The organism is Planctomycetia bacterium (assembly GCA_016795155.1).
In the GTDB taxonomy this organism is placed as follows: domain Bacteria; phylum Planctomycetota; class Planctomycetia; order Gemmatales; family HRBIN36; genus JAEUIE01.
Genome location: JAEUIE010000016.1, coordinates 1 through 57,671 on the forward strand (window position 1 = coordinate 1; position 57,671 = coordinate 57,671).

A 57,671-nucleotide genomic window follows, 5' to 3' on the forward strand; every position below is an offset into this window, starting at 1 on the left:
TCCTCAGCCGGAAAGAGGTGACGAATCCGCTCATACTTCTCTTCGGATATCGAATGCCGTTCCATGGCAGAATCTCCTGATTTGACAGAAGACCCTATACCTGATTACGCTGGCTTGCCTAGAGTATTTCCACACGCCCTAATGGAGAGAAACACAATAGCATGCTGCATCAATGGTATCGAACTTCGAAATACGGCAGAATAAGGTGATTATCATAACCCTTCCTGATCGTGAATAGCATGGGTACGCTTCAAGATGAAAGGTAACATTGGTTCATCTTAATTAGAGCAAGGCTGACGTTCTATGTGCACCGGTACGGAATTCGGGGTGTCTGATTTGACCGCCAGAGTCTGCCACCCAAGCCATTAGGATTATAGCTACGACCAGCATAAGGCTGGTTGCCCAAGCACCCAGCATAAGATACTTTGCACCGTAGCGCTTTGCCACCAATGATGCTAGACAGACAGCAACCGCGAGATAGCCGGCTATGGCAGCGATCTTGGCTCGGTCTTCGTGAATAGCCATCCATTTCTTCCCCATAGAATCCAGTGGTGTAAGTACAGAGCTTTTCTCAAATCGATCTTCGGCTGCTTCGCCGGTCCACATCACGGCAACGGTGGAGGCTCCAAAAAGCAAGCACATGCAGAGTGCGATGGTGATCACTTCCGTGTTCTTCCGCAGCAGCCCATAGCATAGCGGTAATAACGAAGCAGCCAAGCCAATGAGTGGCAAGTGATTCAGGGCAACATGCAGATGTTCAGGCGTCATAAGCCGGTTCATGGTGGTAACCTCATTCTGGGCGCAGAGATAGGTGATCGAAACAGCTATCGAGACGATTTCTAAAGGATTTCAGTGCCTCGCTTGGTGATGGAAATGACCAGCAGGCGAGCCAGCAGGATTTCTGAGATAGTCACGCGCATGGGAAGTACTCCATCGCTGGATAGTGCCAGCACACGGCAGTCACCAGGAAAACTGTCCTCACTTTACATGAATAGGCTGGGAATTACTTCGTGTGACTGCTTCACTTCAATGCAAGCATGTTCAACCAGTGTGTAGTGATTCTAGACTCGCCCCGGGTGGGCCGGTATCAGCGGAACTGGCAATCGCAATGGTGTTTGTCAGCGCAGCACTGACACGAAAGAATCTGGTTAGTCTGCCTGGAGTTGAGGGCCTAAATAGCCATGATCTGCCGCAAATTTGACGTATTCAGCGGTCGTCTTGAGCCCCAGTTTCTCCGCAAGGCGTGCGCGGTACGTTGCCACCGTCTTGGGACTGATATCCAGTTGCTCAGCAATGGACTGGTTCGTCATTCCTTGTCCAAGCAGCTTCAGTACTTCAATTTCGCGTTCACTCAACCTGGCTGTAGAAGTTGCATGCAGCCTGGCAGGTGTCTGGAAAACTTCTGCGGTTCGTGCTTCGTCATCAAGATCAATAAACACCCGGCCACGATGCACCATGCGAATTGCTGATAGAAGGTCGGCTTCACTGATGGTTTTCACGACATAGCCTTTGGCACCTGCAGCTAGAGCAGCTCGAACATAAGCGGGATCATCGTGCATACTTAGAATCATTACATGTATTTTCTTATTCTGCTGGTGCAAGCTCTTTATCAAGGGCAGGCTTGGGCCGCCCGGCATGCTTAAATCAAGAACTACAACCTCGGGTAGCAATTTGGGTACCAGTTGCAGCATTTCCAGACTCGTGCCTGCTTCACCAACGACTTCCATGTCGGCTTGGCGGTTGATCAGCATCTTGAGGCCAGACCGTAATACGGTGTGGTCGTCAACCAGCATGATCCTGATCTTATCCATGTTGATTCTTTTCCAGCGGAATGCGTACGCTAACCTGGGTTCCTTTGCCAGGGATCGAACGCAGTTTGAACTCGCCATTCAATAAATTGATGCGTTCCTGCATGCCAATCAATCCCAGTTGACCGTTGGGTTGCCATAGCTTTGACATCTGTTTGGCATCCATCCCGCAACCATTATCTGCGATATCCAGAAAGATGCTAGTGCCGTGCAATTGCAGTCGGATCGTCATTTCCTGGGCATGGGAATGCTTGATGACATTGGTGATTGATTCCTGCACAATTCGGAACAGTGCAATTTCCAGTTGTTGTGCCAAACGTTCTCCTTGAGCAAGCCCGCAGTCAACTTGGATTTTCAGAGGGCATTGCTTCATCGCGTCCTCCGCCAGTCGGTGCAAGGCTGGAGCCAATCCGAGGTCATCAAGAATCGTGGGGCGCAGACCGAGCATGATTTGCCTGATGTCCTTGAGCGATTGCTGGCCAAGCTTCTGCAAGTCTGCGCTGCGTTGAACGACATCGACTTCTGGGGAAGGTATCTGCAGCGACTTCAGGCCTGAGACCAGTAGAGTCAAAGATTGGCCTACGCTATCGTGCAGTTCCTGAGCGATGTGGCTGCGTTCTTCCTCGATACGAGTCATCAGCTGGGCCATGTAGCAATCACGAAAGCGAACTGCTTCCCGCAAGGGACGAACAACCAGCCACCACAATAACGGGGAAATCAGGGCGGACAGAAGCAGGGTATCGACTATCGACTCCGCAAGCCGTGACGTATTACTAGGCAGTATCAGCGGCAGGATCAGCATTACGGAACACTCAGACAATGCTGCCAGCACTAGCAGGATAAGCCAGATTGAACATGGCGAACCGGTTATACCCCGATGAGTCGTATTTGACATGGCAACTCGCGGCAATGTTACATGTAGAATCAGTCATTTTCTACAAGATTAACTTACTCCTATTAGAGTGAAAAAACCTATGCAGTTCCCTACCAAAGAGCAATTCCATTTAAAATGGCCCGTCGGCATACACGCCGAAGGGCTCATAGTGGTTGCTTATCAGACATATTTCATAAGTGGCAATATTAAACCAGCTTGATGGAGATGATCGCCAAAGCCACGTCCACGCCACCTATCGTGATGCGGAGAGTTAGATCATACGTACCGACAGGTGGTTTACCTGTCTTGAGATTGACTGAGAAAGTGTTCGTGTGCTTATTGTACTTCACACTTTCCGTAGGTAGTCCGTTGAAGGCAACATTGATATTGGCCAGGAGGCTTGCTGCGGTTTGATCAGAGATCAAACCGTTTGCATCCACCAGTTGGAACGAAACCGGGATGTGTCCATTTCAACGGAAGGTATCACCATTCAATGGCAGAAGATTGATGATGCCGTAACCCACGACGTACGGCACTTCCACCGCGGCAGTATTGCCGGCATTGTCAGTGGCTGTACAGGTAACGTATTTGAGTCCGGGGCTTGATGTATTCACAACTCCGTTCGTGGACCAGAAAATCCCAGATTGGTCTGTCGCATTGCCGGAGACGGTAATGCCGGTAGCATTCACCAGAAAAGGCGACGTTTGGGAAAACGTCGGGTTGAGGGTAGGCAGTGTGGTATCCAGCATAAAGCTGAAATGGGTGGCTTCGCTGACCTGACCAGCCACCGTTTGTCGCACAAGAAGTGTGTTCGACCCTTCTACCGCTGTAAAACTGGTATTCCAACTGGTGCCATCGTTGGTTGAGAATTCCACAATTGCCCCAGGCGCTATGCCAGTCACGTTGAGCGTACCCAGGTTGGTCAGCTTGTCTGTCGAGGAAAACCCGCTGTCATCTACAAGGTTTACGATGGGGGCAGAAGGTGCAACGGTCAACGCTGCTGCGTTCGTGGTTACTGATCCTTCACTGTTAGTGAACACGGCACGGTACAAGTTGCCATTGTCCGCCAGGGATGCTGTTGCACTGTAAGTAGTGTCCGTCGCTCCAGGGATATAGGTAAAAGTCGCCCCTGCGTCGGTCGAAATCTGCCATTGCACAGTCGGGATCGGCGTTCCCGTTGCCGATGCACTGAAACTGAACAACGAATGATCGACCGTCACCACATCCTCGGGATGGTTAGTGACTACTGGTGCCTGATTGCCGGTGGCATACACTTCAACGTCTTCGGTACTGGTGCCAAATAGCGTGCCGTTCGTCACAGTGAGCGTTACCGTATAGGAGCCACCCATGGTATAAGTGTGATTGGTTGTCGCGGTCTTCTCGTTCTCGTCCGGTGGCTGATCCAGCGGCCCGGTGGTAACCGTGCCATCACCCCAGTTGATAGTCCATGTAAGTGGCAACCCGTTCGGATCTTCACCTTCGATGTAGGCAGTAACAAAGAGTGCTGCCGGGCCGGACTCAGGGGTCAGGCTGAGATCAGCAACGGGATTTTCGTTGCTGACGAATGAATCGGCACGGATGAATACTGCAGAATCGAGAACGCCATCGGATGCATCAGCAATGGCAAGCTTCATGTGATTGACAACTCCGGGATTAACCGGTGCCTGGAAGGTGAGGACTCGAGTGATCCCGTCCATTTCGAGGTCTATCAGTGACGGACCGCCGTTAGGATCAAAGTAATTGGCACGGAAGAGATCGGGCCGCGTGGGAATGAAATCAGGATCTCTCGGATTGCCATTATTGATGTTATTCACAGCCACCGGTACAAATGGCGAGGTGGGATCGCCTGCCACTTGCCGGACGGTGGCGTAGTTAGTGCCATTGACATAGAACGCGAATACATCGTTAAAGGGAGAGTTGACCCACTCGGGATACTCATCCGAAGCGAAGGCATAACTGAACACGACCTGATTGCCACTCGGAATAAAATCAAATTCAAGTACCGAGGCATCGAAGGTGGTGAAACCCGAAAGTGCATCGAGGTCAGGGTCACCAGGAAGATCGAAAAATGTAGTGATATCGTCAAACAGGTTTGGCCCAACAACATCAACAACACTGCCACTAGACAGGACAATTCCCTGGCTGAAGCCGACCACAGTGGGGTCATTAAAACTGAAGCTTCCCGCCGATGCAGCGTTGCCAGTAAAGCTGACATTACTGATAGTCACTCCCGGGCCGGTGAGTGTTGCCGCTAGTTGATCAGGTGTCAAAGATATATCGATGAGTTCATTAGGATTAATTCCCGCTGGCACAGTCCGATCTTCGAGAATTTCAATACCGATCCGACTTCGCATCTGAATCGGCTTGCCACGACGACCATGGTTAGCTCTGGTGGATTGGTACGAGTTCCTGAGTGAATTTACCCAGTTGAAACGAGTCATGCTGCGCCTGCCTTTCCAAATAGGTTTACCAACTTACTCATTGTCTCCTGGTGCTACGGAGAAGAGTATCGGCTAGAAAGGAAATCGGGAGGCGGTTTGTAGGGCATGCGCTGACAGATTAATCAGCCAGTTTCAGTTCTGAAAACTAACGGGCACATGAATGTTTTGAGGCAAAGCCTGTGGTGTAAAGGTGCGATTAACCAAAGCTCTGCTTACGATAACGATTGCTTCTATTCCAATCGTGTGGAAACCAAACCAATTAGTCTGAAAAACATTGATTTGCAGAACACTTATCAATCCAAGACAAGAAGATAGAATGTCCACTTGATGCATTTGAACAAAATGAAAGTATCACAATTCAAGAGTATACGAAGAATGCCTCAACAACATATGAAATAACGAAAGCCGCCCGTGGGATTTGAACCCACGACCCCCGCTTTACGAAAGCGGTGCTCTACCGCTGAGCTAGGGCGGCACTATTCAAATGACACTATGAAATATAGCGGGTTCATCCCGAATGCAAAGACTTCTCTGACTACTCTCCTCGCAGTGCTGGGATGAGTGGCTTGCTTAGAGCCAGTCGAATACCAGCCAGGCTCGCAAGCAAACCAACCAGGGGAACTAACAGTAGCACCAGGCCGAGCCAGAAAAGCAATTGCATACCGGTGCCGCTGTTCAAAAGTGGCAACACTACAAACATTGCCGCCAGGCAGCCGATGGCCATACCCTGAAGGACGACCCATGCCACTTCGCTGAAGATGGTTGTGGAAATCTGTTTGCGTGTGAACCCCACTGCCTGCAGCAGGGCAAGTTCCGATTGCCGTTCCTGCACATTGCGAAGAATAACCAGAGCCAGGCCAGCGGTACCCAACAGCAGGCCCAAGCCTCCCAAGGCTTGGAACGTACCGATATAGGTATTCTCGACCGCATGGTATGCCGCCAGTTTGCTTGCTGTGGTGTTAACTGTCATGCCATGACTTTCACCAAGAAGCATTTCCAACGCATTTCTAACTTGGCTGAATTTATCAGGTGGTGCATCTATCAGGAAGTAACGATAGCCTGTCTCACTGGGGAATAGCTTTTTGAAACTCGACTCATTCATGAGCAGTTCGCTTTGAAATATGGAGCCATTGATCATTCCCGCAAAGTTGGCAGCCCGATTCTGGTTATTCTCATCTTCGATCTCGATCAGGTCGTTGAGTTGTTTCTGTAATACCCATTGAGCTGTGTGATCGTCGATAAACAGATTGAGACTGGATGAGGTTTCGAGAAACATCCAGGGGTTCTGTTTCACGGAATCATCTTGGGGAGGTTTTCCAAGCGTGACCGTAAACCCGCCACGTTGATTGAACGCAGTTGTTGTTCCCAGAATTCTAGGTTTCGTGGGTTGATACAAATTTAAGCAACTGACATCCTCACCGCTGCGCAGTCGCAAGCCGTACCAGTTCAAACCAGTCAATTGAGTGACATGGTTTTTCAGTTCGTCAAATCGATCACCCAGAAGCATTTGCCAATCCTGATTGGTGTGCGGAACGCTACGGAGAGGCACATCGCACTCCGCAAACAGAGTATATCCGCCGGTTCCGGAAGATTTTTGAGTCGTATCAACCTGTCCTTTACGGAAAGCGCCAACTGCAACAACCAGAAAGCATCCGGAAGCCAGCAACGTCACCGTCAGCAAACTTCGGCTCGGTGAACGCCTGACATTGATCTGGCCCAGTTTCCAGATCGAGGAGCCAGCATTCAGCTCTTGCCCCGATTGATGACGCAGTTGCCTGCGAAGAAACAGGATAGCAGCCAGCAGAAACAGAAAACCTGCACCGAAGAAACAGCCTGGTTGCTGTGATAGCGGCAAAGTTGTACCAAAGATAATCAAAATCAATGCCAGCAACATTGCGATGTGAGTCAGCCAGCGCAGCCATGGTCTGGAACTCGATGTTGCTGTTGACGGGAGTTCAGTGCGGCCAGCCAGTAACATCGGTGCAGGCAACTTCACCAGGCTGCGAAGTGAGAAATACATGCTGCACAGTGCGATCACGATGCTGATGATGGCGCCAGTGGCTAATGTCATCGGTGTAAAGTGAAGTGACAACGAATCGCTCGCCAATAAGCCTCCCCAGCCTTGCCGTAAACCATTGATCATCAGCCATGCATAACCGAGTGCCAGGGGTATGCCAAGGATCGCACCGAGGAAGGCCAGTAACAGGCCTTCTGTCAGGATTGCTCTGCGAATCAATTTCACTGGCCAACCGGTGGAGAGTAACATGCCCACTTCACTGGCCCTGCGTTCCAGACGCAAGCGAAAGAGTAATGCCACCAGCAAGGCTGCTGCCACGATGAGAAATAAACTGAAGCCTGCAAACAAACCGCCAAACATGTTGGTGGTGCCACCCTGGGTCGCTGCGAGCAGCCCCTGCTGTCGAATATCTTGCCAGACCATGCCGAAGTCAGCAGGAGTTAAACTTTGAGTCAATGAAGTTTGCAATTGCTGAAAATCTGAATCAGTAAAAGGTTGGCTCGATTTCTTTTGAATACGAACAGACGTGTCATCGCCAAACCTGCTGCTGAACAGTTTTTTTGCAGTAGCTGGATGGATAAAGAGCTTGGGAGTAGCACGGTATTGCTTGTAGTAATCCTCATCTCGCTTTCGAACCCACTTGGGATGCCATTGTTCCTTGGGAAAAGGGGGAGTCCATTCAGCCAGCGTGCCTTTCATGCCTGGAAATTCGGGAGTCCAGGTACGATCTGCAGCCTGCCCGGTCATCGGAACAGTTCCGACGACGTTGAAATCGTATTGTTTTTCAACAAGCTGGTGGCCTTCCGATTCGACAAAGTATTCCATTCGTACAGTACTGACATCCTTACCCAGATCCTCCGCAATAAAGTCATTGATTACTACGGAGTCTTCCTTGAGTTCTATTCCGTTGATGGAAGGTACGCCCACAACAGTTGAATAAGGGACGAAGGTTTGCGATAGTCTAGTTTGGTCCAGGCGAAACGTGCGATTGGCCAGGTAGGTAAGCGTTGGTGTAACCTGAAATTCATTGGACATAGCATGCTGAATGATTTTTTCTGCTAGCGGTTCAAGTAGAAGTCTTCGGCTAGTGAATACTGCAGAGGTGCGATCCTGATTGAGTTGCAGGGAGAATCCTAAGTCTTCCAGAGTGTGTACGCTCTGCAGTTTCTTCTGCAGTTCGTCTCTGCTGTTGGTATCGGTAGATGGCACTACTCCCGTTCTTGGAACCAGCATGGCATTCACTGAACCTGCAGGGAGTTGCTGTGCGTCGGCTAATCTTCGTTGCAGCGATTCCAGCTTGACGTAAGCGATCAATGGCTCACCCTGCATCGGTTGCAAGGTGAATCTGCCTGCTCCGGTATTCGGAATGATGGCGGCAACCTTGCTGGTTTCCAGTACCAAGGCAGGATCATCACTTCGTTGCCCAAGAACGGATTCGCTCGGAATACTACCTTGTTTTTCCATACGCAGTTCCACCGTGTCGCTTGAACCTAACTGCAGGGCATCTGCCAATGCCTGGTTGATGATGAGACCATTATCCAACCCTGCTCGTTGCGCATTGAAGAAGTGCCAGAATCGTGAATCGACTCCCACCACCTGTACATGACCAGCTCTAGACAGCAATTGACTTCCATCAGCGGAACGGCGAAGCGCAGTTCCACGCAGAATGATGATGGGCACACACTGACTTTGCATCTTGTCAGCCAACCGTGCGGGGAAGAATCGATCTGATTCGAGAGCAGCCTGGATATTCCCCAGACGGTCCAGAGTCAGTTGTGTCAGGCTGCCTTTTAACGAGTCGCCCAGAAGCAATGCGCCGGTCAGCACGGCAGTGCCAATGGCTACGCCCACAACGATCAGCAGATTGGGCGTGAAGAAATACCAGAGATTGCGAAGTGGGAAGAAGATACGGGTCATGCGGTGATGATTCCCCAGAGTACATGAAGCATGACGAGATAAAGCAATCCTGACTTGCAACGTCGAATGTTACTGCATCGGCTTCAACTGGCCATCCAGCAATTCCATTCGAGTGGGGAATCGCTGTGCCAGTTCTGCGCTATGCGTAACGCAAACCAGAACCGCATTATCTTCTTTGCAGAGGTTCAACAACAGTTCGCCAACACTCTCTGCAGCATGGCGATCAAGGCTGCCTGTGGGTTCATCTGCCAGAACAATGGCAGGTTTCTGAATCAAAGCCCGGCAGACAGCAGTGCGCTGTTTCTCGCCTCCTGAAAGCTCTGCCGGTTTGTGATCTAGTCGTTGTCCCAGCCCCACTTTTTCCAGTAATTGCCTGGCACGTGCTTCGGTACCAACACGTTGCAAGGCAGGTAAAGCAAGGGTTGGAATCAACACGTTTTCCAAAGCTGAGCACTGGGGCAACAGGTGATGATCCTGAAAGATAAAACCAATTGTGGTGTTGCGGAAGTGAGCCAGGTCTGTTTCTGAAAGTGTTGAGGGGTTCTTGCCCTGCAACACGATAGTGCCTCGCGTGGGCTTGGTAAGTGTACCAAGCAAATGGAGCAGGGTACTTTTGCCTGAACCACTAGGCCCCAGGACGGCCAGTGCATCACCTTGATTCAACGATAGAGTAATGCCTTGCAGAATGGCCAGTGAGCCACTGCGTGTTGCATACTCATGGTACACATTCTGAGCTTCGAGAATGGGCATATGATCTCTCATTGATCGTGCATGACCGCAAGCAGTTTGGCTCGGAATGCATCGGGTATGGGGATTCCGGTCATCTGCCGTTTTTCATTGGAACCAACACAGCAGGCAACGGTAACTCCCTTGGCTACCGGTTTGCCCTCTTTTGAAAAATGAAACACATAGGTGATCGACTTGTTGCCGAGCTTTTCGATTTCAATTTCGATATCGATGAAGTCTTCAAAGGTGATGGGCATTACATAGTCGCATCTTGCACTGACACGAGGCAAGCCTATACGTTTGCCTTCCCAAGGCATGGATACGGACAAGCCGAGTGAATGAAGAAACTCTGTCTCTGCCGATTCCATGAAGTAAAAGAACCGGGCAAAATGGACAATGCCCGCCATATCCGTGTCACAGAATTCGATTTGACGCCTGGTGCGAAAAACAGTTGCCATGAATCACCGCCTTCTCTGGTTCATGAAACAAAAACGATTGCCTGTTGCCAAGCTGTTTCGCGTGGGAACTCGGAACAAAAGTGAAGATTGCTCCATTTCTGCATTGATGAGATGAAAAATGGAGTTCCCTGGCTTGTTTTCCAATGCAACTTTCATTTCTTTCCGGGGTTCATTCAACAGTCTTTTGACAGATACCCCCTGCATAGCGTATAACTGTACATGCTTTGCAATTTCCCCACCGATGGCCGTACCATGAAAGCAAATGTAATCACACTGGCTTGCATCGCAGCTGGCTTGATGAGCCTGACCGCAACAGCATGGGATGATCCGCCCGTTTCCAAGGCAGGCAAAGTAACAGAAAACAAAGCGGAGTTTGCCAAGGATAAGGATGCCAAGCCTTTTCAAAGTGGACTGAACGACGCAAGCACCATCGCCTTCATTAATCAACAGATTGAAAAAACATGGAAAGAGAACAAGATCCAACCTTCGGCTCTGGCCAACGATTACGAATGGATACGTCGAGCATTCATTGATACCATTGGTCGCATTCCATCGGCACTTCCTGCCAATGTCAGTGCCAAGGAAGATCCGGTAGCTGCCAAAGGGGAACTGCAGTATTTTCTCGATCTCCCTGCTGGTCGAAGACGAACTGAAGTTCTCAAATATCTGCTCAATCATCAGGACTACGCCCGCAACTGGGCCAATATCTGGACCATCTGGCTGATCACGCGAACCACACAACCGGGAATTGATCGAGCCAACCTTCACTCCTGGCTGGAACGACAGTTTGGTGAGAATCGCCGATTCGACGAAATTGTGCTCGATCTGTTGACTGCGACTGCCACCGACAAAGATGGCTGCTCCAGCAAAGTGGATAAGAATGCTGCGCCCGCCAATTTCCTTCTGAGCCATTTTGGTGAAATGGTATCGCCAGAAAATCGGGCCCGCGATGGCCAGTTTGAAATGATACCTGCGACCAGTCGTGTTACGCGGGTCTTTCTGGGGATTCAAACCCAATGCACCCAGTGTCACGATCATCCCTTCATTGATGAGCGCAAACAGGGACAGTTCTGGGGAGTCAATGTTTTCCTGAGACAGATGGAAAGACAACCGCCGGTTATCCAGTTGCAGAATGCACGTATGGCTTCACTGCAACATTACAAACTGCGTGACAATCCCTCTGCCAATCCGGAAGCTGGTGTTTTCTATGAGCAGCGGAATGGACTACTCAAATATTCCTCTGCTGTCTGGCTTGATAAAAACAAACCGAATCTGTCGAGCGGTGCACCGCGCAGGCAGGAACTAGCGCGGGTTCTTATTCAGGATGAGTACTTCGCTAAGTCCTTCGTCAATCGCATGTGGGCGCGGTACATGGGCCGAGGGTTTACTAACCCGGTAGATGACTTCGGCGAACACAATCCCGTGTCACACCCTGAATTGCTCGATCGTCTGGCACAGGATTTCATTACCAGTGGCTACGATGTACATCGCTTGATTACCTGGATCATGTCGAGCAAACCATATCAGCTTACCAGTGTGACCAACGCAACGAATATGAAATCGGAAGCGGAACCATACTTCGCCCGCATGCAGTTAAAGACCATGTCACCAGAAGAACTGGTGGAATCCATCTTTACCGCCACCAACTATATTCAGATGAAACACGCTCGTAATCCCCAGGCCAGACGGGATACCGAGGCGGAGTGGCTACGGGATTTTACTGTGAATTTTGGTGACGATGAAGGCAACGAAGCATCATTTAACGGCACCGTTGTTCAGGCATTGTTACTGATGAATGGCCAGAAAATGAACGATGCTGTCAACATCAGTCAGACAGTGAAATATGCACTGGAATCCAATCGTCCGCTGGATGTCCTCTATCTGGCAACACTGAACCGCTTGCCGACGAACAAAGAGAAAGAAACATTCCAGGCTGCACTGAATCCGACTGGAGCATATGCCGCCATTTATCTGAAAGATAAGGATCGGACCAAGCTGTATCGAGACGTACTGTGGGCCTTATTTAACAGCAACGAATTCATGCTCAATCATTAACTGAATATCCGCATGGTCAAATACTGTGACTTGTGGTTTACTGCAGGGTATTCAGAGGGATGAGATGCTCTCCATGACTGCTCCTGCACTCTCACATCGTGAACTGATCAAGCTCATCCGTGAGAGTGGTATTATCACGTCAACTCAGCTTGACCAGAGTTTGAAAGCCTGTCACAGCACTGATATCAACCTGATTCTGAACCAGTTGCTCAAAGATGGACTGATTACCGAATATCAAGGCAAAGAACTGTATGCTGGCAGGAACAAGGGATTTTTCATCGGTAAATACAAAGTGCTGCGCCCGCTTGCTACCGGTGGCATGGGGGTAGTTCTGCATTGTGAACATATTCACATGCATCATCAGGTAGCTTTGAAACTGTTGCCTAAGGATTTAAATGACAACCACGCTGCGGTAACGCGTTTTTATCGTGAAGCACGCGCGGTAGCTGCAGTCAAGCATCCGAACGTAGTACAGGCATACGATGTGGGACAGGAAGGCGATTGGCATTGCCTGGTCATGGAATATGTAGAAGGCATCAATCTCCACAAATTGATTACAACCTATGGTGCGTTTTCCGAAGTACGGGCAGCCCACTATGTAGCCCAGGCAGCTTTAGGATTGCAAAGTATCATGCAATCAGGCCTGGTGCATCGTGACCTGAAGCCAGGTAATCTGCTTCTGACACACGATAACTGCATTAAAGTGCTCGATCTGGGACTGGCTCGATTTCTCGATCAACGTTCCGATGACCTGACCCGGCAAATGGACAGCGATCAGGTGCTGGGTACTGCGGACTTCATTTCTCCGGAACAGGCATTGCACTCACATCAAGTCGATATTCGCGCAGATATCTACTCGCTGGGCATGTCTTTCTACTTCATGTTGGCTGGCAAGTTCCCTTTTAATAAGGAGAAGACCGTTGCAGGTAAACTAATGGCTCACCAGCGACGCATGCCCAAGCCGTTGCTGCAACGTCGTCCTGATGTGACGCCGGAGTTGGATGCCATCATCCTGAAGATGATTCAGAAAAAGCCTGACGATCGCTATACGACGCCGCAGGAGGTAGTGGAAGTCCTCAAGCCCTGGACGAATATTCCATTACCACTGCCTGAACCAGAATGGTTCGCTCCGGCCTCCACCACGTTTCCTGCGTTGCCATTTACTCCCAGGCTCAGTGCAACAGAGTCAACTCGGGAAATACCGGCACTCGAACCTGCAACAGTCAAAACTCGCAAGAGTACTCCAGTACATGATCCGTTCGCTGAATTGAACGATGCAGTTACCTACTCATTGTCGAAAGCCAGCAGGGAAACAACCACTTCCCCCATTGCAACGCCTCAGCAGATACGCCTGGGTCTCATGTTTGCTGCGTTTGCCTTGCCCATTCTGACACTTCTGTTGGTGATTATCTGGTTCGTATTCTTGCGATAAGAACTATCCACCAATCGCATGCATGGTTCTATCGGGCTTGATGAACCTGGCTGAATTGATTTCATGCCCTTCCCATTTCGATGCGACATTTCGACGGATGATAGCTTGCAGTTCCTGGTCCCGAAATGTGCCAGAACGCAACAGTGGTTTGACATCCTCTTCGGCCAAGGCAAACAGGCAATTTCTCAGTTTGCCGTCAGCTGTCAGTCGCAGGCGATTGCAACTTCTGCAGAACGGTCGTGAAACACTGGCAATCATGCCAATCCTGCCAATGCCATCAGCGAATTTGAACTCCATGGCCGGGTTGCGAGGATCATAATCATCAGCAGGAAGCAGTGGGCCAAACGCTTCTTCGAGTTGTTCCATCATTTCATGCGCAAAATAACATTTCTGGCGTTCCCAGCTCTCAGCGCCGATAGGCATGTATTCGATGTATCTCATCTCCAAACCATGTTCACGACCGTACCTGGCCAGAGGAACGACATCCATTTCATTGATGCCTCGAATGATCACCGCGTTAATTTTGATGCTCTGAAAACCAGCTGCCTGGGCTTTTTCGATGCCTTTCAGAACGAGTTCAAGGCCTGAGCGACGTGACAGTGTTTCGAAGCGCTCTGGGTCGAGAGTATCGAGACTCAAATTCAGGCGATGCAGCCCGGATTGGAAAAGAGGAACAGCCTGCTGAGCCAGGAGTAAACCATTGGTGGTCAGTCCAAGGTCAGTGATTCCCTGAATTTCTGTTAACAGTTCTACCAGGCGGTGAAGATCTTTGCGAAGCAGGGGTTCGCCGCCGGTCAGCCTGAGCTTGTTGACACCAAGTTTTGCTGCTGTTTGTGCAAAGCGTGCTATTTCCTCGAAAGTCAGCAGCTCACTTTTTTCCATGAAGGTGACATCTTCGGGCATGCAATAGATACAACGCAAGTTACAGCGGTCAGTTACGCTGATACGCAGATTGTTGTGAACCCGGTTAAAACCATCGGTGAGAGGCAAAACCGATTCAATTGAATGATTCGACGTAATACTATGTGTGAAAACCATTTACGTTTATTCGTTTGCTGTGAAGGCCGAAAAAACAGCCGTTTTATTGCCGGTTGTTTTGTTCCTTCTATATTAACTGACCGGTGCAAAATGATGTACCGTTGCTGTTGTGGAGCCTCCGGCCATGGCCAAAGACAAAAACGTGCGTGGTATTATCAAGCTGCAGAGCACCGAAAGCAAGCATTGCTATTATACCGAAAAGAACCGTCGTAATGTAACTGAGAAGCTCGAAGTGAAAAAATACGACCCCACGCTTCGTAAGCATGTTCTTTACAAAGAAGGTAAGATGTAACTTGCTGCATTGCAGCAGAGAATCTATTCCAGGTGATACCATGCGTGACAAGATTCATCCCGAATATCGTGAGGTTATCTTCCGAGATCATGCGGCTGGTTTTTCGTTCCTCACCCGTTCCACGGTGAAGACCAAGGAGACCGCGCAGTGGGAAGATGGTAAAACCTATCCACTGGTCAAGCTGGATATTTCGAGCGCTAGCCACCCTTTCTTCACTGGCAAAATGAAGTTGCTTGATTCCGCTGGCCAGATTGATCGCTTTAACAAGCGGTTTGGCGGCACCTATGGCAAGAAGAAGGAAGAGAAGAAGTAATCACGTTAAGCCATTAGCTCCAAAGGCTATTTGCATCAGGCACAAAGGAAACCGAGATGGGCAGCATCAAACGATACGGTGGAGTTCGACCAGAAACACGTGCCATGAAGCGACGCAAGATTGCTCGCCGACTCGAACGGGCCGCGCTTAAGAAGTCACCTACCAAACTTGGCATACCACCGAAGGCCAATCTGCTCCGAAAGCAGATTCGTGAAGCACTCAGCATGGTTGGCGCAGAATAACTCAATCAGCAATTGCTGAACTACACAACGCTCAAGTGAACCTTGAGCGTTGTTTTATTGCGCACTGTTCAAATCAGAGCAGCAGCCACCACATTACCAGGGCAGTCAGCATCAGGGTCACTAATCCAACGCCAACTGACAGTGCGATTAACTGAGTTTGTGTAATGCGTCTTCCCGTTGCCGACGTCCTGCTGGTCTTGCGGGTGGTGGATGAGCAGCGTGCCACATCTTTAAGCGTATCCACTTCCGATGGTGCCCGGTAAGGCATACGCATCACATCAGAAGTGGAATTGATGCGATAAGGCAACGGGCTGACGCTGCGTGGTCTTGCTGAAGGGCGTGAACTGCTGGTTTGAAGTAATTGTCTGACCATCGGGCTGGGATAAGGCACTTCCTCATCAGAAGGTGGTGGTACTTCTTCTGTCATAAATGGCAGAAGTGCCTCAACCACATCGTAAGGCTGCATGTAACGGTCGCTCGGCTTCTTGGCAATCATCTTAAAAATGATGTTGTTGATTGCCTCAGGCAAATCTGGGCGAACAGTCTGAATCGGATCGGGATACTTTGTCTGATGCCATACCAGTTTCTGTGGAATACTGCCTTTGTGAAAAGGAGCTCGGCCAGCGAGCAGGAAATACAAGGTGCAGCCTAAGCCGTAGATATCGGACCGGATATCTGCTGAACTGACATCCAAAGCCTGTTCCGGTGCTATGTAATCAGCAGTGCCAAGTACGTTACCTGCATCATAGATTCTGGTGAGTTGATCCGTATCACCTTCAAATAAACGTGATAATCCCAGATCCAGCAGTTTCACATTACCTTGGCGATCGACGAGAATATTGGCTGGCTTAATGTCACGATGAATCCAGCCTATGTCGTGAGCATGTTGTAAAGCCAGAGCAGTGGAAATCGTGTAGTGCAGGGCACGAGCTAATGGCAAACCCTTTTCGGGAAAATGCTTGGAGATCAACCGTTCAAGGTTGACGCCATCCACGTACTCCATCACCATGAAGTGGACGCCGGAATCACAGCCCAGATCAAATGCTCGAACAATATTGTTGTGATCAAGTTGGGCAATAGCTCGTGCTTCACGCTGGAATCGTTCGAGTGCACCGGGTGCTTTGACTTTCTCTTCAGGCATAACCTTGACTGCAACAGGTCGTTTCAGTGAAGTATGCTCGCAAAGATAAACAGCCCCCATCCCACCTTGGCCGATCAATTCGATCAGCTTGTACTTCTTTCCAAGATAGAAACGTCGCCAACGACCCTGCAATAACTGCTTGGATTGAAAGTAGGAGAGCAATCCTTCCTGGTACAAGTGGTGCGCAACCTGTTCGGGCCTTTCCAACGGTGGTTCGATGGAGGAAAGTCGCTCGATGAAAGCATTCAGTTTCTCGTCGTCGAGCACATTACTTTTGCGCACGACATCAAGGAAACTGTCTATGTTTGTCACGACAGCCATGATGCATTCCAGCAAGGCCGGGCCAATTGGTACAGGTACAACTTGGTGTGGGTGGCCTGCTTGAAAAAAGTCTTATCCTATTTTGGCTTATAATCGCACAACTTGGCAAGGGGAGGTTGAAGGATTATTGCAAATGCATTACGCTCGTAGCGTAATTACAATAACAACACGGTTTATTGGGATGAAAAATGAATATCTGGTGGGTTAGTTTGGGAATTGGTATTGCAGGTGGAATAGGAACTTTATGTCGATTTGGGATGTCTGAGTTAGGAGAGCGAATTTGGGGTAAATCTTTCCCCTTGGCCACGTTGTTAATTAACCTTATCGGCAGTTTCCTTTTTGGTTTGGTATATGCATACGGATTAAGGGGTAATCTCAGTGTTGAAATGAAAGCTGTAATATTGACCGGTTTTTTAGGTGGTTTTACTACCTTTTCCTCTTTTGCGTTCCACAATCAGCAGATGCTGGCTCAGCAGCAATGGACCCTGTTTGCTGCCAATCTACTGGTTCAGAATGTAATCGGTATCATAGCAGTATGGCTGGGCATTCGCTTGGTTGATCTGGCAATGCCCGCACTTCCACCCTTGCAGCAGTAAACACCCGAGAGCTTATGAATCCTGCCTGCCGTGAACGTTACCAGCGCGCCGTTGATGCAGCACATGATGCCGGCAAGCTGGCACTCCAGTACTTCGATAACCATGTTACGGTGGAATGGAAGGAGAATGATACGCCGGTGACCGTAGCGGATCGTAAAGCTGAGGAACTTATCCGTTCGCGTGTGCTGGGTTTGTTTCCACAAGATGGTTTTCTGGGTGAGGAATCTGGCAAGGTTGCAGGCAGTTCAGGATTTCACTGGATCATTGACCCCATCGATGGCACGCGCAGCTTTGTGCGTGGAATTCCACTCTGGGGAACGTTGATTGGTCTGGAGTATCAGGGGGAACCGGTTGCAGGGGTATGTTTTCTTCCTGCTTTTGGAAAAGAAGGACAAACATTCCATGCGCTCAAGGGTCATGGTGCCTATCGAGACAGCACGCGAATATGCGTTTCCCAAGTGGATGCCATGAAAGACAGCCAGGTCTTTTATTCAAGTTTGAGTTGGTTCATGGCCAGCGAGATGAAGGATGCATTTCTGGATATCGTGGGCCAATCACAGCGACAGCGCGGGTTCGGCGATTTCTACGGCTTCATGCTTGTCGCTCAGGGTTCGGGCGAGATGATGATTGAATATGGCGTCAGTCCATGGGACGTAGCTGCCCTGTTACCCATCGTGGAAGAGGCGGGTGGGATGTTCACAGATTGGGATGGCAACCGTACCATCTATCGTCCAGATATTCTTGCCAGCAATGGTGTGTTGCACCAAGCTACTCTGCAGCAGATGAAGGCGAAGCGATCCAGTCAGTTCCAGCCAGCAGATATCAAGCATCGGCAACATATTACTTGAGATTAGCATCAGCTAACTGATTGGTAAACCTGCCTGACAATTTCCAGCTTATCTGCCCAGCGGTGATGTGTTTCGATTTTAGTCTGCCCTTGCTGGCCAAGTTTTTCTCGAAGAGATTGACTGTTTAGCAACTGTTGAATTGCATCAGTTAGTGCATGAACATCGCCACATGGTGTAAGTAATCCATCCTGTTCATGCTGTATTACTTCAGCTATTCCTCCCGCTCGATACCCTACGCATGGGATGGCATTGGCCCAGGCTTCCAGCAGCACCAGGCCAAAAGAATCAGAGCGGCTGGGCAACGCGAAGACGTCCAAAGCTGCATAGAAATCAGGCTTCGCTTCTTCGGGAAGTACATCGAGTATGCGAACATGCTGCTTGATAGCTTGAGGCAGTGTTTTCCAGACTCGGCGGAAATTAGGCATGGCTGGTCCAGCCAGTATCAGTGTGAATGGCACTTTTCGCTCATAGAGCAGACATGCCGCACGAAGCAGATCGACACTTCCTTTCTCCTCACTGAGGTTAGCCAGATGCCCAATACGCAATAAGCCAGCCGGTAATTGCCAGCGATGATCGGCACGTTCTCGGTTGCTTTGAGTACACTCAGCAGGATCGACCCCCAGCCCCTGAAGAATAATCCTGGATGAATCGATTCCTAATGAAGCAACAGCCTTCTGCTCCAATTGCGTTTGAACAAAGATGCGATCTGCCTGTTGAAGCAGATAACTCAATGGCGGGCTGAGATAGGATTGTCGAGTCGGATTGTTCTCCTGGGTAGTATCTCCCAGATGCAGAAAAGGAGTCAGAAGAAACGGGATATTCAATCGCCTGGCCCAGTAGAGTCCACAATAGAGCGGAAAGGTATATGGGAAGGCACTGGCATGTATGAGCTTCACTCTTTCCCGCGAAGAACTAGCCTTACTCCATAAAGAGGGCAAAGTAGGGCTGGCAGGCAATGTCATTCCTTGTACCCAAGGATGAGGCAACATCGAGAAGGATTTAAGAAATACCTTTCGACCAGGAAAAGTTCTCACCGCATGACGATGGATCTTGACATTGCCAGAGCGGATTGTCCCGGCGGGCAATTTTTGAGCATTGGGTCGCCAGAATGCTTCCAGTGCAAGAGCATTCGAAGTGTGAACATGGACAGGTTTGCCCTGTTGCGCGATATAGTGGGACAACCTGGCAAAATAACTTTCTGCTCCACCCAAGGCGGGTGGAAATCGCTGGATTACATGGATAATGGGTAGTGATGTCATCCCTGACATGGAGGGATTTTACCCTGCCTTGCCTTCCTCATTGATGGCTTTCTCGACGAAGTCGCGAGCTTTACGATCAAAGTCGATGAGTGCCTTTCGCGTTCGATCGATGAGGCCCAACTTTTCCTGAACTTCTTCGCCGTTTCCCAGTGCTTCGCGGGCGGCATTGAGCGTGGCGATGTGTTTCAAGTCGCCTTTGATCATGATAAGCACCGTGAGGTAGTCGCCCCGCTTTTCCAGATCGTCGAGGTATTGCTCAGCTTTGCCGATTTCTTTTTCGATTTCTTCCCAGGTCAGCGCTTTGGTTTTGCTGGACCAGACGGTCAGGGCAAAGGTACGGGCATCCTTGTGATCTTTATCGTTGTATTGTGTTTTCCAGATGCGCTCGATGGCTTTGATGCGTTCCATCACTTTTGGTTGATTGCGGTTCTTCAAATAGCTCTTCTTGTAATTATCGAGTGCAAGGTCGAAGTCGTATTCGGCATCAGCCTGCTTGGCGAGTTTGAGAAACTTACGATCTTCTGTAGGGTTGCGCTCAAGAGCAACTTGTTCATCCATCTGTGCAACTGAATCGGTAAGAACTTTGACTCCACTTTCAGCATTGTCAACAAACCTCTTGGCTTCCTTGTTGTCCTGTGCTGCCTTGCGAACGCGTTCCAGTTCTGTCTTCAACTCATCTACACTTTCCTTTAACCCTTTGGATAGTTTCTCGAGATTGTCAACAGCCTGTTTTTCGCTTCCTTTCCTCATGACATCAATGTACATCAGCTTATAGTCGACTTCGTAATTATCCTTCATCACGGTAAACTTCTTCAACCAGCGTTCGTACTCGAATTTCGTATCATCCAGAATCGCGGCATCGCGATTACCACTGATCTTGATGACCACCGGCTGATCATCCAGCAAAGGCACTGGCGCATCAGTTTTGCCTACACCTGCAATCTGTACACGCACGAAGGCGACATGATAAATCGGATCTTTCGATGAAATACGACCCTGTGTATCGGTGGTTCCCAGCGGTTCCGATGCTGAATTCTCATAGCCACCTGGAAAATGGCTGACACTGTAGCCGCCGATGGGATTATTGTCCTGATCAAGCACTCGCAACTGGAGTGGCACGACACGCGTTCCTAGTTTAATGGCACGGAAGGTGACCGTTTGCCTGTCTTTCGCAAGTGGATTGCTCAAACGGCTGAATAGCCTGGCAGTCACCAGGCCTTTGACAGCATCCACATTGGTGATATAGGCCAGTGTTTCCGGTAGGCGGGTTGCAGTATAGCCATTGGCGCTGCGGCGAACCTGCACCAGTGCCATGACTTCACCCTGCACCATGCGAATGGTTTCAGGTACACCCAAGCCTGCCGCTTGCATCTGGATGCGAAGTGTCTGATTGTTGACTTCCATGACTTCGCCTACATGGCCAAAATCCTGTGCAACCTGCATTGCAGCCAGTCGGGTAATCCAGTGGCGATCTGTGGTCCTTGATTTCCGCAGAGTACTTACTGTCGCAGTCTCGCCATCTACTTGTCGGCTTTGTACTTCGTACTCACCATCCAGGTAATAAAGTCTTACCAGGTGTAATTTGTTGGGATGTATCTGTTTGGACAGATTATCCAGGTCGCCCCAGCCCCGTTCGATAACTGACTGCATCATTTGTCTGGCAGGGTCAGTATTAGCTTCGCCACCTTCACGATAAATCAATGTGCTGACCTTGGTTGTCCGGCCCAGATCTCGCTGCAGGCTGTCACCCAGGTCGCGGGCAAACTGTTCCACATATACATTGGTTAAAAGAGGGTGTGGCTCGGCATGGATGACCAGCAGTAACTGGTAAGGCTCCTTAAGCCATTCGGTATTGTAGTTTTCCGGTGCTTGTGCCTGCAGAAGGGTGGTGGTGCAAAATAAACTGATCAAAGCAAGTCGTAACATGAGGATCACCCATCCGATGAATCGTATCCGTTTATTGTCGCAGATTTTCCAGGTCTTGCCAGTACCTGGGATAAGTCTTGGCAGTACATCCTGGATTTCTTACCTGCACACCCGGAATACGTAAACCGATCAAAGCCAGGCTCATAGCCATGCGATGATCGTTGTAAGTATCAAATACTGCACCATGCAGCGGACGGGGATGAATGGTAAGACCATCGGGATGTTCATCGACGATAGCTCCAGTTTTACGAAGTTCACTAGCCAGTGCAGCCAGGCGATCAGTTTCCTTGTGACGGATATGAGCCACATTGCGAATAGTTGTTGTCCCTTGGGCGAATAATGCAACCACTGCCAAGGTCATCACGGTATCACTGATGGCATTCATGTCGATATCAATGCCAGTCAACGGAGTACCTTGAACTGTGTTTTGATCGGGAAGAGTGCAACCCATACGTTTCAGAACATGACGAAAAGCTGCATCTCCCTGCATGCTGTCTGCAAGTCCAGGTACAGTCACTCGGCCACCTGTGATGGCTGCTGCTGCCCAGAAATAGCTTGCGCTGGAGGCATCGGGTTCGATGGCATAAGTCCTGGCAGTGTATCGCTGAAGTTTAATCCGGTAACTCAGATCTGGATCATGCATCTCTTCGACATCGACACCCCACTGCTTCATCATTTGAATGGTCAGTTGAACATACGGCTGTGAGACCAAGGCGCCCGGTACATGAATGATCGTTTCCTTGTGTGCATAGCAGGATGCCATGAGCAGTGCGCTGAGAAACTGACTGCTGATGTCGCTCCGAATGCTGACGACCCCACCATGCAATCCTGCAGCATTGAGTTGAAGTGGTGGACAATCAGGCCGTAACTCGGTGGAGATGTTCACGTGTAGGGCACGCAGGGCTTCGAGTAAGTCGCCAATGGGACGTTGCCTCATTCGTTCGACGCCATCGAGACGATATGAGCCGTTACCCAGAGAAAGCATGGCAGTGAGAAATCTGATAGTGGTCCCACTGTTGCCACAGAAAAAGTCCGCATGGGGTTTCCATTGTGAAACTGGAGCGCAAGGAACGGTAATTCGATCACTTTCCCAGTCAGTATGAACAGCAATACCCAAACGCTGAAGTGATTCGACCATCACTTCCGTATCTTCAGACCGTAGTGCATTTTCCAGTTGAGAATAAGAAGGGCCCTTTATTGCTGGCTGTGCAAGAGCAGCCAGGATTAAAGCCCTGTTGGTGATGCTTTTAGATCCCGGAACCTGAACTGTACAAACCGGCGGCTTGGATAATGGTGTAACTGCATACAGATCGTTCATTTTTCACCTGTATCTCATCTTCGGAAAAGTTGCGGAATTTTCCATTGACATGCACTAGACAATGCGTCTATACTCTGTTATAGACAATATGTCTAACGACTCGTGTATCTGGCTCGTTTGAGCCTGTGTCTGCAGGAAGAAGAGTCATGAGATATCCTGATGTCACGGATGCGGAATTGAGCATTCTCGAAGTGCTGTGGAGCCAGCAAAGTGCTACTTTGCGTCAATTGGCAGAAACAGTCTATTCTGAAAAGCCATTGGCTGGTGCACAGGCGACGGTTGCCAAGTTGCTCGAAAGACTGGAAGCGAAGCAATGCATCTCGCGTAAGCGTGGCGACGGACCTCAACAGTTCTATGCTCTGGTAGATCGCGATTCCCTGATTGGCTGGCGCTTGCAGACAGTTGCCAATCAGCTCTGTGAAGGATCGTTATCACCTTTGCTAACCAATCTCGTCAAAGCTGGAAAACTAAGTGCTCGCGAAAGAAAAGAATTGTCGAATCTACTGGCCCAGGTAACTCAACAGAAACCATAAGGCCAACAGGCAAAAGGGAGTCCGTGTATGACTATCCTGTTTGAATGGCTCATCAGCAATGCCATCACAGCCTCGCTGCTTGCTCTGTTGGCTATGGTGATCACGAAATGCTTCCCGCGACGACCCGCACTCAGTCATGCCTGTTGGCTACTGGTGCTTATCAAGCTGCTCACTCCGCCCGTGTATCATGTTTCATTGAGTGCTCCACAACAAGTCACATCGTCAAATATTCTGAAAGCACCTGTTCTGACAGAATCGGCTATACCTCCCACATCAACCCCTGCACCATCTGCTGATACTTCCACAGCGTTGCCTGCATACTGGTTTGAGTTTGATGATACGGCTATGACTCAGGAAGATAGTGCATTGGAAATGGCATATTCTGACCAGTTGCCAGCCATCACGGAACCGTTGCCTGTTGTCGCCACCATCGACAAGACGGTAGAAATACAGCCTATAAGAGAAAACCAAACGCAATATCTGGGCTTAACGCAATGGTGGAATGAACATGGTGAAAGAGCCTTGTTCTGGACTCAGATCGTGGTGCTGGCCGTATCTGCATTACTATTGATACTCACGATGGTCCGCGTCATACGCTTCGAAAATCTGTTACAACTGGCCACCCCTGCCCCTGATGCAATACAGCAGATGGCACGACACATGGCATCACTATGGGGAATAAAAGCCAACCCAAGAGTTGTTATGGTATCGGGAAAAGTAGGGCCATTGCTGTGGCAACGCTGGCAGCAGCCTTTGATTGTTTTGCCTCGTGGTCTGGTAGAAGCAATGTCAGAAAGCGAGTTGAAAACAGTTCTCGCTCATGAATTAAACCATTATCGTCGTGGCGATCATCTCTGGCGTTATCTGGAGTTGGTTGCTGTGACACTCTACTGGTGGCTTCCAACAGTCTGGTGGGTCAGTCGACGATTGCGCCAGTCTGAAGAAGAATGTTGCGACGCAGGAGTGGTGGCAACGTTACCCGACGGGGTTACGAATTATGCCAGTGCTCTCGTGCGCAGTTTATCCTTTGTGACTGAACCTGCCAGTCCTTGTCCCGCCCTCAGCAGCGGACTGGGGCCAGTCACATTACTGAAACGGAGACTTCACATGTTACATGCTAATGTTGAGCGCAAAGTAGGAATACGAGGCTGGTTTTTCCTGATGGCAGTTGCAGTGGTTGCACTGCCTTGGGGAATCAGCTGGGCTGATGATGATGATCCCCCACCGCTGCCCCGAAGAGAGGCAAGAAGACCAGAGGCTCGTCAGGATGACCGGGCAGAGCGGAAAGACCCGGTGAGAGTAACTCGCCCGGCTGATCCCGCTGCTGCAGCTATTCCTCCATTTGCTCCCGGGACACCAGGTTTGCCCACCATGCCTGCACCAGTGCAAGCACCGGCACGCGCTGGCGTGGCACATGCCGCACCAGCTGCACCTTCCATGCCAGGCTTTCCCGGACAAGGTGGATTCGGGATGAATGAAGATATGCGAGCCGGGCTGGAAACAGCTGTCAAGCAGGCAGAACTCGACCTGAAAGTCCGACGCATTAAGGTAAAACAGACTGAGAATGCAGTCAGACAGCGGGAAGCCGATCTTGAACATGCTAGAAGAATGCAGGAAAAGGGAACCATTTCATCAACTGAAGTGCGAGAGAAACAGAATCAGCTGGATAACGCTAAGATTGAACTAGAACTGGCCTTGGTAGAAGTGGAACGTGGCGAACTCTCGCTGGAAGTAGCCAGACAGCGCAGCAGAACCCTGTCTCGCCAGCCTCAACCATTTGGTGGTCCTTTTGGAGGAGTAACCGCCCCTGTGCCGCCGGGAAGAGAAATCCCTTCCAGTGACGATATGCCACCAACACCTCGAGGTAGAGGTATTGGCGGAGCAGCTGGTGGTTTAGGTGGTTCGTTACCACCTGCACCTGGTGGAGCAATTGCTGGTGGATTACGAGGATTCGGGTCGCTGGGTAGTAGAGGCTCGGGTTCACCTGATGCATTTTTCCGCAATTTTGATCGACATAATACGGGCAAAATCCGTCGCGAAGATGTGCCTGACTGGATGCGAGAGCGTTTCTTTGAAGTGACTGATACCAATAAAGATGGTATTGTAGATCAGGAAGAATTTTCCGCTAATTACAACAAACTCTGGGAACAAGGCAATCGCACTGGTGGTCCAGGTGGTGGAAGAGTCACAGCTCGCAATAACATTTCCGATGGTGCGGGCCGGCGCGGAGCAGATCGTGATCCTCGCGATGACCGTATTGAGCAACTGGAACGAGAATTGCGTGAAATGCGCAAGGCACTGGAAAATATGAAGAAGCCTGACGGTACCCGCTAAGCGTGAGACTATTTCCATTCAATGATCAGTGCGATTTTGCACTGATCATATTTGCATTGGAGACACGTAACAATGACAGGTGATAGTCACTCGACAATAGTTTGTTGCAAATCAGTTGATTCAATGGTCTAATCAGCATTCATCCTCAGGAGAATCAACATGGATCAGAACAAAAATGAAGCGTCTAGTGCTATCATTGGCCACGAGCCTTACGAATTTACTCCAGCACAGAATGAAGTGATCGGTGAGTTAGGGAATTCCCTGAAATGGGTTTCCATCCCTATCTTTGCACTAGGTGCATTTTGCCTGATGAATTTTATCTTTTTCCTGATGCTGGCATTCAAGACAGGTAACCTGACCAACTGGCACAGCTTCGCTGTCGGCCTGCTTCTGATCATGCAGTTTCTGTTCTTCCTGTTGATGGCTCGATGGACAACTACAGCATCACTAGGCTTTCATGCCATTACACAAACCAAAGGCAAGGATATCAGCTTTCTGATGATTGCTCTCAACAATCTGCGTGCGATGTTCAGCGTGCTGGCATTTTGTGTGAAAGCGTTTCTGATCATCAGCATCATCTCGCTGATAATGAATCTGATTCATTACTACAATTCAGAGCCTCTCGTTAAGCCAACACCGGCAGCAACCAGCCCCACCCCATCCAATCAAGCTAAGTAATCAAAAACCCTCTTGTCTCATTCAACAGGACAAGAGGGTTTATTTCATTCAGAAAACCAGACAGTTACAGTTGTCCATCCAGTCCCAACTGATGGAAGTAATGAGTAGTCTTGGACTGATTCTTAAGCAACCAGTCGATGGAAGGTTCATTCTTCATTGCCTTGGTGATGACTTTTACTGTTGCTTCGCGATGCACATCAAAAAGTGCCAGATGATCGACTTTGTCAACACTCAACACCGAGGGATCAAGCCACACGCTGTAAATAATACCCAGTTCATTCGCCAGTTTTTTGGGGTATCACTTTCTTGCGGACTGCATCCAGCACACCATTGGCGATGGCAGCCTGCACCGTTCCCATGAGGATATTCGTATAGCGGTTGTCCTTCACGGTTACTTTGCTGACCATGAGGGTAGCTGGTTTCACTTGAGCATCACTGTTGAGGATGGCGAAAACCTTCGTGTGCCCTTTAGTCTGGTCGCCGAGCAGCGTGGCAATGGCCTGACCGACGTGGCCGTCAAGTGCTCCCAGTATTATTTCAGGCTCTGCACAGAGATAATCTTTATCGCCCTCTACCAGTGCCTCAGCTGTTCGCATTACAATTCGTTTTGCCATGTCGTACCTTTCATGAACCATTTCTCAGACTGACGATGTTATAACCAGGTTATGATTGGGCTTAATGGACTAATACTTGTAGGACGCAGTGCCAACAAAGCCTGATACTGGAACACGATCAAGGGGTTATTCCTGTAGTTGATGCGTGGATCATTGATGGCGCCGGTAAGAGGTGGTACTCGGCGAATCAGGTCAATGCGTCCACCATTGACACCAAGTCCACCCAGGTCAAGGACACGATCACCACTGCGAAGTCCAGGACGTACATCATTGCAATTGTCAATGAGGATCAGATCAAAACCGGTGCCGGCATACATGGCATCACGGCCGCCTGCTCCGTAGATCGTATCATCACCAGCTTCGCCGAAGATACTGTCGTCTCCTTCGTTGCCAATGAGGATGTCGCTGCCCAATCCGCCGAAGAGGTAGTCGTTGCCAAGTCGCCCTTCAAAGCGGTTGAACTCGCCCGCTCCAAAGAAGGCATCCGCCAGGCTACTGCCGACGATGTTCTCAATGGTGCTTTCGCTGGCGTTCGCCATGGCAATGCGACCAGCCGCCCCGGGCAAGGTCAGTGCGCCGTTGAACAGTCCCGAAGCTGTTTGGTTTCGCATGCCGAGAACGCCGGGCGGTAGTCCAGGCGTTGGAGTGTTAGGTCGCTGCTGACCTGGCGTTAGTGGCGAGTTGATGGGAATAGGTGTTGGGCGAAGATTTACCAAGGCTGCGATGGTACGCTGGCTGTAATCGAGCGTATCGATACCATCGCCACCATTAATGAAGCCGTTGTCGAGGAGACGGCCATTGATAAAGCTGAACTGGTCGTCGCCTGCTTCGCCATTGAGGTTGATAATGCCCGGCGTGGCACCAGCCGTTGATTGAATAAAGAATCGATCGCGACCTGCACCGCCATTGAAGTTAGAGGTTGAGGTGGCAGGGATGGAATTAGCGCTGGTGGCAGTGATCTGGAACTGGTCATCACCATCATGGCCGTTGATGGTCATGGAAGTTTGCAACGTGTGGCCTTGCAGTTCGACATTGTCGTTACCTGAACCAAGGTCAAGTTGCATCACATTGCCCGAAGTGGAAGGATGAGTGTCGGGTGTAATGGTGATGATACCAATGGGTATGTTCAAACCACCATAACGGGTGACCTCAGTAACAGAGTTACGCCTGATGAGGTAATCGTACCCGGTCGTTTGCCCTTGCTCCTGAAGGAAGGTTTCGAAAAAATTAACTTCTAGACGGCTCTTGATATCGTCGAGCGTCTGGGCTGCGTTGCCCACGGTAAGCACAGAATTTGCCACATTACCTACGACAATGGTTCGGTTCCGATTGACATCAATCGGATTGCCAAGTGTAGAGACTACATGCCAGTTATTGACGGCTCCACCATTGGCCAGGAGAGTAAATCTGTCTGCAGGTAGATTTGCTGAAGTGTAGGTGATGACAGCAGGTGCGAGATTCGTTACTGCAGCATTCGTAATAATCACATTGTTGTTAGGGGTGGGCGTGGTGACATCGTAGAGCAGCAGTCTATCAACCGATCCACTTCCCATATCGACATCAACAGGAGCAAGGATGTTATCGAGATTGCCCACCAATCCGACGAGCCCACCCGTCATGGCCAGTGAATGCAACTGCACCACATCGGCTCCACTACCCATGGATGCATTGATGTTGCCGTTGTTGGCGCGGATGGCAAGAAAGTCGATGTCATCATCCCCGCTGATGTCTGTGATGCCGGTGCCTGTGGTGATGACCATGATATCATCGGAACCATCGCCGCCGCACACGGTCAGATTCGCTGAGCCGGTGTTGTTAATGGTGAAAATATCATTGCCCTGCACGCCTGCAAGTGACATGTTCACAGCGGCAATGCTATTGATGATGAATGTATCGTTGGTTGTTCCACCAATGATGTTCTGAATGCCGGTGAAGCCTGCTGTCAGCAGCACACTGATAGTGCCTGTACCGCCACCCGTAATAGTGTAAGTTCTAGCTGCATTGTCACCGTAAATGGTGTTGCTGCCAGTTCCGCCATCAATACTACCGGTTAGTGTGCCGGGGGTGAGGAACCAGAAACGGTCATCGCCAGCGCCACCAGTCAGATTCTGTATATTCGTAAACCGTGTGGCAGGCGCTGCCGGGGTGACAATACTGATCGGACAGGGAATGGGGTCAGGCAGCAGTGGAGTCACGCTGCCGATAAAGAGTGTATCGATGGCCCCGCTGTTGGGACCCGTGATGCTGAAGGTGTGTCCAACGGCAATGTTGATGATAGTGTTCGTCCCCGCAGCACCATCAATATCACAGTTCAGTTGGCCCGCTGCTTGGAATGTGAAAACATCAATCAGAGTGCCGCCCACCAGATCACCGAAACCGGCAAAGGGCAGGGCATTGATCGTTCCAGAATCGATGGCAGTAATCTGCCAATCGTTATTGAGATTAGCTCCAATCAGCGTGCTGCAGGTACCCGGAGCAGAGTAGCCAATGAAATTGTTGATGTTGAAGAAATTGCCACCGATGGCCGTCGCAGTGCTGTTGCTTAGATTAATGGTGACTGCAGAGCCATAGTTGGAATAATCGAGCGTATTGGTGCCACCAGCGATGCCATCAATATTGCCTGAAACAAAGCCTGCTGGAAGGAATGCAAAGCGGTCGTTGGCAGTGCCACCGGAGAGATGTTCATAACCACTGAACTGGATGACACCCTGGTAAACGCCACCTTCTGCTGCCAATGTGCCTGTATCAGTTCCTGTCAGAGTGAACACCTGATTGAAATCAGGGCCATCGAGTTGATCATTGTTAAATCCAAAATCAACGGCCTGCACGCCTGCAACCGGCAAAGCAGTTGGGCTGGTGAAATTGAACAGCAGGATGTCATCACCAACACCGCTATTGATCAATACCTGGCTGTTGGATTGCAAAGTGCCCGTAATGGTTCCGATGGCGCCTGTGCCATTGAGCCCAAAACCCATGGTTAGAACATTCGCGCCAATTATGCCAGATGCCGTTACTGTCAGATTAACGCCAGCAAACAGATTTAACTGACTGGCACCGGTCATGCTTCCCAGTACCGTAATATCCTGGCCAGTCACCAGCGAGATATTCTTGCCGGCAAGGGATGCTGATCCAACCGATTCCGATCCACTAATCTGCATGCCACCAGTGTTAAAACTATCACCAATGGTCATCAGACCTGCAGAGTTCAGTAGTGCAAATTCAGCGTCACTTATTCCGTAAGTAACTCCCAGAGATCCTACTGCAGTTCCGATTCCTATGACGGCATTGCCTGGTGTGGGAATCAGATTGATATTGCCTGCTCCACTGTTAACCGCTTGGGTTACAGCCAGGTCTGGTGATGTCAAGGTAACTGCACCGCCAGTCGTTGATATGCCATTCATGCCATCGACAACGCCGATGGTGAGCAAGGTACTGTTAGTAAAGCTTAATGGTGTTCCTGTAGTAGTACCGGCCAATGTGCCTACTGTGTTTGCGTTATTGAGAGTTACACCGCCAGGAGCTTCCAACGCAAGCTGTCCAACTGTTAGCGTACCTGGAGCCATTGAACTGATATTAGCAGCGGTGATCAGGTGCAGTGTGTTGAACAGAGCTGGGCTAACTGCTGCGGTAATGGTGATGGCACCCGCGGTTGCATTGCCGATAGTAACTACACCAGCTGCAACGCGATCGAGTTCAAAATCGGTCAGCCCTAGATTGCTGCCTGTGCCATTGGTGCCGAGGTCAATCGGACGGCCAACGGAAACAGTTTGAAAGGTAACGCGAGCAGTGCCAGCATTGATAATATCCTGAACATCAACAATCTCGACATCATCTGCATTGATCGTAATGTTGCCACCAACTCCGCCTGCAGTGGTCAGGTTCACCAGATCGGTGCGAACCCCAAACAAACCGGGGGCTGGATTGTTGCCCGTGTTGAGTTCAAATTCGCCACCGGGGCCTGTAGTAATGGTGATAGTTCCGCCAAAGGTGGCCATGCGGCTGTCGCGGGTATTGGTCTGGATCAGTCTGATATCGCGACCTGCTGCAGCAATGAGATTACCTGAAACAAATCCAGCACCGGCATCTACATAGGTATTCTCATCGACGATGATGTCGCGACCTGCATTCAGCGTGACATTATTCGCAGCACGGACATCACCATAGTCGTTGAATGGGTTGGCATCGCCATTGGAGAAGCCAAACCGGAGATCACGACCTGCATTTAGAACGATGGCACTGCTCGATGAGGCGATGGCTGCTTCAAAAGGTGCACCACTGGAACTGACAGGATTGCCACCGCTGGTAATCAGATCGATGCCAACATTGATGGTGACTTGCCCAGGCGCCTGGATGATTTCACTAAAGTTCAGAACCTGAATCGTGCCTACTGCGTTGAGTTCGATATTCCCGGTTGCCCCAGTGTTCCTGATTCCCAGCACACCCGGTGCGACATTGCCAACATCAAAACTGCCTGCATCAGAAAGAAAAATTCCGCCTGTAAATGTTGCAGCTTCGATGAAATTTACATTGGTTTCGAGGCTGCCAATGGCGCCTGAAGAACCTATGCCGGTCGCAGCTTGCAAAAGCAGGCGATCAGAAACCAGATTAATGGTACCTGCAGGGGGATCATTATTGTCAACAATGGCAGCGTTAACTGAGGAAATACTGATCAAACCCGAAGCAGTTACCGTGTTGAGAAAAACAGTGCCTTGGGCAACAAGAGTTGCATCACCAGCAGGCACATTGATGTTTTGGACAGTAACGGAATCGAGTTCATTCAGGAAAATGCTGCCAACACCAGTTGAAACCGCATTAAGTGTTCCTGCGTTGATATTGACCGGATTTACTGCTGTACCAATACTGGTGCCAGTATTCAGATTAACATTGGAACCCTGCAGTAGACCACCTGCACTTCCAGTGATCACGCCGGAAGCGTTAACGGTGATATTGCCAGCAGTCTGGAAGGCACTGCTGACATTGACTGTTTCAGCAAACATGGTTGCTGAGTTGCTGACTAGATTAACAGGGCCATTGAGCAGGATGGTGTCGTTATCAGCGTTTCCGTCAATCAGAAGGGTCGCAGTCAGATCAAGTGCAGGCGCAACACTTGAGAACTGCATGGTATCGTTGCCATCGAACAGGTTGATGGTGAGTGAACTGGTTGGATTCTGAAAGACTGTGGTTTCAAATGTGTTGTTCATGCTGCGCAATTGCAGGATATTGTTGCCTGCTATGCCTTCATCTTCGAGGATGGCATTGTCATCAGTGCTTGGCAGGTTGAACACCAGATCAGCAATGGTGAGTCCGCTGATGTCGATGGGTTCCAAGCCCTGGAACTGTACCAGTTCGCCATCTAGCAGGATGATGCCGTCGCTGAGGTTGAAAAAATCGACCGATGCTTGGGTTACTGCTGCTCCACCAGTGATGATCAGCTTGTCGCCTGGTTTGGTTTCCGGCGAGTTGCCATTGAAGGTGATGAATTTCGTGAAGGAACCCAGTGAACGATCCACGGTAAGTGTATCTTCGCCATCAAGAGTATTGACAAGAATACTGACTCCCGTGGCTGCTCCAAAGGGAACGGTTACCGTGTTCGTATTGTCGCCCGAAGCACCCGGTATGGTAGTAGTGAGGATAAGGTTTGGATCCTGAATAATCCAGCGGCTGTTGGCATCATCTGACCAGATGGTCAGGGTATCGTGATTGGATGAGCCATCGTTATCGGTACCAATGTCGGTGATGTTCAGGTTGCCAAAAAAATCGACACTAATCAGAGTATTGGCAGGTGTCAGTCGGTCTTCCAGATATTCGAATGAGAGTTTATGATTGTGTGTTGTGCGATTTGCCCTGAAGACGTTAGATACTGTGCCGGAATTGCGACGTAGCCAGCGGGAAAAGCAACGACGGAGAAAGGACATGGAACACCTGTCAGTGGTTGATGTAATAAGCAAGAAGTATTCAGCAGGCGACAATCTAACATAGGTTATGAATATTGACAAAACATATTGCCCATCTTGTCTATTTTAACAGATCTGGAGATAGCATTCGGCGCGTAGTTAAATTCGCTACAACTTGCATAAACCGAAACAACGACTCAAATTGAGTTCTTTCACAGAACGCTTGTTCGATGTTATGAGTCTGGCGCACTGATGAAGTTCGTAATGCCTGATCTATAAAGAGCCAAATGGAAAAGACCCTCAAACAGGGAATGTTATTTGGATTGACAGCATATGGACTATGGGGAGTTATCCCCATCTACTTCCGAATGCTCACGGACATTACCAAATCGTACGAAATACTTGCACATCGCGTTGTCTGGTCAGCCCTGTTCCTCATATGTATCCTCGTCATGATGAATTCTCAATGGGGAACCGTAATCAGTGTATTCCGAAGACCACGAATGCTCCTGACACTCCTGTTGAGTTCAGTGCTAATCGCACTCAACTGGTTTGTTTACATCTACGGCGTGGAAACCAAGCGGGTGGTGCATTGTTCGCTGGGCTACTTTATAACCCCACTGGTGAATGTTGCCTTGGGTGTTATATTGCTCAATGAAAAAATCCGGTTCTGGCAGGGCATTGCACTTGGATGTGGAGTTGTAGGTATGCTCCTTATGGCCAGCCTGGCTGATTCCTTCCCATGGATCGCACTCAGCCTGGCAGCTACTTTCAGTTCGTATGGTTTGATGAGAAAACTGCAACCTGTCGACACGTTAACCGGTGTGACTATTGAAACATGGATACTGGCTCCCATCGCAGTTCTTTATCTGTTCATGCAGGGAACAGCGTGGCAAACCTCAAGTCGACACGAACATTGGCTTTTGATTCTCTCTGGACCAGCAACCGTCATTCCACTTTTCTGCTTTGGACAGGCAGCACGACTCTTGCCTTTATCCACGCTTGGTTTTTTGCAATACCTATCGCCAAGTATGCAGTTTCTGGTTGCGGTTTTCTATTTTCATGAACCTATGAACACCATGCAGGCAATGGCTTTCGCAGTTGTCTGGGTTGGCTTGTTGATCTATTCTTTTGATCTAGTACTTGCACAAACGGGTAAAAAGAGGATTAAAAAATTGAGCAAAGGCGAATAATATGGGACGATTAGCTAAAATGGACAGAATTATTTTGGTAGAATAACATCAGAAATGTTGATTTTGACGAAAATTCTATCACGCATTTGCATGCTCGAATTGGTAACCTATAGTAGTGTGGATTGTTTCCAGAGGCAGGGATGGTCTCTTCGTACCAGACACGGTTGTTGATGCAGGAGGTTTCTCATGCGTCGTCCATCACAAAATAAACACCGCGCTGGAGTTGCAGTAGTTGAAACTGCAGTTCTTCTGCTGCCTATTTTTATCTTCACGCTGTTTGGGGTCTGGGAAGTTGGTCGTCTATTGCAGACGCATCAGATTGTATCCAATGCAGCCAGAGAAGGTTCCAGGCAGGCTTCTACTGGGCAAAGAACCTCCAGCACGAATCACCCTGAACTGCCTTTCAATGCAGACTACGAAGTTCAAAAGGCTGTAGAGAACTATCTTCGCAATTCAGGTTTGCCTCTAACTGACTCAGGCGGTGCAACCGTTTTCACGGTTCGTGTGCAAAATGTTTCTAAAGGTCTGACTGCAGATTATCCCACTGGCACAACGCCTGCACAGGACCCGGTATCCAGTAGTGTGCAGGATATCAATAATGGCAATGATGTGTTGCTGGTAACGGTAACCTATCCCTACAGCATGGTGCGGTGGTCGCCTGGACAATTTTTTGTTCCCAATAACCGGATGATTTCCATTACATCACGCTGGTACAGTCTGAAAGATATCCCCATTGTGGTGGATACCAATATCCCCGGGGCACCTATTCCATAAGGGGAATCCATGCGATTAGCACAGTTAAAATACAGGAAACGACGAGGTGGGTATACGCTTGAAATGGCGTTTATGCTTCCACTGGTTTTGCTGTTTCTCTTTGCCATTCTGGAATATGGCCGATATGTGATGACCCGCAATCAATTGGAAAATGCGGTTCGTGAAGCAGCACGAGTTGCTGCAGCACGCACGAATGATCGTACAACTGCGGAGATCACGGCCATCGTCAATAATTACATGGCACTCTACAACGTGCAGGTAAGCTCACCTGTGGTTGCGGTATTCAAAGCGGATCCTGTAACCAAAACACCACTGGATGCCAATGATATTCCAACCGTGATTGCCAATGCCCCGTTTAACAATGCCAAGTTCGGTCAGGGAATCTGTGTGCAGGTGACCGGGACTTACAACACTCTTTTCGGTGGCATTGCATTAAATCAACAGACGAGTGCCAGAATTGGCGCTTCGTTTCCGGTGAACGTCTTTTCCATCATGTACAGTGAAGGAAACTAGCACCAGTCTTTGAATTGGAAGATAGGTACATTGCAACAATTGGCTGCACCGCCTTGCAGCCAGTGACAGAGAAAGACAGGACCATCATGACTCTATCACATCAGTTTTGGCATCGCAATTTGCGAACGCGACCAGGCGCCATTATCGTTCTTGCCACGTTGACACTGGTGGTGATATTCACCTTTGTTGCCCTGGCGATTGATTTGAGTATGAAAGCACTGGCTCGTAACCAGTGTCAGAATGCAGCCGATGCTGCAGCAATTACCGGGGCCCGCTCTTTGACAGGTGACCCTTCAACGGGTTATAACCTGGCCAACGTGCTGCCTAATTCGCAGGCAGCAGCCGGGAACAACTACATCCTCGGACAGGCTATCAACCCTTCTACCCAAGTCTCCATCACACCAGGACATTATTACTACAACCAGGCAACAGCAAGCTTTGTGGCCTCCACCGATCCTGGTGCTCCTGCTATCAACATCACTCCCTTGCCTCCTAATACTCTGGTGAAGGCTGATGTAACTCACAATGCGCCGAGTTATTTTTCCCGCATCCTCGGCTATACCTCGATGAATACCCAGGCGACTGCAACAGCCATTCACAGACCACGAGATATAGTCATGGTGGTGGACTTTTCCCACTCCATGGCCTTCGACAGCTTAATGGCTACGCCACTGGCGAATACCAGTAACACCATTGACCGCACCAATACGCAGTCAGGCACCACAGAAAATCCAACCATGGGACATTATTCCCATGCAACTCGATTTCCGCTTCGGGGCACTACGCCGTTTCAGCACATTACGGGTGAAATTGTCGGAGTGAATAATCTCTTTGCGGAAGGCCCAGGTGGAGATCCGCCAGTCGTTGAAGATTTTTATCAGGATGCTGCTCCGTTTGGAAATACCACCAAGGCATTCAATAAAAACGATACTCCGGGTGGTGCAACCTACTTGCGCAATGCTTCCAACAACTTCTACATTGCTCGCAATGTCAATGAAGTGGTAAACCGCGCGGTTGGTTCAACATCCACAACAGTGGCTGCACCTTTTGACAATATGGATCCTGCTTCAAGTACTGCAGGTTATGGTGTTAATTTCAAGAGTTACATTGAAGGACCCGGATATTGGGGCAAGACTTTCTTCATCTGGCCACCTGATCCTCGTGGTTCAACGATCCCCAACGATATTTCAGCATCCAATGATGCTAAAGACTGGAGACAGCGATTTTTCATCGAAGATGATGCAGGAGAAGTGGCAGCTCCACCCCCGCCTCCTCCACCACCTCCACCACCGCCACCTCCGCCTCCGGCAGGTCCACCACCTCCTCCGCCACCACCTCCTCCGCCTCCTCCACCGCCTCCGCCTCCAGGGCCACCACCGCCACCACCGCCACCTCCACCGCCGCCTCCACCACCGCCTCCGCCTCCCCCTGGTGGAACTGACATGGCTTTACAGAGTGTAACAGTGACTTCAAGGCCATTGCGAAATAATGCCTTACTCTGGTATGCACGCACCAACTGGAATACGACCCCTTCACCGGGAACGTACTATCAAGCACCTCAGACTCTAGGCACAGGGACAACAGGAATCGGCACGCCTGTAGCACCTCATACCGTGGTTCGGTTTAATCCGACACGAGAACATAATGTTCAAAACATGAGTGGTGCGACTACACAATCGCTTATTGCCTATAACAATTCTTCTTATCTAGGCGCAGGAACACGGCGCTATTGCATGCGTATCAACTACGATGCTATTTTGTACTGGTTGAAAAACATGGACGGCAATTCGGGAGCAAATCCCTTCCCGAGTGTCATGCGGGCGGGTGGCATACTCTTTTACGATGCTATTCCGGATACTATCACCAGTCCGCGTGGCAACATGCCCACTACGACGCAGGCGCAACGCAACGAACGATTCTGGAAAGAATACATCGATTACGTTCTGGGATTTTACGAGAATAATTCGTCAAATGGTCATCCCTTCCTAGGTGGCGGTACGAGAAGCTGGAACAACCAGGCCATGCGAAAGTCAGGTTATGGTTGGGATATTGGAATTGATGAGACTGCAGCAACTGGTACGAATCAATTCCCCATGGCAAACAACTCGAATCAGTGTGTCATCAATGTTCGTCCGGTTGGTTCTGACGCACGATATATGAACTATCGTGACAGTCCTATGCGACCTAAAACCAGGTATTGGTTTGGTCCGCTGACCATGCTTGATTTCATCGAGAATTATAACTTCAACAGCTATACTAATACAGCTGGCCAGACAGGTTCTCGATTCTGGCTTCCAGGCACCGCACATCAGGCACCGATGTGGCAGCTGAAAGTAGGTGTCCAAACGGTGATCGGCGATGTGCGCAACAATCATCCAAATGACTACCTTGCCGTAGTGGGCTTCAGTGTGCCAGCTTACAACAATGGACCTTCAGGTGGCAGTTCGACAACTCAGCCGGGATACTTCAATCAGGTGCTTTCGCCGCTTTCGCCGTTGTTTAACAACAACTACAAGCGTATGGTGAATTCGATCTGGTTCCCGCGAAAAGTGATTAATTCAACTCCCTACACTGAAATTCACCCATTCGATGCTGCGGGGATGAATACGATTCCACGAGCAATTCGTGGAACGTGTAGTCCCATGGCATTTGCATTGGCCTATAACCAGTTCAGTGGCGAAACCACCATGAAGAATTACAATCCGGTCCCTGCGCCTGATTATGAAGCGGGTGGTAATGGACGAAACGGCGCTCAACGGCTCATCATCTATGAAACCGATGGCGTCTCATCAGCTACTTCATTCCTGCTTGGAACTGAGACGGATTCTTCACATCTGGTGCGCAACCAGCACCGATCCTATTTTAAAGTGCGTTGGCGTGATTCAGGTGGTTCACCCGAATACCCGGATGGCGTGTACGGCCCTGTGGATGATGCAGTTACACAAACCAAAACCATGTGTGACATCATCACCAGCAAAACCACCGATGCCGTGCCCGGCTTTGCTACCAATACCAAGCCTGTTACGATCCACTGTATCGCTTTCGGCAGCTTGTTCGATCCGGCTTATACCGATTCAGCGACCGTAGCGGCTCGTAACAAGGCTCTCGATTTGTTGCAGTACGCTCAGTACAAGGGAGGCACCCAGCCAACGCCTTCCACGGCACTCGAGTCGTACAAGATTATCAATCAGCCAAACTATGCAGATCGTATCGAAGCGCTGCGTCAGGCTTTCAGCCGAAGTATGCAGGATGCCGTTACAGTAACGATCATCCGCTAGACTTCTGGCTGAAAAACATGCTAAGGTTAAGAGGATGGTAAACAGCCATCCTCTTTTCATTCCGCACCGAGCAACTCGGTTGCATTTCGTGCCCAGGAAATGCTCTCGTGAAGGACTCTGTCTGTACCTTTGAACTGCAGCAAGCTGGCAAGACCTATCGTCGCTGGATAGGCCAACCGAGGCAGTTGGAAGCATTATCCAATGCAACACTGCAGGTGAACCAGGGTGAAGTTTTTGCGCTGGTTGGTCCCAATCGAGCAGGCAAAACAACTCTTGTCAAACTGCTGCTCAGCCTTTGTAAGCCTACTTCAGGTTCGGTTGTGCGCTGGGGTGTTCCTTCGTCAGATCGTACGACACTCTCGCGAATTGGTTATGTCCATGAGAACCAGGCATTCCCGCGCTATCTCTCTGCCAGTTCATTGTTGCAGTATTATGGCACACTGACGTATTTGACTGAGGATGTACTCGAAAAGCGTATTCCGCAATTGTTGCAGCAGGTAGGCCTGGCTCGGCGCAGCCAGGAACCCATTCGTGCCTTCAGCAAAGGTATGGTGCAGCGTCTGGCATTAGCTCAGGCGCTCCTCAACGATCCTGATCTTCTGGTACTGGATGAACCAACAGAAGGACTGGATCAGGATGGGAGACAAATGGTGCACGATGTGGTGCTGGAAATGAAGCAGCGAGGTAAAACAATACTTCTGGTGTCGCATGTACTTCACGATATTGAACAGCTATGCGACCGGCTGGGCGTTCTGATCAATGGACGGTTTGCCTACCTGGGTACCATGAAGGACTTCCGGAAAGATCCGACAAATGGTATGGACCGTACCCTTGCAGAAGCCTTGAAACCTCTATATGCGCAACAACAATTATGATCTGAGAAACCATGTACGAAGCAGTTCAACAGAATGAATTTTCACCGCAAGCCTGGCGTGCCTTTACTGCTTTGATTGCGGATACTTATCGCCAGGCACATGCGTCGGCAGTTCTCTGGATCATGCTGACGGTCACGCTGGTCGGATTTCTACTTTGCCTGAGTGTCAGCATGGAAGGGTTTATGACACTAGGTCCCAAAGAAGAAGCACCTGAATTTCTTCCACCCGATGCCCCGGCGCTCTATATGGTGAACGATGTTGTGATGTATCTTGGTGGGATAGGCTCACTATTCCCGGCACTGGGTCAGTCGCACATGCGAGATACCTTCTTTCGTCGGGAAGCAACCCGTACGGGTGTCATTCGTGCTGAAGGAAAGCTGTATCTGGGTTTCGGCATGATCGAAGTAGCACGCACCCGCCAAGCGAGCGATGCGGTCCGTTTTCTGGAGGTGTTGCTGGCTACCACCATGGCAGGCATGGTCGGAATGGTGCTGGCTATTATCTGGACTGCAGGTTTCCTGCCAACTTTTTTGGAGCCTGGTGCAGCTTCAGTGCTACTGGTCAAACCGGTGCCACGCTGGCAACTGCTGATCGGAAAATATCTGGGAGTGGTGATTTTCGTTGGTGTTCAGGTATCGCTCTTTGTTCTTCTGACATGGCTGGCTCTGGGTTGGCGTACTGGAGTCTGGGATTTTCCTTATCTTTTCACTGTTCCAGTCATGACATTGCAGTTTGCCATTTTTTACAGCTTCTCAGTGATGCTTGCAGTTATTACTCGTAACACCGTAGCCTGTGCGTTTGGCACGCTGCTGTTTTTTGCAGCATGCATAGTCATGAACACCGCCCGCCATTCACTGGTCATTCATGCCGGCGAACCGGGATACCTGGCTCATGTTCCTTTGATGGTGGAAGCTGGTTATTGGTTTTTACCCAAGCCAGTTGACCTGGTCATTCTATTGTCAAGCTCTCTCGATGCTGCCAACTACTTCCAGCAGATGTTTGAGTACCATGCACTGCATCAACGCGCAGGATTCTCAGCAACGATGTCGATCCTGGCATCCTGCCTGTTTATGGTTGCCAGTCTGTGGATTGGTGCTGTACAGTTCAATGATGTAGATTATTAAGGAGACGGTACAAAGCTGTTGGTGAAACTTCTTTGGACCATGCCATGCCCCGAGTAAAACACAAGGCGAATTTTCAGCAATCAGCCATGCCAGTCATGCCGGAGAAATCCCAGTTGGCAACTGCGCAGACAGAAAAGTCTACGTCCTCCCCCGTTCGACCGAGCGCCCATCTTTATTTTGTCAATGCACCTGTCGATTTCCTGGTGATAGGACTTGCATCAATCATCATGTACGTGGCGATGGTGCTGCTTTATCAAGGGCAGTCAGTTGTCTGGGCTGGGCAGTTAGCCTTTGCCATGCAGATTGTGATCAATCATCCACATTTTGCTGCAACCAATTATCGTCTGTATCACAACAAGGAAAACATTATGCAGTATCCGATAACTGCACTGGTGATTCCCTGGCTGGTGCTGGCAGCCATGATAGGTTCATTTCTTTCTCCAACATTTATTGCCGTTATTTTCTTCAAGATATTTCTGTTCTGGTCGCCTTACCATTTCAGTGGCCAGACGTTGGGCATCACTTTGATATATGCTCGACGGGCTGGCTTCTTCGTGGGCAAATGGGAACGGTTTACCCTCTCGAACCTGATCTATTCTTCATTCCTGTTTATGACGGCACGAGGCGACATGATAACTGCAGCTTCGGATCTGGTATTGCCTGTGCAGTATGATGTGGAACAATACCGCCTCGGTTTGCCCGACTGGGTGCCCAATGTGATATTGGTCTGGATGATAGTGAATGGCTTGGGCTTTATTACACTGGTAATCAAATGGTGCAAGGAACAGGGCCGCATGATCCCAGCCATTGTGCTGCTGCCCGTTTTCACGCAACTCATCTGGTTCATCCCCGGTTCGTTTTGCCCATCATTTTATCTGTTCGTCCCGATGTTTCACAGTCTGCAGTACCTGCTGATTGCATGGTCGTTACAGCTAAAGGAAAAGATGGATGTGGAGAAAATTACTCCATCAGTTGGTTATGTCGTCAAAGAATCGTTGCGCTGGGGAGGCATCAACCTGCTTCTCGGTTCCATTCTGTTTTGGGGTATACCCCAAGCCATGTACTTCATCTTCAAAAACGAGTTTGAGCTGAACTATAGTTATCTTTTTGTGCTGGGAATTATCGTTGCCGGTGTACAAGTACATCATTTCTTTGTCGATGGGGTTATCTGGAAACTGAAGAAGAAAACGGTGGCTTCTCCATTGATGGTAAACCTGGATGACTTGATTCATCCACCCGCTGTCATGCAGCCTGCCAGGGGAGTTTGATGCTACACTTCGCCCTGCTTTGGCTATTCGTGGGATTGCAGGGAATACCCGCACCGGAGGGTGTCAAGGTAGCCGAGGAACGACTGGTTTTGAAAACACCAGCCGGGGTGATTGTTATTGCGTTGTACCCGGAGGTAGCACCTCAATCGGTTGCTCAGATGCTGAAATTGGCACGCGAGGGTATTTTTGATGGAATCTGCATACCACGCATTGCTCCCGGGTTTCTGCTCCAGTTCAGTGCAGCAGAACTGGATCGCCAGCCAGTTCTGCCTGCAAGCCTGAGAACACTGATCAGGCCGTTGCCTGCAGAGTTCAGCAAGCTCAAACATGTGCGAGGAATGGTCAATCTTGGACGGCTCGACGGAGATGTGAACAGCGCTACTACTTCGTTCTGTATTCTTCTGGGTGATGCACCTCACCTGGATGGAAAGTACACCATTTTTGGACATGTCGAGTATGGCATGGATGTCGTGGAGGAGATTCTGAATGCTCCACGCGATGGTACGCATCCTCTCGAACGAATCGACATCGATAAAGTGGAGGTGCTGACGGGTAGCGATCTGCGGAATTATCCACCACCTCGTGTTAAAGCTGTATTCAGTTCGAAGGCGCAAAGTACAGCCCCGCTGAGCGCTGAGCAGGTTGCACGTGGTGCCATGGAAAGGCAGGGGCTATTAACCATTGGTATTTTTCTGATGATCGTCTGTTCACTGATCAATGTCTTTGTTCCAAAACTGCGCCCCGGACAAATGCAGACACTGAACCTGACGATCGTATTGATTGGAGCTTTTTTAGTTGTTGCCCTCCTTCAGCCACTCAGTCTTGATTTGTTTCATACACCGGGTGGAACCAAGCTTGGCCATGGAGTAGCCATCGTCATCTTTTTCGGTTTACTGGGAGTGTTCCGGCTGATGAGTCGTTTTGAAAGTGCATCCTGATATGAAACCCTGGGCTTATCTGGCATTATTGGTGTTGCCTTGCATGCTTCTGCCAGGAGGCAAGTCTGGGCCAGTTTCTTTCCAGGCTGGATTGTCACAATCATCTTGGAATCACGAGTTGCTCACGAGAAGCACCGTGCTCATCTGGTCGCAAAGGCCAACGGGAATCACGCTAACAACTGGTGTGGTACTTGATAAGGAACGGAAACTGGTACTGGCCACTCGACATGCCTTGGAGAAACTTGATCACACAGGTAATCCAGATGGATTAATTAATTCTATTTACGTTTTGTGGCCAGAACTTGATCAGGAAGGAAAGCTGATACGTACCAGTGATCATTATTTTCAACTGATGCGATCGGGGAAATTACCGACGGCCAAATTGATCAAGGAAGACCCTTCGCGTGATCTTGTCATCCTGCAGGCAGGTACTGAATCTCCAGGATACATAAAAAACGTTTCAATTCACCAACAGTCAATTTCACCAGGAACCAGTCTGGCTGGAATGGCACAACCCTTTACACGTGGTCAACTTTGGCATCCATTTACGGTTAGTATGCAGGAATTAACTCATCGTCGTCTGTCGTATGCCTCGCAGGGTAATCGCGTAGCACTCTACCTGGCAGCAGTGGATGATGTGATTGAATTCGGCTACAGTGGCTCACCCATGGTGATGACTTCGAATGGTCAATTGGCAGGTATTCTGCTGGCAGCCCAGTTGGATAGGCCAGGAACACTGGTTCTCATCACCAGCCAGGAAATAATGCAGTTGTTGCCTATAGAATAATGTTATTCACATTCAGTCGATCATCTTGAACTGCTCAAGAGGGAGAATCTCATGCGCATTCGAAGATATGTGCAGTGCTTGTTTATGGTTCTGATCAGTGTTGCAGGCACTGTATTGATATTACATGGTCCTCAATGGATAGCTCCTGCGGCAGCCCAGCAGTCTGGTTTGGGAGTTGATACCACGGAGTTATCGCCGGAAGAGGCTAACAATGTCCGTATTTATCAGCAGTCCAATCGTGGCGTAGTCAATATTACGACCCGCAGTGTGCAACAGGATGATATATTCATGATGTCGATGCCTCGTGAAGGCTCCGGTTCCGGTGCTGTGCTTGATAAACAGGGGCATATTGTCACCAACTTCCATGTCATTGAAGAAGCCCGCCAGATTGTTGTGAATCTGTACGATGGCAGCTCTTATCGAGCTGAACTGGTAGGTGTTGATCCTAATAATGAGCTGGCTGTGCTGAAGATTAGTGCACCGGAAGCTAAGTTATATCCCATTCCCTGGGGTGATTCATCAAAGATGCTGGTTGGGATGCGCGTCTATGCACTAGGAAATCCCTTTGGTCTGGAACGTACGCTGACATTAGGAATCGTCAGTAGTTTGAATCGCACGTTGAAAACTGATACTCGACGCACTATTCGAGGCGTTATTCAGACCGATGCAGCCATCAATCCAGGCAATTCTGGTGGGCCGCTTCTCAATCGCAAGGGCGAAATCATTGGCATCAATACAGCGATTGTGACACGATCAGGGCAGAGTGCCGGTATTGGACTAGCTATTCCTTCCAATAATGCCCAGCGAATTGTTGCTGACCTCATCAAGCATGGACGTATTCAGCGGGCAGATCTGGGGATCAATGCTGTCTATGAGACTGAACGCGGCTTACTGATTGCACAACTGAATCCGAACGGTGCTGCTGCTCAAGCTGGACTACGCGGTCCGCAGGAACGGATCGAACGTCGCAATGGACTGATACTTCGAGGAATAGATCGTTCCAAAGCGGATTTCATCATCAAAATTGATGGTCGTAAAGTTCGCACCTTGGACGATCTGCTTTCCTATGTTGAAACTAAGAAAGCAGGAGACACTGTGCAGCTTTCTATCATTCGCGATGGGCAGCCTGAAGAAATACCAGTGCAGTTGGAATGGAACAACTGATATCGATTGTTCTTTAGATTGAAATCAGGCGCTTACCGAAGTCTGCATCATTACGTTCCGGAAAATCGCTTCGGAAATGTACGCCGCGTGATTCCCGACGTGCCAGCATGGCACCCAGCATTAAATGCGCTGTGGTGATCAGGTTCTGCAATTCCCAACCCGGCTGACTTTCAAACTCGTGCGTCAAAACATATCGGCCCCAGAATGAAAGATCATCAATAGCAGATTGCAGACCTTCCTGGTCCCGTTCGATGCCAGCTTTTCTGCCCATCAGGCTTTGCAGCGAGTTTTTCAGATCGGTCAGATTCAATTCGGTAATGTCAGGAGCAAAATGGCTCTGCAAAGGCAGAGCACGGAGTGACTTATCCGAACGTTGCAGCTCTTTCGTCACACCTTCTGCACACCATTTGCCATACACCAGTCCTTCCAGCAGGCTGTTGGACGCCAGCCGGTTGGCACCATGCAGGCCACTGCTGGTAACTTCACCGGCAGCCCATAGCCCAGGCAGGGAAGTCTTGCCTTCGAGATTAACCTGAACACCACCTACCATGTAATGGGCGCCAGGCCGTACAGGAATCTTGTCCTTGCTGAGCGATAATCCAAAGCTGGCACACACTTTTTCGATGCCAGGGAAGCGTTGCTTGACCAGTATTGGGCTTAAGTGCGATAAATCCAGGTAGACGCAAGCGTGATGCGTCTGTTCCATCTGATTGGCAATAGCCCGGCTGACCACATCACGAGGAGCAAGCTCAGCCCGTGGATCAACTTCGAGCATGAAGCGATGCCCGTTCTTGTCTACCAGGTGTGCTCCTTCTCCTCGTACCGCTTCGCTGATGAGATACCTGGCGGAACCTGCAACATAAAGCAGTGTGGGGTGAAACTGCATAAACTCCATATCCATCATGGTTGCGCCTGCACGATGTGCCAGGGCCATGCCATCTGCGGTGGCAACCGGTGGATTGGTGGTTTCACGGTAAACCTGTCCAGCTCCGCCACTTGCTAGGATGGTCTGCTTCGCCCAGACGATGCTGAGTCCAAAGTCAGGCCGATGCACCAATGCTCCAACGCATCGCCCTTCGTGTGTCAAAAGGTCAAGGGTGAATGCTTTTTCCCAGATGGTCAGGTGACTGGTACTCTTAGCCTTCTCAATGGCTGCCCGCATGATTTCCTGGCCCGTGGCATCACCCAGAGCATGTACTACCCGGCGATGACTGTGCCCGCCTTCCAGGGTCAGCGCCAGTTTACCCGCTTCATCTTCATCGAAGACGGCTCCCCAGCGGATAAGTTCTGCCAGTTGTTCCGGAGCGGCTCGAATGACTGCTTCCACGACTGTGCGATCACAGATTCCTGCACCGGCTTTCAGCGTATCTTCCACATGATTTTCAAATCGGTCTTCCGGATCGACTACGCCTGCAATGCCACCCTGAGCATATCGGCTGTTGGATTCGGGAAGCATGTCCTTGCAGAGCACCATGACATCGTGCTCAGTAGGAATGGAGAGTGCTGCCCGCAGCCCGGCAATCCCTGAACCAATCACCAGGACATCGGTAAAGAAATGCGACAACCGCTTGGCATTGAAATTCACCAGGTAACGACGGGGTGGTACAGGCATCTTCGTTTCTCATTCGGCAGGTTGCAATCATTCTACTGGCAGCTTGGCCTGTTTCAGCTTATTCTGATCACTGGTTCATTGTTTCCGGATCATGCATGATACTCAAACATAAAGCATTTGCGCGGGCAGGGCTGGTGGGAAACCCTTCAGATGGGTACCACGGCAAAACCATTTCCATCATTATTCGTAATTTCTGGGCCGAAGCGGTTCTCTACGAATGGGACACGCTCGAGATTCTGCCTGGTAAGGAAAACCAGAACCGGTTTTCAACCGTTCACGATCTGGTGAAGGATGTCAAGCTGCATGGCTACTATGGAGGTGTGCGACTCGTCAAAGCCACTATCAAGAAGTTTGTCGAGTATTGTTATCGACATCAACTGCCTCTGCATGACCGTAATTTCAGTATTCGTTTTGAGAGCAACATTCCACGACAGGTAGGGCTGGCAGGTTCCAGTGCCATCATCACTGCTACTCTCCGCTGCCTGATGGACTTTTATGACATCGATATTCCCATGGAGGTGCAGCCTTCGTTGATTTTGTCGGTGGAGAATGATGAACTGGGTATCACTGCAGGCTTGCAGGATCGGGTCATCCAAGTTTATGAGGGGCTTGTTTACATGGATTTTGCCAAAGAGAAAATGCGAGAAATGAAGGGCTTTTCGCATGGCGTCTATGAACGACTCGATACCTCTCTTTTGCCGCCGCTGTATCTTGCTTTCAAAGCAGATGTGAGTGAGCCAACCGAAGTATTCCATAATGATATTCGCAGCAGATACAGGCAAGGTGATGCCGCAGTGGTTCAGGCCATGCAGACCTTTGCCGACCTCGCTGCTCAGGGAAAAGACGCATTGCAGCATGGCGATAGGGATAAGCTGCATTGGTGCATGAATAGAAACTTTGATACGCGACGATCCATTTATCAACTTCCTGCTGGACAGATTGAAATGATTGACGTAGCCAGGTCATCTGGGGCCAGTGCAAAGTTTGCAGGATCAGGCGGGGCGATTCTGGGAATGTATCAGGATGAGAGTCAATTTGAACAACTGCAGGATGCACTAAGGAAAATCCAATGCGTCGTGATCAAACCACAATGGTAACAAGGAGCATCGTGTGAAAGGTTTATTGTTCTTGATGTTGTGTAGTGTTACTTGGATTACGCTGGCTGAAGATACGGCGTTGCCAAAAGCCAGTATTGATGGCAATGGGCCCGGCTGGGTTGCTTTGGTTGAGAAAGACTTCACCCAGGCCAACTGCGATCCAGACACCTGGAAATGGCGAGACGATGGTGTGCTCGCCTGCACCGGTACTCCAGTCGGCGTGTTGCGTTCTGTCAAGCAATACACTAACTTCGAACTGGTAGTTCAGTGGCGGCATTTGAAAAGTGCAGGTAACTCCGGCGTTTTTGTGTGGGCACCCGAAGGCCCATTGTTTGCCCTTAAACGAAACGCGTTGCCTCACGGGATTGAAGTGCAGGTACTCGATCATGGATATACTGAGGAGTACGAAAAATCGAGTGGCAAGAAGGCTACCTGGTTCACTACCAACGGCGATGTCTTCCCAGTAGGCAGCAGCAAAATGAAGCCTTTCGCACCCGTTTCGCCCGATGGCAGCAGAAGCTTTCCCAGGAAGAACCTAAGTAAAGGTGTTGGCGAATGGAATCACTACTACATTCGTGCTATCAACGGTGAAGTCAGGCTATGGGTCAATGGGGAAGAAGTTTCAGGAGGCAGTGGATGTAAGCCAGCAAGTGGATATCTTTGCTTGGAATCGGAAGGTTCGCCCATCGAGTTCAAGGGCATTCGCTTGCGTGAGTTGCCATGAGCATCACATTTTATTTGATGGGAATACGGAAAACCGAAGATCCCGATTCTTCAAGCAGTTTCGAAGCAGAACGAACTTTCGAGATAGGGTCCTTGGTTGGTGCGAACATCTGGGAGTCAGTGATAGCTGGTTGTTCCACTGAACTTTGTGAAATGGACGCCTGCTGGGCCTCTCGAATTAACTGCAGTTCTGTGCGGATGGCCTGCAGTTGATCTTCAGAAATCTGGTCGTATTCTTCGATCATCTTGCTGATGACTGGTTGATACTTGGCATACTCAGGGCCTTGAAGTGCCTGAAGCTGATCCCTGAGTTCCCTCAGCACCGCAGATTGCGTTACGTCTTCGGGCCAGGGGATATGCGAGTGTGGTGCATGTTCGTGCAGATCGTTTTCTGTTGGAGAGATCATGATAAAGGCCTCATCGGAAGAGGGTAAGGCATTCAACACGCGATTCTTTTCAATGGGCAATTCGTAAATCGATGCGGGTTGCAGTTTCATGCTGAATGGCCCGATAGTTAATTCATCACCGACATCCAGAAATCCTGCGCGTACCTGGTTTCCATTGATGGAGATGCCACCGCGGCCAAGCAGATCAACCACAAATACTCCATGTGCTGTTAGTACCAGGCTGGCATGTACATTCGAGATGGCATCATCATTCAGTTGGATGGCGCATCGAGATGTGCGACCAATCAACGTGATCAAGCGATCAATCTGCCAGGTTTTGGTAATCGAATCAGAATCGTTATCGTGGATTTCCAGAGTCAACCGAGGTCCGAAGATATCGAATGCTGAACCAGCCGAAAGGGGATCGTTCCATTCCTGTTCCGTGTCAGAAACTTTTCGCCGATCTTCAATCAGTTTAAATTGTCGGGCACCGAACTGAACCGGCTGGCCTGGTTTCACCCAACTCCCGGTTTTGATCTCCTTATTTGCTGTTTTTACTGAACCGGTTTGTGACACGTTAATGCAGAAGATTCGGCCTTCGATTGCCTGCAGGTAAATATGCCGCGGGCGAATGTTTTCAGCTGGTTGATAAATATCTGCGGACGGATGGCTTCCCATCAACGCAAAAGGTTGACGTAGACAAAACCGAATGGACCGCGCCTGGCTGGTCGATTCGACTTCCAGTTCAAGTGCGGAAGGAACTCCGCACGCATGTAAAAATGCATCCATCATGGATGGTATAAGCTCTGTCTGTTGTTCGAGATCAATCCTTGTGGGCGCGGTTAATCTACCATGAGGGATAGTCAGCCGCAAGCAGTTTATTCCAAGACATTTCATATATCTGAAAAAAGGAAACCACTCGTGAGATTGTCTTGCTAATCCGCTGGTTGAATGATCTCGATACCATCACTAAGCGCAATTTCCTGCTGGAATTGATGTACAACCTGAGTGCCGGGGTGGTCAGCGGATTGATCCTGGTAGCCCAAGTGGTTGCCGTAGGTAGTTTGAAAGATAACAGCCTGGCTGCTACTGTGATGGTGGCTGCCCAGCCAGCCTTGGCTTTGCTGCTGCCCATGTGGGCGATTGTTTCCCGCCACACTCGCCTGTTCAATCTCGCCATTGGTGGCGGTATTCTTCGCTGCATCCCGCTTCTGCTTGTTGCCTGGGTCGATCAATCCTGGCAACTGGCCCTCGTGGTGATGGCTTATCATTTTCTCGGTGGGCCTGCAACACTCGCTATCCCTTCGCTCTACAAGTATGCCTACCCCGATCAGCATCGCGGCAAGATCATCGGCATTCTCAAACTGGTGCAGAACTGTGTCACGGTACCAGTGCTGATAGGAGTTTCTCTCTGGTCCGATTATGATACTTCGGCCTATCAGATTGCTTATCCTCTGGGTGGTGTATTGGGTTTGATTGGAGTGCTGGCCTACTGGTTGCGTTATCTCCCAACGGATGATCCGCATGCACGTCGAACAATGAGCGAATCACCCAGTTGGAATGGCATGAGACTGGTTCTCGCCAAGGACAACAATTTCAAACTTTTCCAGGCAACCATTTTTCTGACTGGTGCCGGGTTTCTGCTGAGCCGGGGTGTCTGGCTCTATCTGCTCCGTGATCATTTCCAGCTGTCACAGTTCACCATAACGCTGCTGGTCATGATTTTTCCGGTGATTCTGGGAGGTATCACTTCGCCATTCTGGGGCTGGCTTATTGATCAGACTTCGCCGGTGGCAGGCCGCATTGCTTTTGCTCTGATGGGCATTCCTGCCTACCTGTCTATCTTTTCAAGCTTTTATTTTGACTACCTCTGGCTTGCTTTTCTCGGCGCTGCTCTGCGTGGCGTTGTCCTGGGCGCTGCAGAGGTCGCAACGACGACAGGCAACCTCTACTTTGCGGAAACCCGTGAGCGGGCAGCGCTCTATGAAAGCATCAGCTCCGTGTTTCAGGGGCTTCGAGGCATGACCATGCCACCCCTGGGTTGGGTCGTCTATCAATCGCTCGGCTGGCTACACTGGCCCGGCTCACTCATGTTCGTGGTGCCAACAGTGTTCAACTTGTGGAGCCTGCTCATTGCCTGGCGACTCTGGCACGCTGAGAAGCAAGAACGGTTGCAAGAAGCAACGGAACATGAGCTGCCGGTTGAGGTGGATGAGTAGTAGCTACCTCCCCAAAACCCATCGGGCTTGGCCTTCTTTCAATTCCAACCGTACTCCTTCGCTTCGTTCTTTCTTGTTCACTGCCAGAGTGAGCACATGGACGCCTGGGGTTAGCTTGAGTTTGATGGTCGGCGAGAGTTCAACAGCAGTTTGATCCAGCCAGAGTTGCAGTCCCTTGACATCGTTGATGGTCAGTTCAACTTCGCCTGTGGTGCCCACTTCCAGCCTGGTGCGGGCAAAGCCAATCTGAGTGTCGATACCTGACCATTCGCCTTTCTTGCGGACATAGACATCAGGTAGCACATCCAGCGGTAGCAATCCCGCTACGGTGGTGTACTCGGCATTCCAGATCAACCCTTGCGGCATCATCACCGCGCCGGAGAGACGATTGCGGAGAATCGCTTCGTTGGCAGCAGCGTTAGGCACCAGCACTTCCCACGTGCGGGCGATACGGGCAGTGCCGACAGAGTAGTTGCCGACCTTGCCGAGTTCGGTGAGGAAGCGCGTGAGATCGACCAGTTCCTGCTTCGTCAGTCCATCGACCAGCCCTTCTGGCATCAGCGATTTGCCATCCTTGCGGTCGTCGATGTCTTTGATGGGGATGGTGATGTCCTTCCCCTCTGCATCGCGGAGTACCAGTTCGTCCTTGTTCTCGCGCTGCTTGATGCCGGTAAGGACTTTGCCATCGACTGTGGCCACGACGGTGGTGTTGTAGTTTTCCTTGATGGCCTTGCTGGGGAGGAGCAGCGATTCGAGCAGATAGTCGGGCTGGGCACTAGCGCCGATGCTGGTGAGGTCAGGCCCGACTTGCCCGCCGGAACCACCGATGCCGTGGCACTTGAGGCAATTGAGTTCCTTCTGACGATAGACGAGTTCACCCCGGGCCGCATTACCTTCCTTAGTCACCGCCTCCAGTACCTCTTTGTAAACCGCCGGTGTGGCTTCCCACTTGGCGGTGGTGAGCTTGCCGGCTTTGGTGAAGGCATCAATGAGGGGCTGATGCACTTGGCCCGTAGAGCGAGCGATACGTATGGCGATCTTGGCGACATCGGGGGGTACGCTGGCGTTCTCCAGGGCTGTGGTGAAAGACTGGGGGCCACCTTTGGTTTGAAGCAGTGCAGGCAACAGTCGATTCAGATCGGCTTCTTTTGCCTGGCTCAGATAGCGGGCAGCTAGTGGTGAAGCTGCTTGCAGGTCAAAGCGAATCAAGCGAAGCAGTGCTTCCAACTGAATGCTGGTATTCCTGGAACTGGTCAGTTCTTTGAGTGCATCTACTGCACCATAGGAACCCAGTGCATCCAATGCAGCCAGACGCTGTTCAATCGGCTTACTATCCGACTTGGCCGTTTCCGTCACGAGCGCTCGCAAGAGCTCATGCTTCCACTTGCCTGCGAGCCGTAACGCCTGCACCGCCGTTTGATTGCTGTTCAACAGCTGCTCCAAGAATTTCTTTTCCCCAGAAGGATTCGCCTTAGCCACCTCCAGCGCCTGCAAGCGTTTCAGTCGCTGGTCGTCGCTCAGCTTGCTGTCGAGACACTGTTCCCACAGAATCTGTAACTCCTTTGGCCCACCCAGCTTCGCTACCTGGTTCCAAAGCGCATCGGCTGTCTCTCCCTTAAGATCGTTCTGCTGTAGGTACTTAAGCAACGGCTCCACCAGTTCTGGCGAGCCGCTGGCCTGCACCGCAAAGAGGAGATGCTTGGGATCATCGAACTTCAGCTTCCCTGCACGAAACGCTGGCAACCAATGTGGCTCCAATTCACGAACTGTAAGCCAGAGGGCGTAATCGAGGAAACGGTCCATGGGGTGGTTGAGAACACTGAGTACTAAAGGTAACGCCTCGATTTCTGTTAGATGCGAAAGTGCTAAGACCGCCTCCATTCGCACTCTTGGATGTGGGTCACTCAAGAATTGTCGTAAGAATGCGATCCTTTTGTCATGCTCACCAACACGAAGAAAAATCTTGTTGTCTTCGTTGGCAATACTGCGTGCAACAAGTGATCGTATAGCAGCGTTTTTTGATTCTTCTAATTGAAAGAACGTTGGTGGTTGCGTCATGAAAGATCGCATGAGCATGTAGTATTCCATCAAGTTCAATTCGATCTTTGCCAAATCTTCAAATCTCGGTTTTGAATTGAGAGCTTTAACTTCATCCAGGAAAATGCGTTGGAATTCGAGTGTCTGCTGTTGAGAAGCACCATCGTTCTTTGAATGGAAAAGACGCTGCAGCCATACCTGTTTTGCCATTTCGCGCGTCCATTGTTCAGGTTGAATCATGTGTTCCAAGAGAAGTTCAAACGTTGCTGCTTTATCCAGCTTCGGTTTCTTCACCAGCGGTCTGCCCTTCGCCGTCACCCGCCAGATGCGGCCATGGGTGACATCGCGGCGGGGATCGCGGAAGTCGACCTCGCCGTGCTGGATGATCGGGTTGTACCAGTCGGCAATGTAGATCGCGCCGTCGGGGCCCATCTTCACGTCGATCGGGCGGAAGGCGGGGTGGGTGCTCTTGATCAGTTCAGGCTGCTCGATGCTCGCGAAGCCTGCTCCATCGTCTTTCAGCACGAACCTACAGACGCGGTGGCCCCGGAAATCGTTGGTGAGCAGGTTCCCTTGCCAATCGTCGGGGAGGTGTCTGCCACTGGTGACTTCGAGCCCGCAGAACTTCGGCGAGCCGGGGTTCAGGCCGGGAAAGATACGCTTGGCATCGGCAGCGGTAACGTAGTAGCCACCGGGGATGACGTAGTTGATGCCTTCGCCGCCCGCTCCATCGGTGACGAACGCCTGGCCATAGCGGTCGAATGCCAGGCCCCACGGGTTGACCCAGCCGCGGGCGAAGACGTCGAGTTCCATCGTCTGCGGTTTGAAACGCCAGATGCCACCGGCGTTGAGTCGCCTGGGGCCGTGGGGCGTTTCGATGTGGCTGTGAATGTAGATGCTCTGCATCATGTACATCCGGCCATCAGGCCCCCAGCGGAGCGTGTGCAACATGTGGTGCGTATCTTCGGTGCCAAACCCGGAGAGGACGATCCGTTTCTTGTCAGCCTTGCCATCGCCATTGGTATCGGAGAAGTGGAGCAGCTCGGTACTGTTGGCCACATAGCAACCACCATCGCCGGGGAGCAGCCCGGTGGGGATGAGCAGGCCATCCGCGAAGACAGTGGTCTTGTCAGCCACGCCGACACCTTTGGTGTCTTCCAGGATGATGATCTTGTCGTTAGCCTTCTGCCCGGGTTTGATCTGTGGGTACACTTCGGACGAAGCAATCCAGAGCCGACCGGCCGCATCGAAGTTCATCTGAATCGGTTTGGCGAGCAACGGATCAGCAGCGAACAGGTTGACCTCAAAACGAGGATCGACAATGAACGTCTTTCGTTCGAGTTCAGGATCAGGATCGGGGATGGTAGCGTCCCGTTGGGCGTAGATGGGAGATGGAAGAAGAAGGACGAGAAGCCAAAGTAGACGCGGCATCCTGCGGCGTCCACTGTTTAGTAGTCCCCGTTGCGGAATTGTCTTGTCGTTGGAATAGCTATGATTCACGGTCGTTCCTTGATTCAATTGGTGATGTGGTTATCACGCTGGCTGACGCGGCAGGATGCCGCGTCTACTTTGGAGGCAATTTCCCCTTCATCTCGTTAATCTGCTTGTCCAGTTCTGCAATAAGTGGCTCGAATTGCGGAATCTCTTTAGCATTGTTCCCTTGCTCGTGCTTGCGAAACAAAAAGAGATAGGTATTGTTCTGCGGGCGGTATTGGTGGAAGTAAAGCTCATCCTTGCGCTTGATGAGTTTGGTCACAGGCGTCCAGTCTCTTGGTGGATTATCTGCAGGAATCAATACGATCCCAGGCGGCCCTGCTGCATTGCGGCCTTCCGCAACGATCACAGCAGTGATGATTTTTCCTGCGAGTTCCTGATAGCCGAGATCATTGGGCAGGATGCCATCATCGGTCTTGGGTGGCTGTTGCTTTGTCACGTTGTTTTTATTGGGCTGATAGACATCATGCAGATCCACCAGCAAGGCACCTCGTTCCTTGGCCAGCGTTTTGATGACAGCATCATACTCAGCCTGTGAAAAAGTTGGCGACACTTTAGCGGCAACAGGGGTAGGAATGGTCAGAAAGATACAACGAGTTTCAGGGGTTGCTATGTCAGCAAGTAACTGCCGATACTGCTTCTCGAACTTTTCTACCCCTGGTTTCCCGGCAAACGCTTCACAGGTGCCGTATCCCAGTATAAGCAGAGTAGGTTTTGCCGCTTTCACTTGTTCTACCAGCGTACGGTAGCCATCGGCCTGGGTGCCAAACCCTGCACGGGCCTCGCCCCAGACAGTGTCGCCACTCCAGCCGAGATTACGGACAGTAAACTTTTTGTCCTTATGAGTCATGTGCAGCAGCAGTTCGACTTGGCCGAACTGCTGTTCCCTTTCCACCAGTGCTCCGCCAACCATGACAATGCGGTCGCCGTCTTTGATGTCAAAAGAAGGGGCAGGGAGGGAAAAGAGGACAAGTAGCGGAATGAGCATAGGTAGGTCTTTATCAGTAACAGGTGGGTAAGGTTAGCATGGCGGAAATGATGACGGATTGCAAGAGGTAGAAGCAAACTGGCGTGTATCGTTCGATACACGCCAGCGAAAGTTGTTGATGTTAGACTAAGACTACACCGTCTGCACCTTGCCATGATCATCGCAATGGTCGCCGTGCGGGTGATGCAAGTGGCCGTTTACCAGGTAATCGACATGGTCGCCGTGGGGTACAGCAGGGTGACCGCAACTGGCACTGTGAACGTGGCCCTGGTCGTGACCACCGCACTGATGCGAAGGAGTACAATCAGCCGGGTTGGTGGCTGAAACGGACAAGCTATGTTGAACCACCTGGCCACCAGCGGTGTGCTGCAACTGGCCGTTTTGCAGATAATCGACATGGCCATCGTGCATGATGCCAGTATGGCCGCAGTTGGTGCCGTGAACGTGGCTTTGATCGACGGTACTCTCGACATCTGCTCTCTTAATAGCCATGATGAACCTCCTGATAGTTGTCAAGCTGGACTTGGAAACAGTTTGCCTGATTTCTGATCGACTTTCCAGCAAAAAACCTCCATGTATTAACACGGAGGTTCCTCGAAATCAGCGAGGGCGACGGGGCTCGAACCCGCAACCTCTGGCGTGACAAGCCAGTGCTCTAACCAATTGAGCTACGCCCCCAGTATTGGGGAATGAAAGTATAAGCGCCTGATAAAAAAGGGCAAGTCCCGCAGGGTACTCACCCAGCGCTTTTTAGCCTCATTCTCCACACTATTCCCACTTGATCTGGACACTCGTACTCATCCGCAAGTTCGTTATCTATGTTATGCCCGTTATGTACTGGCATTTTCTGCTGCTTCGCCATTGCAACCGATCTGTTTTACCATGACAATACTTCTGCAGGTTTGTTTTCTGTGGAGAGATACCAATGTATCTGCTCTTGATCCTTGCATGCATGACACCCGTGGCGGATGAAGTCGTCAACCTTGGGCAGGGTCAAACCTGGTATGAACAGGAAAAATCACCTGTCCAGTCGATGGAAGGTGTGTTGGATTACCTGCCTGGTACAGGGCGAATTGGTGTCCCCTTTGACTACAAGCCCTTTCAATTCATCCGTAAGGATACAACCGGGCAGGTACAGCATATCCCTATTCATGCTCCTGGCTTGGAATCTTTACTCGCTTTGAACGTAGGCCAGCGAGTTCAGATCGATGCCAAGCTTGTAGTCAAGGGCGAAGGTGAAGCGAAGCGGGAAGAACTTTGGCCAGGCAAGATAAAACTGCTCGGCATGGCGCCGCGTAATGTCTTTACTGAACTGAAACCTCTGGCACGCACCAATCGTTTCAGCCCCAATTCTGCACCTATTGGCCCGGATGCTTCCCGACTGGTCATTCGCAATGGCAAAGATGCCGCAAAGGCCATTGGCTATGTGCGTGATGAACAGTTTGGAGAACAACAGGGAACAGAACATCTGGCAAGATTCTTTGGCGTCAAAACCATTGACTGGAAAAATCAGATGGTGATTTATGTGGGAAACGCTAACCAGGCCCGCATTGTGTTGCGGAAAATCGAAATCACCAAGCTGGATGTGGATGAAAAAGGTTTGACCGTTCATTATCGGGTGGAAGAGGGCAGACCACCACTTGCGAACTCAGCCTATGTTACCGATACCATCCTGATCCCCAAGGTGGAGGGAGAAGTTACTTTTAAGGTGGAGAAGAAGCCTGCCAGTACAGATAATCAGAAAGTAGTGCCTCAACCTGAAAAAATCCGGCCTACTATCCCCGGTGCCCCACTTAAATAACCTAGACTTGGTGGTGTTTGCCTGTTGCTGGAAAGGATCAGCCGCCGAATGCTTTCCAAGCTGAAGACGTTTGCCCTGGTGGGCATCGATGCCATTCCCGTGGAAGTAGAAGTCGATGTAGCCGCCGGGCTACCCAAAACCATTCTTGTTGGCTTGCCCGAAGCGGCGGTGAAGGAAAGCACTCACCGTATTGAACGGGCGTTGGCCAATCTCGGCTTCCAGCGTCCCACCGGTCGGTGTGTCATCAATCTCGCTCCGGCTGACTTAAAGAAAGATGCCAGCTCATTCGATCTGCCCATTGCATTGGGCATGATGATCGGCATGG

Annotated in this window: 44 protein-coding genes, 2 tRNA genes and 1 pseudogene (1 of these 47 running past the window's edge); 25 read left to right on the forward strand and 22 right to left on the reverse strand. The window is 50.3% G+C overall.

The genetic code is table 11. The annotated features are described in order from the left end of the window. Positions 1-282: 282 nt before the first annotated feature. From JNJ77_07195 to JNJ77_07235, 9 genes are all read right to left on the reverse strand, one after another. Complete coding sequence (locus tag JNJ77_07195; GenBank protein ID MBL8822357.1) at positions 283-780, reverse strand: hypothetical protein; 498 nt, start codon at positions 778-780, stop codon at positions 283-285. Between the two features lie 368 nt (positions 781-1,148). Beyond that, positions 1,149-1,811 carry a response regulator transcription factor gene (locus JNJ77_07200; protein ID MBL8822358.1) on the reverse strand — a complete coding sequence of 221 codons (663 nt, stop codon included), beginning with the start codon at positions 1,809-1,811 and terminating at the stop codon, positions 1,149-1,151. Continuing rightward, a complete protein-coding gene (locus JNJ77_07205; protein ID MBL8822359.1) occupies positions 1,804-2,703 on the reverse strand; it encodes a sensor histidine kinase in 900 nt (299 codons plus the stop codon). The genes JNJ77_07200 and JNJ77_07205 overlap by 8 nt, the downstream gene beginning before the upstream one ends. 185 nt (positions 2,704-2,888) lie before the next feature. Then, a complete protein-coding gene (locus tag JNJ77_07210; protein MBL8822360.1) occupies positions 2,889-3,107 on the reverse strand; it encodes a hypothetical protein in 219 nt (72 codons plus the stop codon). A gap of 45 nt (positions 3,108-3,152) precedes the next feature. Next, positions 3,153-5,123: a choice-of-anchor L domain-containing protein gene (locus JNJ77_07215; GenBank protein ID MBL8822361.1), complete on the reverse strand. Its 1,971-nt coding sequence runs from the start codon at positions 5,121-5,123 to the stop codon at positions 3,153-3,155. Positions 5,124-5,526: 403 nt separating this feature from the next. Further along, a tRNA-Thr gene (locus tag JNJ77_07220) sits at positions 5,527-5,598 on the reverse strand. 60 nt (positions 5,599-5,658) lie between these two features. After that, a complete protein-coding gene (locus JNJ77_07225) occupies positions 5,659-9,057 on the reverse strand; it encodes an FtsX-like permease family protein (GenBank protein MBL8822362.1) in 3,399 nt (1,132 codons plus the stop codon). Positions 9,058-9,126: 69 nt separating this feature from the next. Then, positions 9,127-9,807, reverse strand: coding sequence for an ABC transporter ATP-binding protein (locus JNJ77_07230; protein MBL8822363.1), 681 nt, complete (start codon positions 9,805-9,807; stop codon positions 9,127-9,129). Positions 9,808-9,815: 8 nt separating this feature from the next. Continuing rightward, the gene (locus JNJ77_07235; protein ID MBL8822364.1) at positions 9,816-10,241 is read right to left on the reverse strand and encodes an acyl-CoA thioesterase; all 426 of its coding nucleotides are present in this window, start codon (positions 10,239-10,241) and stop codon (positions 9,816-9,818) included. A gap of 252 nt (positions 10,242-10,493) precedes the next feature. Here JNJ77_07235 and JNJ77_07240 point away from each other — a divergent pair, with 252 nt between their 5' ends. Both JNJ77_07240 and JNJ77_07245 read left to right on the forward strand, forming a co-directional pair. Beyond that, complete coding sequence (locus tag JNJ77_07240) at positions 10,494-12,296, forward strand: DUF1553 domain-containing protein (GenBank protein ID MBL8822365.1); 1,803 nt, start codon at positions 10,494-10,496, stop codon at positions 12,294-12,296. A 73-nt stretch (positions 12,297-12,369) separates the two neighbouring features. After that, positions 12,370-13,728: a serine/threonine protein kinase gene (locus tag JNJ77_07245; protein ID MBL8822366.1), complete on the forward strand. Its 1,359-nt coding sequence runs from the start codon at positions 12,370-12,372 to the stop codon at positions 13,726-13,728. Positions 13,729-13,731: 3 nt separating this feature from the next. On the opposite strand, the gene moaA is transcribed toward JNJ77_07245, so the two are convergent. Further along, entirely contained in the window at positions 13,732-14,766 is a 1,035-nt protein-coding gene (gene moaA, locus JNJ77_07250) for a GTP 3',8-cyclase MoaA (protein ID MBL8822367.1), read from the reverse strand. A gap of 124 nt (positions 14,767-14,890) precedes the next feature. Between moaA and rpmG the strand changes: the two genes are divergently transcribed. Genes rpmG through JNJ77_07265 form a run of 3 tightly spaced genes read left to right on the forward strand, consistent with a single transcriptional unit; the run spans position 14,891 to position 15,613 of the window. Beyond that, entirely contained in the window at positions 14,891-15,058 is a 168-nt protein-coding gene (rpmG, locus tag JNJ77_07255) for a 50S ribosomal protein L33 (protein MBL8822368.1), read from the forward strand. A 40-nt stretch (positions 15,059-15,098) separates the two neighbouring features. Further along, positions 15,099-15,371 carry a type B 50S ribosomal protein L31 gene (locus JNJ77_07260; protein ID MBL8822369.1) on the forward strand — a complete coding sequence of 91 codons (273 nt, stop codon included), beginning with the start codon at positions 15,099-15,101 and terminating at the stop codon, positions 15,369-15,371. Between the two features lie 56 nt (positions 15,372-15,427). After that, positions 15,428-15,613, forward strand: a complete 186-nt coding sequence (locus JNJ77_07265) for a hypothetical protein (GenBank protein MBL8822370.1) — start codon at positions 15,428-15,430, stop codon at positions 15,611-15,613. 73 nt (positions 15,614-15,686) lie between these two features. Here the strand turns inward: JNJ77_07265 and JNJ77_07270 are convergent, their stop codons facing one another. After that, positions 15,687-17,075, reverse strand: coding sequence for a protein kinase (locus JNJ77_07270; protein MBL8822371.1), 1,389 nt, complete (start codon positions 17,073-17,075; stop codon positions 15,687-15,689). A 188-nt stretch (positions 17,076-17,263) separates the two neighbouring features. Between JNJ77_07270 and JNJ77_07275 the strand changes: the two genes are divergently transcribed. Then, the gene (locus JNJ77_07275) at positions 17,264-17,671 is read left to right on the forward strand and encodes a CrcB family protein (protein ID MBL8822372.1); all 408 of its coding nucleotides are present in this window, start codon (positions 17,264-17,266) and stop codon (positions 17,669-17,671) included. Positions 17,672-17,685: 14 nt separating this feature from the next. Next, positions 17,686-18,519 (forward strand): histidinol phosphate phosphatase, encoded by an 834-nt coding sequence (locus JNJ77_07280; protein MBL8822373.1) that lies wholly within the window; start codon positions 17,686-17,688, stop codon positions 18,517-18,519. 8 nt (positions 18,520-18,527) lie between these two features. Here the strand turns inward: JNJ77_07280 and JNJ77_07285 are convergent, their stop codons facing one another. From JNJ77_07285 to aroA, 3 genes are read right to left on the reverse strand one after another with little or no spacing between them, the layout of a single operon-like run. Continuing rightward, on the reverse strand, positions 18,528-19,787 hold the full coding sequence (locus JNJ77_07285; GenBank protein ID MBL8822374.1) for a glycosyltransferase family 4 protein: 1,260 nt from the start codon (positions 19,785-19,787) through the stop codon (positions 18,528-18,530). A 9-nt stretch (positions 19,788-19,796) separates the two neighbouring features. After that, positions 19,797-21,704: a hypothetical protein gene (locus tag JNJ77_07290; protein ID MBL8822375.1), complete on the reverse strand. Its 1,908-nt coding sequence runs from the start codon at positions 21,702-21,704 to the stop codon at positions 19,797-19,799. 31 nt (positions 21,705-21,735) lie between these two features. Further along, positions 21,736-23,022, reverse strand: a complete 1,287-nt coding sequence (gene aroA, locus JNJ77_07295) for a 3-phosphoshikimate 1-carboxyvinyltransferase (protein MBL8822376.1) — start codon at positions 23,020-23,022, stop codon at positions 21,736-21,738. A 146-nt stretch (positions 23,023-23,168) separates the two neighbouring features. On the opposite strand from aroA, the gene JNJ77_07300 reads away from it, so the two are divergent. From JNJ77_07300 to JNJ77_07310, 3 genes are all read left to right on the forward strand, one after another. Next, positions 23,169-23,555: a BlaI/MecI/CopY family transcriptional regulator gene (locus JNJ77_07300; protein MBL8822377.1), complete on the forward strand. Its 387-nt coding sequence runs from the start codon at positions 23,169-23,171 to the stop codon at positions 23,553-23,555. Between the two features lie 27 nt (positions 23,556-23,582). Beyond that, positions 23,583-25,889, forward strand: a complete 2,307-nt coding sequence (locus JNJ77_07305) for a M48 family metalloprotease (GenBank protein MBL8822378.1) — start codon at positions 23,583-23,585, stop codon at positions 25,887-25,889. A gap of 159 nt (positions 25,890-26,048) precedes the next feature. Beyond that, complete coding sequence (locus JNJ77_07310) at positions 26,049-26,567, forward strand: hypothetical protein (protein MBL8822379.1); 519 nt, start codon at positions 26,049-26,051, stop codon at positions 26,565-26,567. Positions 26,568-26,631: 64 nt separating this feature from the next. Here the strand turns inward: JNJ77_07310 and JNJ77_07315 are convergent. Next, a pseudogene (locus JNJ77_07315) lies at positions 26,632-27,181 on the reverse strand (formaldehyde-activating enzyme). A gap of 38 nt (positions 27,182-27,219) precedes the next feature. Beyond that, positions 27,220-33,096: a hypothetical protein gene (locus JNJ77_07320; protein MBL8822380.1), complete on the reverse strand. Its 5,877-nt coding sequence runs from the start codon at positions 33,094-33,096 to the stop codon at positions 27,220-27,222. Between the two features lie 266 nt (positions 33,097-33,362). Between JNJ77_07320 and rarD the strand changes: the two genes are divergently transcribed. From rarD to JNJ77_07370, 10 genes are all read left to right on the forward strand, one after another. Beyond that, entirely contained in the window at positions 33,363-34,268 is a 906-nt protein-coding gene (gene rarD / locus JNJ77_07325; GenBank protein ID MBL8822381.1) for an EamA family transporter RarD, read from the forward strand. A gap of 186 nt (positions 34,269-34,454) precedes the next feature. Then, positions 34,455-35,042: a pilus assembly protein gene (locus tag JNJ77_07330; GenBank protein ID MBL8822382.1), complete on the forward strand. Its 588-nt coding sequence runs from the start codon at positions 34,455-34,457 to the stop codon at positions 35,040-35,042. A 9-nt stretch (positions 35,043-35,051) separates the two neighbouring features. After that, positions 35,052-35,555 carry a pilus assembly protein gene (locus tag JNJ77_07335; GenBank protein MBL8822383.1) on the forward strand — a complete coding sequence of 168 codons (504 nt, stop codon included), beginning with the start codon at positions 35,052-35,054 and terminating at the stop codon, positions 35,553-35,555. An 86-nt stretch (positions 35,556-35,641) separates the two neighbouring features. Beyond that, a complete protein-coding gene (locus tag JNJ77_07340) occupies positions 35,642-38,833 on the forward strand; it encodes a hypothetical protein (GenBank protein MBL8822384.1) in 3,192 nt (1,063 codons plus the stop codon). A 134-nt stretch (positions 38,834-38,967) separates the two neighbouring features. Next, entirely contained in the window at positions 38,968-39,708 is a 741-nt protein-coding gene (locus JNJ77_07345; GenBank protein ID MBL8822385.1) for an ABC transporter ATP-binding protein, read from the forward strand. Positions 39,709-39,719: 11 nt separating this feature from the next. Next, the gene (locus JNJ77_07350) at positions 39,720-40,832 is read left to right on the forward strand and encodes an ABC transporter permease subunit (protein MBL8822386.1); all 1,113 of its coding nucleotides are present in this window, start codon (positions 39,720-39,722) and stop codon (positions 40,830-40,832) included. Positions 40,833-40,876: 44 nt separating this feature from the next. Next, positions 40,877-42,100 (forward strand): hypothetical protein, encoded by a 1,224-nt coding sequence (locus JNJ77_07355; protein MBL8822387.1) that lies wholly within the window; start codon positions 40,877-40,879, stop codon positions 42,098-42,100. Next, on the forward strand, positions 42,100-43,038 hold the full coding sequence (locus JNJ77_07360) for a peptidylprolyl isomerase (protein MBL8822388.1): 939 nt from the start codon (positions 42,100-42,102) through the stop codon (positions 43,036-43,038). Before JNJ77_07355 ends, JNJ77_07360 begins: the two co-directional genes overlap by 1 nt. A gap of 1 nt (position 43,039) precedes the next feature. After that, complete coding sequence (locus JNJ77_07365) at positions 43,040-43,825, forward strand: hypothetical protein (GenBank protein ID MBL8822389.1); 786 nt, start codon at positions 43,040-43,042, stop codon at positions 43,823-43,825. 51 nt (positions 43,826-43,876) lie between these two features. Continuing rightward, the gene (locus JNJ77_07370) at positions 43,877-44,989 is read left to right on the forward strand and encodes a trypsin-like peptidase domain-containing protein (protein ID MBL8822390.1); all 1,113 of its coding nucleotides are present in this window, start codon (positions 43,877-43,879) and stop codon (positions 44,987-44,989) included. Between the two features lie 13 nt (positions 44,990-45,002). On the opposite strand, the gene nadB is transcribed toward JNJ77_07370, so the two are convergent. Next, positions 45,003-46,601 carry an L-aspartate oxidase gene (nadB, locus tag JNJ77_07375; GenBank protein ID MBL8822391.1) on the reverse strand — a complete coding sequence of 533 codons (1,599 nt, stop codon included), beginning with the start codon at positions 46,599-46,601 and terminating at the stop codon, positions 45,003-45,005. 95 nt (positions 46,602-46,696) lie between these two features. Between nadB and JNJ77_07380 the strand changes: the two genes are divergently transcribed. Next, complete coding sequence (locus JNJ77_07380) at positions 46,697-47,698, forward strand: GHMP kinase (protein ID MBL8822392.1); 1,002 nt, start codon at positions 46,697-46,699, stop codon at positions 47,696-47,698. A 34-nt stretch (positions 47,699-47,732) separates the two neighbouring features. Beyond that, positions 47,733-48,422, forward strand: coding sequence for a DUF1080 domain-containing protein (locus tag JNJ77_07385; GenBank protein ID MBL8822393.1), 690 nt, complete (start codon positions 47,733-47,735; stop codon positions 48,420-48,422). A 10-nt stretch (positions 48,423-48,432) separates the two neighbouring features. Here the strand turns inward: JNJ77_07385 and JNJ77_07390 are convergent, their stop codons facing one another. Further along, complete coding sequence (locus tag JNJ77_07390; protein ID MBL8822394.1) at positions 48,433-49,599, reverse strand: FHA domain-containing protein; 1,167 nt, start codon at positions 49,597-49,599, stop codon at positions 48,433-48,435. A gap of 140 nt (positions 49,600-49,739) precedes the next feature. Here JNJ77_07390 and JNJ77_07395 point away from each other — a divergent pair, with 140 nt between their 5' ends. Further along, positions 49,740-51,026 (forward strand): MFS transporter, encoded by a 1,287-nt coding sequence (locus tag JNJ77_07395; protein ID MBL8822395.1) that lies wholly within the window; start codon positions 49,740-49,742, stop codon positions 51,024-51,026. 3 nt (positions 51,027-51,029) lie between these two features. Here JNJ77_07395 and JNJ77_07400 read toward each other — a convergent pair whose 3' ends face one another. The 4 genes from JNJ77_07400 to JNJ77_07415 form a co-directional block, all read right to left on the reverse strand. Further along, the gene (locus tag JNJ77_07400; GenBank protein ID MBL8822396.1) at positions 51,030-54,494 is read right to left on the reverse strand and encodes a c-type cytochrome; all 3,465 of its coding nucleotides are present in this window, start codon (positions 54,492-54,494) and stop codon (positions 51,030-51,032) included. Positions 54,495-54,627: 133 nt separating this feature from the next. Beyond that, positions 54,628-55,545 carry a hypothetical protein gene (locus JNJ77_07405; GenBank protein ID MBL8822397.1) on the reverse strand — a complete coding sequence of 306 codons (918 nt, stop codon included), beginning with the start codon at positions 55,543-55,545 and terminating at the stop codon, positions 54,628-54,630. A 132-nt stretch (positions 55,546-55,677) separates the two neighbouring features. Continuing rightward, positions 55,678-56,037 (reverse strand): hypothetical protein, encoded by a 360-nt coding sequence (locus JNJ77_07410; GenBank protein MBL8822398.1) that lies wholly within the window; start codon positions 56,035-56,037, stop codon positions 55,678-55,680. A 112-nt stretch (positions 56,038-56,149) separates the two neighbouring features. Further along, positions 56,150-56,223: transfer RNA gene (locus JNJ77_07415), tRNA-Asp, on the reverse strand. Positions 56,224-56,470: 247 nt separating this feature from the next. Between JNJ77_07415 and JNJ77_07420 the strand changes: the two genes are divergently transcribed. Together JNJ77_07420 and JNJ77_07425 are read left to right on the forward strand one after the other, a co-directional pair. Continuing rightward, entirely contained in the window at positions 56,471-57,346 is an 876-nt protein-coding gene (locus tag JNJ77_07420) for a hypothetical protein (protein MBL8822399.1), read from the forward strand. 48 nt (positions 57,347-57,394) lie between these two features. Continuing rightward, on the forward strand, positions 57,395-57,671 hold the start of the coding sequence (locus JNJ77_07425) for a YifB family Mg chelatase-like AAA ATPase (protein MBL8822400.1). 1,268 nt of this gene lie beyond the right edge of the window; only the first 277 of its 1,545 coding nucleotides appear in the window; its start codon is at positions 57,395-57,397; its stop codon lies beyond the right edge, outside the window.

What these genes read in the sequence shown, in the direction of transcription:
- JNJ77_07310 (MBL8822379.1), top strand. Translation starts at nt 26,049, where the DNA reads ATGGATCAGAACAAAAATGAAGCGTCTAGTGCTATCATTGGCCACGAG.
- JNJ77_07320 (MBL8822380.1), bottom strand. Translation starts at nt 33,096, where the DNA reads ATGTCCTTTCTCCGTCGTTGCTTTTCCCGCTGGCTACGTCGCAATTCC.
- JNJ77_07265 (MBL8822370.1), top strand. Translation starts at nt 15,428, where the DNA reads ATGGGCAGCATCAAACGATACGGTGGAGTTCGACCAGAAACACGTGCC.
- JNJ77_07330 (MBL8822382.1), top strand. Translation starts at nt 34,455, where the DNA reads ATGCGTCGTCCATCACAAAATAAACACCGCGCTGGAGTTGCAGTAGTT.
- JNJ77_07215 (MBL8822361.1), bottom strand. Translation starts at nt 5,123, where the DNA reads ATGACTCGTTTCAACTGGGTAAATTCACTCAGGAACTCGTACCAATCC.
- JNJ77_07275 (MBL8822372.1), top strand. Translation starts at nt 17,264, where the DNA reads ATGAATATCTGGTGGGTTAGTTTGGGAATTGGTATTGCAGGTGGAATA.
- JNJ77_07235 (MBL8822364.1), bottom strand. Translation starts at nt 10,241, where the DNA reads ATGGCAACTGTTTTTCGCACCAGGCGTCAAATCGAATTCTGTGACACG.
- aroA (MBL8822376.1), bottom strand. Translation starts at nt 23,022, where the DNA reads ATGAACGATCTGTATGCAGTTACACCATTATCCAAGCCGCCGGTTTGT.
- JNJ77_07285 (MBL8822374.1), bottom strand. Translation starts at nt 19,787, where the DNA reads ATGTCAGGGATGACATCACTACCCATTATCCATGTAATCCAGCGATTT.
- JNJ77_07405 (MBL8822397.1), bottom strand. Translation starts at nt 55,545, where the DNA reads ATGCTCATTCCGCTACTTGTCCTCTTTTCCCTCCCTGCCCCTTCTTTT.
- JNJ77_07400 (MBL8822396.1), bottom strand. Translation starts at nt 54,494, where the DNA reads ATGCCGCGTCTACTTTGGCTTCTCGTCCTTCTTCTTCCATCTCCCATC.
- JNJ77_07410 (MBL8822398.1), bottom strand. Translation starts at nt 56,037, where the DNA reads ATGGCTATTAAGAGAGCAGATGTCGAGAGTACCGTCGATCAAAGCCAC.
- JNJ77_07380 (MBL8822392.1), top strand. Translation starts at nt 46,697, where the DNA reads ATGATACTCAAACATAAAGCATTTGCGCGGGCAGGGCTGGTGGGAAAC.
- JNJ77_07280 (MBL8822373.1), top strand. Translation starts at nt 17,686, where the DNA reads ATGAATCCTGCCTGCCGTGAACGTTACCAGCGCGCCGTTGATGCAGCA.
- JNJ77_07305 (MBL8822378.1), top strand. Translation starts at nt 23,583, where the DNA reads ATGACTATCCTGTTTGAATGGCTCATCAGCAATGCCATCACAGCCTCG.
- JNJ77_07230 (MBL8822363.1), bottom strand. Translation starts at nt 9,807, where the DNA reads ATGCCCATTCTCGAAGCTCAGAATGTGTACCATGAGTATGCAACACGC.
- JNJ77_07365 (MBL8822389.1), top strand. Translation starts at nt 43,040, where the DNA reads ATGAAACCCTGGGCTTATCTGGCATTATTGGTGTTGCCTTGCATGCTT.
- nadB (MBL8822391.1), bottom strand. Translation starts at nt 46,601, where the DNA reads ATGCCTGTACCACCCCGTCGTTACCTGGTGAATTTCAATGCCAAGCGG.
- JNJ77_07420 (MBL8822399.1), top strand. Translation starts at nt 56,471, where the DNA reads ATGTATCTGCTCTTGATCCTTGCATGCATGACACCCGTGGCGGATGAA.
- JNJ77_07225 (MBL8822362.1), bottom strand. Translation starts at nt 9,057, where the DNA reads ATGACCCGTATCTTCTTCCCACTTCGCAATCTCTGGTATTTCTTCACG.
- JNJ77_07370 (MBL8822390.1), top strand. Translation starts at nt 43,877, where the DNA reads ATGCGCATTCGAAGATATGTGCAGTGCTTGTTTATGGTTCTGATCAGT.
- JNJ77_07245 (MBL8822366.1), top strand. Translation starts at nt 12,370, where the DNA reads ATGACTGCTCCTGCACTCTCACATCGTGAACTGATCAAGCTCATCCGT.
- JNJ77_07350 (MBL8822386.1), top strand. Translation starts at nt 39,720, where the DNA reads ATGTACGAAGCAGTTCAACAGAATGAATTTTCACCGCAAGCCTGGCGT.
- moaA (MBL8822367.1), bottom strand. Translation starts at nt 14,766, where the DNA reads ATGGTTTTCACACATAGTATTACGTCGAATCATTCAATTGAATCGGTT.
- JNJ77_07240 (MBL8822365.1), top strand. Translation starts at nt 10,494, where the DNA reads ATGAAAGCAAATGTAATCACACTGGCTTGCATCGCAGCTGGCTTGATG.
- JNJ77_07205 (MBL8822359.1), bottom strand. Translation starts at nt 2,703, where the DNA reads ATGTCAAATACGACTCATCGGGGTATAACCGGTTCGCCATGTTCAATC.
- JNJ77_07390 (MBL8822394.1), bottom strand. Translation starts at nt 49,599, where the DNA reads ATGATGGATGCATTTTTACATGCGTGCGGAGTTCCTTCCGCACTTGAA.
- JNJ77_07260 (MBL8822369.1), top strand. Translation starts at nt 15,099, where the DNA reads ATGCGTGACAAGATTCATCCCGAATATCGTGAGGTTATCTTCCGAGAT.
- JNJ77_07200 (MBL8822358.1), bottom strand. Translation starts at nt 1,811, where the DNA reads ATGGATAAGATCAGGATCATGCTGGTTGACGACCACACCGTATTACGG.
- JNJ77_07335 (MBL8822383.1), top strand. Translation starts at nt 35,052, where the DNA reads ATGCGATTAGCACAGTTAAAATACAGGAAACGACGAGGTGGGTATACG.
- JNJ77_07195 (MBL8822357.1), bottom strand. Translation starts at nt 780, where the DNA reads ATGAACCGGCTTATGACGCCTGAACATCTGCATGTTGCCCTGAATCAC.
- JNJ77_07360 (MBL8822388.1), top strand. Translation starts at nt 42,100, where the DNA reads ATGCTACACTTCGCCCTGCTTTGGCTATTCGTGGGATTGCAGGGAATA.
- JNJ77_07340 (MBL8822384.1), top strand. Translation starts at nt 35,642, where the DNA reads ATGACTCTATCACATCAGTTTTGGCATCGCAATTTGCGAACGCGACCA.
- rarD (MBL8822381.1), top strand. Translation starts at nt 33,363, where the DNA reads ATGGAAAAGACCCTCAAACAGGGAATGTTATTTGGATTGACAGCATAT.
- JNJ77_07300 (MBL8822377.1), top strand. Translation starts at nt 23,169, where the DNA reads ATGAGATATCCTGATGTCACGGATGCGGAATTGAGCATTCTCGAAGTG.
- JNJ77_07355 (MBL8822387.1), top strand. Translation starts at nt 40,877, where the DNA reads ATGCCCCGAGTAAAACACAAGGCGAATTTTCAGCAATCAGCCATGCCA.
- rpmG (MBL8822368.1), top strand. Translation starts at nt 14,891, where the DNA reads ATGGCCAAAGACAAAAACGTGCGTGGTATTATCAAGCTGCAGAGCACC.
- JNJ77_07270 (MBL8822371.1), bottom strand. Translation starts at nt 17,075, where the DNA reads ATGGCTGTCGTGACAAACATAGACAGTTTCCTTGATGTCGTGCGCAAA.
- JNJ77_07385 (MBL8822393.1), top strand. Translation starts at nt 47,733, where the DNA reads ATGTTGTGTAGTGTTACTTGGATTACGCTGGCTGAAGATACGGCGTTG.
- JNJ77_07290 (MBL8822375.1), bottom strand. Translation starts at nt 21,704, where the DNA reads ATGTTACGACTTGCTTTGATCAGTTTATTTTGCACCACCACCCTTCTG.